This is a genomic window from Microbulbifer maximicatervae (SeqCode), assembly GCF_056231245.1.
Genome location: NZ_CP174334.1, coordinates 5,174,475 through 5,220,000, shown reverse-complemented (window position 1 = coordinate 5,220,000; position 45,526 = coordinate 5,174,475). Strand labels below are relative to the sequence as shown.

Below are 45,526 nucleotides of genomic sequence, written 5' to 3'. Positions count from 1 at the left end.
GAGGATTACGGACCAAAGGTTCCGTCGCTCCACGAAGAAACCTGCTAAGTTCCCACAAACTGATAATAAATATTTGCAGGACCAGGAATAACCAGCTGAAATAAACTTCTCGACGTTTTCGCCTAAGCCTCAGCAGACCTAATTCAACATAGGCCTTAGCCGATTCTTCTAGCGGGGCCCAAAGACCTCGCCGATTAACTGTCGAAAATACTATTGCCGAAACGAGCGTCGCAATAACAAAAGCTACTCGGTACATGGTATCTGGGTAGTTCTTCGCAAGAATTACTCCTAGCAAATAGATTACCCCAGCTATTGCAAAAAGATATTCAAAAGCGACCACCAATCGCATTCGTCGCTCCTGGCGACGCACCCAATTCAGCGCTGTAATTGGGATTTCTGCGCTGGTCTGTTGCCCCTTCCAGATACTTTCCAGCTCTAGCCACTGTTTTTCTGTGTCTGATTCATTCATTTTTCACTTCCCAAAAGGCAGATATTGAGACGCTCTTTTGCCCGGTTGAGCCGCACTGCAATATTGGACTCGGTAATACCCAGAACTTCAGAGATTTCCGCATAGCTCAGGCCTTCCAGGCGAAGAGTCAATGTCTGCTGGAGTCCTAAGGGTAATTTCTGCACTGCACGAACCAGCTGTTCAGACTTGCGTTCGGCTACCAATCGCTCTGCGGGGCCCGGCTGGTGGTCCTCAAGCTCCAGTAATTCATCATCACTCCCATGATAAGTTTTTCTACGGGTCAGCTCGGTCACACAGCGGTTATGTGCGATACGATATACAAAGGTTTTTAAGCTGGCATCACCGCGAAATGTCGGCAGGGCCCGCCAGAGTCCCAGCCAGATTTCCTGTAACAGATCATCATGCTCGGCTTTTGATCGCACATAGCTATGTACCAGCCGGGAAACCCCTTCGGTATATTCCGTAGTCGCTTGTTGAAATAATTGATCCCGTAATTCCACCGGCCACTCCATCGTCTATGCAAATTACTGTACCGGCTTCAAATAAAACCTTACAAAAAGTTTCGCTGCTCTCGATTGGCAGTATGTGTCGGTTCTGAAACAATGAAGGAGCGTGGTAAGTCCATACTTGCGCTACACTGGCGCAAAACTGCCACCGGTAAGTAGGGTGTGCCTATGGCCAAGTCCATAAACGAAGACCAAAAACTCGATAACCAACTTTGCTTCAGCCTGTATTCTGCCTCCCTGGCAATGAGCAAGATGTACAAGCCTCTATTGGAGACACTGGGAATAACCTACCCCCAGTACTTGATGATGCTGGTGCTCTGGGAAGACGACGGAATCACCGCTACGGAGCTGAGTCTGCGGCTTGGCCAGGATAAAGGTGCCCTAACGCCAGTTATCAAACGACTGGAGAATCAAAAGCTGATCAACCGCCACCGAGACCCGGAGGACGAGCGTCGAGTCATTATCGAGCTGACTGATGCCGGTAGGTCGATGCAAAAAGAGGCTGCTTCAATTCCCACTCAAGTGCTGAATGCCTGTGGCTTGAATCCTCAGTCTGCACGGGCGCTAAAGACGCAAATAGAGACGCTTCGCCAATATTTAGCGAACCCCTGATCTTCCCCTCTTTTATCGCCCCGCCATTAGCGGGGCCCCCGCTTTGGCTCCATTTGTTATAGCTATCGTCCTTATAGCGATATTTAATTATCGCAATAATAGTTATCGCAATAACTTTATCTGGCGTCCAAGCTGACGCACTGTTTAGAAGCTGACTTAGAAATCCGGACTACTACCCCCAGCTCAATAAATCCAGCGGGAAAAGGACTGGACTCCATTCCAGGCGGCTTCTGACAGACAAACACACATCAATGAGGACAGGTTAATGCAAACAGTTTACACCGCAGTAGCAACGGCAAATGGCGGCCGTGATGGCGAAGCTCAATCATCAGATGGAAAGTTAAGCGTCAAGCTCAGTATTCCCAAAGAGCTTGGCGGCCCCGGTGGCGATGGCACCAACCCAGAGCAACTGTTTGCTGCGGGTTACTCTGCCTGCTTTATTGGCGCTCTTAAGTTTGTCGCCGGTAAAGAGAAAGTAAAAGTCCCGGAAGAAACCACTGTGCGCGCTGAAGTTGGAATCGGTCCCCAGGGTAAGGGGTTTGGTCTGGATATTGACCTCTATATCGATCTTCCCGGCCTGGATCAAGCGACGGCAGAAAAAATTGCCAACACCGCTCACGATGAAGTTTGCCCTTATTCCAATGCAACCCGAGGCAATGTTGATGTGCGCCTGCACATATCTTCTTAAGCAACCGGTAGAGAATTGAAGGTATCCGTTATGAATGGCTTAAAAGTTTCCAAGCTGGCACTACCCCTTTTCTTTGCTCTTGGTATGACTTCTGCGTCTGCTTCTATTTCCCCTGGTGTTGAGAAAAATACCCAGGGGTTCCTTCAAGCACTGGCGCAAGGTGGCGGCAAACCCATTGAGCAACTATCACCGAAAGATGCCCGCGCCGTCCTGGTCGAAGCCCAAAAGGGTGCGCAATTGCCGCCCGCTGAAGTCAGCAAGAAAACCATTACGGTTAATGGCGAAAAGCTGGAACTGACTATCGTTAAACCGAAAAACACCCGGGGCCAGATTCCCGCCTTTATGTATTTCCACGGCGGAGGCTGGGTCTTGGGTGACTACCCAACCCACGAACGCTTGATCCGCGATCTGGTTCAACGCTCCGGCGCCGCTGCGGTATATGTGGCTTACACCCCATCTCCAGAGGCCAAGTACCCGACTGCAATTAACCAGGCTTATGCGGCTACCCAGTGGGTCGCGGAGAATGGCGAAAAGATCGGTGTCGACGGTTCCCGTCTTGCCGTGGCCGGTAACAGTGTCGGTGGCAATATGGCAGCCGTGGTTGCCTTGATGGCGAAAGAGAAAGGAACACCGGATCTGCAATTCCAACTGCTGCTCTGGCCGGTTACCGATGCCAACTTCAACAACGCTTCTTACAAGCAGTTCGCCCAGGATCACTTCCTGACACGAGATATGATGAAGTGGTTCTGGGATAACTACACTACCGACCCCAAACAGCGCAACGAGATCTATGCTTCACCTCTGCGCGCAAGCAAATCCCAGTTGGTCGGCTTGCCTCCCGCTCTGGTGCAGACTGCTGAGATGGATGTGCTGAGAGATGAAGGCGAAGCTTACGCCCGCAAACTTAACGAAGCTGGTGTGACCGTAACCGCTGTTCGCTATAACGGCATGATTCACGACTACGGCCTACTAAATGCCCTGAGTGACGTGCCCGCAGTGCAGGATGCTCTTGATCAAGCAGGCTCCGAGCTTAGGGAACACCTCAAGTAAAACTTAAAAGCCCTGCAATGCGGGGCTTTTTTATTCAGGTACTTAAAGTAGCGTTTTGGCCACTGCCTCAATTTCGATCAATGTCTCTGGCGACGCCAGGGATATGACTCCCACCCCCGTGATTGCCGGGCGAGTAGTACCCAAATATTTAGATAGCACGGGGACTATTTCCCCCAGATGCTCACTAACTTCTCCACGCACATAGATACGTAACTGCAAAAGGTTCTCTACCGACGATCCGGCCTCATCCAATACTGTCAATAAGTTTTGCATGGCGCTTTCCGCCTGAGCACCAACCCCTATGTTTTTAACTTCACAATTACTATCCCAATCCACCTGACCCGATACAAATACCAAGCCTGTTTTGGTATCGACTCGGGCGTGGGATAGGCAGGAAGAACTGCCATCATAAAGTGAAGAAGGATTAATATTCAGAATACTCATAACAGACCTGTATGCTTTCTAGCTTTTAAAAAAATCATAGTAGAAAGGCAGCTTTGCCAAAGCTATGGAGTAAAGCTTGTTACGGATACAATCAGGAAGCTATTGACTTAGAAAATCGTTGGTGCAGATCATTGAGAATCCAACTTACCAATGGATCATTTTCCACTCGGGGATGAAAGGCGGCTACAACTTCGTAGCCAGGTGGATACTTGTCCAAGGTAATTTCCACCAAGCCCTCACAAGGCATCAACCTAGAGGGAATAAAGGCCAGGGCATCCGTCCTTTTCAAGAACTCCTGGGCTATATAAAAAGAGGGCGCCGAAACAACAATCTCTCTTTTTAGATCTTGCCCCTCTAGCCAACGATCGGCTGAACCGCGCAAGCCTCCAATCCCTGGCGATGTAATCACAAAATCAGATTGCATCAACTGATCAATAGGGACCAACTCATCTAAACTATACATAGGATTAGCCGATACACAGACATAACGCTCATTAAAGAGCACCTGTGTATTAATTCCATCAGGCACATACCCCGCTGATGTGAAAGCTAAGTCAATTTCTCCCTGATGCATTTTCTGGGTGAGCGAGACGCTTTCAATATTAGTGACAATAAATTTCACTTTCGGCGCATATTGCCTGACCCTTTGGATCAACTCGGCAACAACCACTTTTTGCGCGTAATCTGTAGCAGAGATCACCAGGGTCCGGGAAGTCTGGCTTGAATCAAGAGAGCCCGGAGCGGGAATCTCACTGAGTAACGTCAGCACCTGTCGAATCTGTGGTTCTATAAATTTTGCATAACTGGTGGGAGCCATCCCATGCCCAGTACGCACAAATAGATCATCCCCAACTATTTTTCTAATCTTCTTCAGTTGCAAACTGATAGCTTGCTGCGAAACCTGCAGATGCTCTGCGGCAAGGGAGATACTTTCAACCCTGAATAGTATTTCCAGGGTTTTTAAGTGATTAATTTCAAGATCTTTGATCATATCAACTGCAAAAGCGGAGCTTTCTGCCAGTCACTTACGGCTGTGGATAAGGATTAAAATAGTGGTTTCTAATACTGAAGTTAACGCGACCTCCAAAGCCATAGTGGCCGCGCTGTATTATTACAAATACTCAGGGAATTTTTCTGGCCGCACGATTTGCAATTTGAAAACCTAAGCGGGCTGCGGTACGCGCACCATGATCCTCAATATCGAAATAAGGATTAAATTCAGCGATATCCGCCAAACAAACTTTATTGGATTCCAAAACGGTATCCAGCAAGACTTCCAAAAACTCCATGGAAACTCCCCTGCCAGAGGGGGCACTCACCGCTGGCATTACTGCCGCCGGCAATACATCCAGACATACCGTCAGATAGACAAAATCCACCTTCTCGATAAAGTCGCGGATTCGCGCCTGAACTGTATTCAGATTCCAACTACTGATTTCACGGTCCCGAATAACCTGGGCACCCAATTCATCAGCTCTCTGATAGAGAGCAGGTGTGTTAGCGTTATCCGCCGCACCCACACAGAGATAATTAAATTCGCGGCCATTTATCCTGCACTGCTCTGCAATCTGGAAAAATGGCGTACCCGATGACCCCTTTGGCGCAGGTGTGCGTAAATCCAAATGCGCATCAAAATTGATAATACCTAGACTGCTCTCGCGGTGATGCTCGCGCATCCAGCGGGCAATCCCCTGATAACTGCCAAAAGCAATTTCATGGCCTCCTCCCAATACCAGAGGAAAGTGACCGGCACCGAGCAACTCATTGATACGGGCACCCAATAGCGATTGGGCAGACTCCAAGTCTTCCCGTTCGACTCTGACGTTACCCCCATCGTATAAGGGCGCATCAAAAGTTGCCGGCAAATTCGCCATGGCCAAACGCAATATTCTCGGTCCCTTGGCCGCGCCAATTCGCCCTTTATTTCGACGCACACCCTCATCAGAAGCGAAGCCGAGAATAGTCAGGCCGGGAGGGTCATCCAATTGCAAAGGTGAAATCCGCTGGTGCCAGCGCTCACCTGCACGTCCATCCTCAGAGTCGGTGCGACCACTCCATAACTGCATATCAGCAAGCTGTAACATCAATACCTCCGAGGAAGATCTTTATTGGCTTCAAGCCCCCACTTTGTAGGCAAGTTGAACCGGAATATCCATTGGCCGTGCGCAATATGCGCGCGCAAACCTTCGCACAGTGGGCTATGGGAACTGTAAAGCCCCAACGCGAGAGCTGCCGATACTTTTGGAAGTAGACGATCAAGCAATGCCCTCTGCGAGTACCTTAAAATTTGTCACGAAAAAGAAGCATTTAAGTTGCGCTTCTACAACACTAACGTGCCGCATTTTTCAACAACACGTGTTGCATGTCGGTACTATACAGCAGACGCTGCAGGCTGCTCCATAGCTTTCCCTTTATGGGAACGGAAATTAACCCAAGCTCGAGTCCCAAAATGAGAAAGCAGGAGTACGATAAACATTGCTGTTAACGTACTGGCCATACCAAGCTGCTGGGAACCAACTAACATTAATCCCCATCCAATTATCAACCACTGAGCGATATAGAACGGAGTTATGTTTTTACCCCAAAACACCATTACGTCAATGAGCTTTCTGTTCTTTACTTTGTTTAAGAGGAAATTACTAATCCAAAGCCAAAGGAAAGTATAGCCAATAAGCAGAATAATTAGACCTGGGCCACCTCTCATGTTTTCGGCAAAAAAGTATCGCGTATTCAACATGATTAGAAGGCCACCTATGCTCATTAGGGTTAAGCCAATCCATATGCTGCGTGAGAACAATACATCTATATTTTTTGTATTTTTAAACCAGTAGCCAACTGCCATGCCTGCGAGGGGATAGGCAAGCCAGGAAAATAACGGGAACATTACCCCTTCGCGCTTATTGCCAAAAAACAACTGTAAAATTTCGTCAATAACAACGGAGTTACTGCCGATATCCCAGACGAGTGAGGAGCCGAATGCTACGATAGCTGCCGCAGCGAGCCAGTATATAGGATGAGGCAAGAAGTGCCTGACTAGTGCACAAATAGCGAGCGCAAGGCCAGCAAACTGGAAAATATCTACCATAAGAAATTCACTCAGCGGTGTGTATTCTCCCAGTTGCTCTTGTGTGACAAGACCAAACTGTAAAGAAAGCCACATAGGCACTGTGCCACGGGCGAAATTAAGTAAATACCCTATTGCAAAAAGACCAGCAGCACGAAACAAATCCTGTTTCAGACTCGGCTTCGAACTATAGCCAATGAAAATACCCATAATCAGCATAAACACTGAAGCTGCCGGAGTTCCCGCAGATACCTGGATAGCAACACCAATAGCACTGTCTGCCACGTCTGTTCGTCCATAATGATATAAGACGTGAATAGCAATCATAAACAGTACGGCAATGCCTCGGGTCAGATCAAAGGCCAAAATACGAGGATTTTCTTGCGGGAGCACCACTGCTCCTGAAAGACTGGAATTACTCATTTTCAAGAGCTCCTAGCTTTAGAGTAATGAATTTAGTGTGCATTAACTGATATAGAGATATTGCAAAGGCAAGATGCACTTCCTGTGAAAATGTAAGGTATATAAAAATCCTTATTACTTATTTATCGGTTACAGCCCCCTGATCATTAATGTTAGGAGGGGACCGCTTATTTATTCCGATTGTAGATCTAAAGGGCTTGCAAATCCTTAGTATGCCCTATTTATCAGTCAACGCTGAGGCATTGGCTAGCAGTTTTAAAAAGTGCCGCCCAGTATAAATATAAAGCGATATCCATGAATTAAAAATAAAGCCCACGATAGACGCTAAACAGAGATCAACATTCCAAATCTCGGATAATAATGGGCGCAAAAACCTTATAAAAATTGTTGATAATATTGTTACTCATTTAGCACCAACTTATCCTTAATTCCGATGTACATCCACCCTAAGAATCAACATCCCCGATTCTCAGTTGCATATCAGCAAGCTGTGACATCGCGCCCCTCCAGGAAAATTCTTGCAGGCTTTAAGGCGCCCACTTCATAAGCGAGCTGATCCGGGGTATCCATCGGCCAAAGAACAATATCTGCTCGCAGCCCCTCGCGCAGTACACCGCGAGAACAACATAAACCCAATGCCCGAGCGGCTGCACGGGTAACGCCTGCGAGAGCTTCTGCCGGAGTTAAGCCAAACAACTGACAACCCATATTCATCATCAAACGCAGGGAAGCGATTGGACAACTCCCGGGATTAAGGTCTGTAGCCAATGCCATACAAACCCCTGCCTCGCGTAACTTTTCAATAGGCGGAACCTGGGTTTCGTGCAGCGTATAGAAAGCACCCGGCAGGAGGACGGCCACGGTGCCGCTTTCCGCCATGGCCCGGACATCCGCATCGCTGATGTATTCAATATGATCTACCGATAATGCCCCGGACTTTGCCGCCATTTCAGTAGCCCCTGTACGCGCCAACTGCTCGGCGTGCACTTTTACTGGCAGGTCCAGTTTTTTCGCTGCATCGATAACTCTCTGGCACTGATCGACAGTAAATCCAATCGTCTCGCAAAACATATCCACGGCATCGGCCAGTTGCTCGCGGGCTACAGCGGGCAATATCTGCTCGCAGATAAGGTCGATATATTCATCGGCACGACCGTCGTATTCCGGTGGCAGAGCGTGAGCTGCCAGACAGGTCGTTACTATTTCCACTGAGTTGTGTTGCGCCAGGCGTCTCGCGGTGCGCAATTGCTTTAGTTCAGTATCCAGGTCCAGGCCATAACCGGATTTAATTTCCACGGTTGTAACGCCTTCGGCCATCAGGGCGTGCAGACGGGGCTCAGCCAACTTATACAGGTTCTCGGCACTGGCACCCCGTGTCGCCCGCACGGTAGAAATAATACCCCCGCCAGAGCGAGCCACTTCTTCGTAACTCTCTCCCCCCAGGCGACGGGCAAACTCCCCTGCGCGATGGCCTCCATATACGAGATGCGTGTGGCAATCGATCAGGCCCGGAGTTGCCCATTGACCTTCGCCATCAACAATGCGGTCTGGGGTGCACTCGGGCAGATCCCGGCGGGGACCAATCCAAACGATCCGACCTTTGGTTACCGCAATTGCAGCATCCTCGATAACACCGTAACCACCGGCAATGGATGGGTCCATTGTGGCGGCATTCAAATTGGTAATCAGCAAATCACAGCGTTCTGACATAAGCTTTTAGCGGCACGCTTTTCCTTTTAAACCATAGATGCTCGGCCCGATGACCGACAAACCAGTAACGGGCAGGATACAGCTCCCCTCTTCGACTTGACAGCCCGCAGCAGGGAAACCATAGTAGCCGTAACTATTCTTGTATATACAACAATATACAAGCCACGGAAGCACTGTACCTGAGTCTATGAATACTGCAAGTGAACCCCGATACGCGGCCATCAAGCGCCATATCCGCCAACAAATTGAGTCTGGCGAGTGGCCAATTCACTCCCAGGTGCCCTCGGAGAACCAACTGGCACAGCAATTCAGTGTGAGCCGGATGACCGCAAGGCGGGCACTCACCGAGTTAACCGATGAGCGCGTTCTGATGCGCTCCCAGGGGCTGGGTACTTTTGTCGCCGAGCCGGTGCCCGCCAGCTCACTGTTGGAAGTGCGCAATATCGCCGACGAGATCTCGGCCCGGGGGCACAGTTACAGCAACCGCATTCTGTTAGCTCAGCCCTGTGTCGCCAGCGCCGATGTAGCCCTGGCATTGGAAGTGCCCGAACAGGCAAAAGTGTTTCACTCCATTATTGTGCACTGTGACAACGGCTTGCCGGTGCAGTGGGAAGAGCGGTTTACCAATCCAGCCTTGGCTCCAGATTACCTGGACCAGGACTTCGCCCACACCACCCCCAACGCCTATCTTTCCAAAGTCGCACCGCTGACCGAGGCCGATACAACCGTCGAGGCCATAGCTGCGGAAGCCGCTATCGCCCACGCTCTGGAAATTGCCCCCGGAGATGCGTGCCTCCAGGTTTGGCGGCGCACTAAATGCAGTGCCGGCACCGTGAGCTTCGCGCGCCTGGTTCACCCAGGCAATCGATACCGCCTCGGTGCACAACTGAGATTCTAGTTATTGATTTATCCCGCGCGCCCTGGGAAAAGAAACAATCAAATCCGGGACGTGTGAATTTTTTTACGAGAAAAATTGACGAGGAAGCTATGTCTACCGACAAACGCCACGATCCCAGCCGCAAAATCCGCGCGCCTCGCGGCAGTGAGCTCAATGCCAAAAGCTGGCTCACCGAAGCTCCCCTGCGCATGTTGATGAACAACCTGGACGCCGAGGTAGCTGAACGCCCGGAGGACCTGGTGGTGTACGGTGGTATCGGCCGCGCCGCGCGGGATTGGGAGTGCTACGACAAGATTGTCGAAGTGCTGAAGCGCCTGGAAGACGACGAAACCCTGCTGGTGCAGTCCGGCAAGCCTGTCGGAGTCTTTAAAACCCACGCCGATGCACCCCGGGTATTAATTGCCAACTCCAACTTGGTACCCCACTGGGCCAACTGGGAACACTTTAACGAGCTGGATAAAAAAGGCCTGGCCATGTACGGCCAGATGACTGCCGGCTCTTGGATTTATATCGGCTCCCAAGGCATCGTCCAGGGTACCTATGAAACCTTTGCCGCCATCGCACGCAAACACTTTAATGGCGAAGCGAAAGGCAAATGGATTCTTACCGGTGGCCTCGGCGGCATGGGTGGCGCTCAGCCACTGGCGGCGACGATGGCCGGTTTCAGCATGATCGCAGTAGAGTGCGACGAAACCCGTATCGATTTCCGTCTGCGCACTGGCTATGTAGACAAAAAAGCCACCAGCCTCGACGAAGCCCTGCAAATGATTGAAGCAGCGATGGAAAAAGGCGAAGCCATTTCCGTTGGCCTGCTGGGCAACGCAGCAGATATTTTCCCGGAAATTGTAAAACGCAATATTCTGCCGGATTCGGTTACCGACCAGACTTCCGCTCACGATCCTTTAAATGGCTACCTGCCCCAGGGCTGGACCATGGAATACGCAGCGGAGATGCGCAAGAAAGATGAAGCCGCAGTAGTAAAGGCAGCCAAACAGTCTATGGCGGTTCAGGTTGAAGCCATGCTGGAGCTGCAAAAGCGCGGAGCCGCAACCCTCGACTACGGCAACAATATTCGCCAGATGGCCCTTGAGGAAGGTGTGGAAAATGCCTTCGATTTCCCCGGTTTTGTACCCGCTTATATTCGCCCTCTGTTCTGCGAAGGTGTCGGTCCTTTCCGCTGGGCGGCCCTGTCCGGCAACCCGGAAGATATCTACAAGACCGATGCCAAGGTTAAGGAACTGATTCCCGACAATCCGCAGCTGCACAACTGGCTCGACATGGCCCGCGAGCGGATTCATTTCCAGGGACTGCCCGCACGTATCTGCTGGGTGGGCCTGAAAGATCGCGCGCGCCTGGCACTGGCATTTAACGAGATGGTAGCCAATGGTGAATTGGAAGCACCGGTAGTGATCGGCCGCGACCACCTCGACAGCGGCTCTGTAGCGAGCCCCAACCGCGAAACTGAAGCCATGATAGATGGTTCCGACGCTGTCTCCGACTGGCCGCTGATGAATGCTCTGCTGAACACTGCCTCCGGCGCTACCTGGGTATCCCTGCATCACGGTGGTGGCGTAGGCATGGGCTTCTCCCAGCACTCTGGGGTGGTCATTGTCTGTGACGGTACCGAAGCTGCGCGCAAACGTATTGAGCGGGTTCTCTGGAATGATCCCGCCACCGGCGTAATGCGCCACGCCGATGCCGGTTACGAGATCGCAAAAAAATGCGCAAAAGAGCAGGGCTTGGACCTGCCTATGCTGAACGACTGATTTTTTACCGCAATAAAAATACCGCCGGCGGAAATCTTTTACAGCTCGAATAATTTTTATCGGGCTGCGCCGCCGGCGCCTAACAGGGTGTTGAAAAAGCCAACAAGCAACTTTTTCAAGCCATCTTTGCGGCACATGTCCACAAAGATGGGCACTCAAATCAGGCATTTGCAGTGCTTGATTTTACGGCAGGCGCTTTCGCACCGCCCGCGCAGGCTGTTTTTCAACAGCCTGCTAAGCAGTAAATATTTTTTGGTGAATGAATTTATGTATCAATTGGAAATCGATCCCGGTCAATTGAGCCTTGCGCAACTGCGCCGCGTAGCCCGCGAGTCGGTGCAGCTGTCCCTGGCGAAAAGCGCCTACCCCGCTATTGAAGCCTCTGCCCACACTGTTGCCCAGGTTATTACCGAAGGGCGCACGGTATACGGAATTAATACCGGTTTTGGTTTATTGGCCAACACCCGTATTGAAAAGCACGACCTGGAAAACCTGCAGCGCGCTATTGTTCTGAGCCATGCCGCCGGTACCGGCAACTTTATGAGTGAAGCCACCGTGCGCCTGCTGATGGTGTTGAAAATCAACTCGCTCGCGCGCGGATTCTCCGGCGTGCGCCCGCAGGTCATCGAAGCTTTAATGCAACTGGTCAATGCCGGTGTCTACCCCGCTATCCCTGAGAAAGGTTCTGTCGGCGCTTCTGGCGATTTGGCGCCGCTGGCTCATATGAGCGTGGTACTTCTCGGTGAAGGGGAAGTATTTATCAAGGGCGAGCGCAAGAGTGCTCACGAAGGCCTCAAAGCCGCGGGACTAGAGCCCATTACCCTGGCCCCCAAAGAGGGCCTCGCCCTGCTAAACGGCACCCAGGCTTCTACCGCCTTTGCCCTGCTCGGCCTGTTCGCCAGTGAAGACTTGTTCGCCGGCGCCCTGGTAACCGGTGCCATTACCCTGGAAGCCGCCAAAGGCTCACGCCGCCCCTTCGATGATCGTATTCACAACGCCCGCGGCCAACAGGCTCAGCGCGACGTAGCGGCAATTTATCGGGACCTGCTTGGTGAAACCAGCCAGATCGGTGATTCCCACCAGTTCTGTGAAAAAGTGCAGGACCCCTACTCCCTGCGCTGTCAACCCCAGGTAATGGGTGCCTGTCTGCAGCAGATGCGCTTCGCTGCCGAAGTATTGTTGGCCGAGGCAAATGGTGTTTCCGATAACCCGCTGGTATTTACCGACGAGGAAAATCCGGATAACTCCGACATTATTTCCGGCGGTAACTTCCACGCGGAGCCTGTTGCTATGGTCGCCGACAACCTGGCGCTGGCATTGGCAGAAATCGGCTCCCTATCCGAGCGTCGCATGGCGCTGTTGATCGACAGCAACCTATCCGGCCTGCCTCCCTTCCTGGTGGAAAATGGCGGGGTGAACTCCGGCTTTATGATCGCCCAAGTCACCTCAGCGGCGCTTGCCAGTGAGAACAAATCCATGGCGCACCCAGCCTGCGTGGACTCACTGCCCACCTCCGCCAACCAGGAAGACCATGTATCCATGGCCACCTTTGCTGGCCGTCGCCTGCGGGATATGGCCGACAATACCTGTGGCATCCTGGCGGTGGAGCTACTCGCTGCCTGCCAGGGACTGGACTTCCGCGCGCCGTTAAAATCCACGGAAAAACTGGAGGCCGCCAAGGCAAAACTGCGCGCCCGAGTACCTTTCTATGACAAGGACCGCTACTTTGCCCCGGATATTGAAGAGGCGAAGCAATTGCTGAGCAGCGGCGCCTACTTAGAGTCAATAAACCCCAATCTCCTGCCCATCAGTCACTAAGTTAAAGAGCCTTCACGGCTTGATTTGCGCATTGCGAGAGAACCATTTTTCTCACAATGCGTGAATTTTTAGTGGTTTCACCCGCCTGCCGACCTTACCTTTTTTGACTCCGAACAAGTAGGTCTATCAAATCGAAACTGAAGAGTTTCCATCAACCAATACAGACCTGCCTCGGTATTCAGCTTTGCTAGAACATTTACTCTGCCCCGTGATGATTCACGCGCCAAAAATGCTAGGCTGAATGTAGAAGTGTTACCAGCCAATAGGTGTGGAGGTCTTGATGAAACCGCTGCCCACTAGATTGCTGCGAGGCTCAGGTTGTGCGCTCGCCATCGCAGCAGGACTGGCTCTGTCGGCCTGTAATGGAACATCCGGCTATCCTTGCGGAGGCAACGATTGTTCCGCCAGTTATTACGGATACAGCCCTTATTACAACAAGACGTATTACAACCTGCGTGGTCGCTATGCCCACTGCCACCCGGATGGCACCTGTCACAATATGCAGCACTGTAACTTCTACTGGGACGGCAACTTTTATCGCCTAAGACCGCCTGCGGTTGTAAATACCCAGTATCAAATTGTCGATCCACCGCCGCGCGCAAGACCTTACTAAACCTGAGATTCTGTGCTCGCCTAGTTGGCGCGCCTAGGGGCTTGGCCCCTGCCGGGCCTCTCCGGGGGGAAATTCCACTTACCGGAGAAAGCACTATGAATAGAGCTGTTAAAACGGTGATTCTCACCGCCACGGTGTGCACAGCCCTAGCCCTGGGTGCCTGTGCCACCGATGGTTACTACACCACCTACACCAGTTACGGTGGCCCTAGTGGAGGGCAAGTCGCTTACACCTCCTCCTACGCTTATCCCTATGCCACGCCCAACTATTACGCTTCGAGTAATATCTATTTAACTTCCTACAGGACACCGGTTTACCAAACCGTTGGTTTCACTCCGGTGAATACTTACTATTACCGCGGTGGCTACGCCAGTTACCGATCCGCATCATTCCGCGGCCACCCTCGCTACCGGGCTCGCTACTACTATCGCGGAATGCCCTACTACAACCGTTTCTATTATCCTCGGTCACCCCACGCCCGCTACCGGGCCCATCACAGAGGCTATAGAAGTTATCACCGCGGCGGTTATCGCGGCTACCGGGGCCATAGAGGCCACTATCGTGTTCGCGGTGGACACCATCGCGGTAGACGCTAACTCCAAGCTTTATTAGGTAACTAACCCCGCTGTAGCAAACCATCAAAAGACGCAGCGGGGTAAGTTAATCGCCAACCTCAGTGCAACCGCCCACTTAAATAGCCTCACCATCCAAGCTCACTGTCGCCACTTTTAACAAATTGGCGCGCTATACATCTCAATGACAGCTATTACCTCTACCCTGAATAAACAAGTTCTTCGGGAATGCGTCACTCACACCACTCAAAGAGGTAACTGCGGTGCAGAAAATACTACTTATTCTGCTTGCCGTGGCCCTGGCGACAGGAGTTGCCGGTTGTTCGACAACCGCGCCCCAGGGAAGCCCAAAGTCATTAACCCTTGACGGTCAGAAGTTTCGCTGTGTTGAGCAGGAATTGGAGACCAAGGTACTGGTTAGATGTGTTCGTGCGGGGTAAGTTATTTGCACTGTAAGAATTTGTAATTTAATCGTTTGTATCAGGGCACGCGGACAATACGCAGGGTATCGGTGTGACCACCAATATCCTGTTGATAACCCCGGGATATCAAAACGAAGTCCCCTGAAATTAGCAGTTCCTGATCCAGCAAATAAGAAATTGCTTTTTGATCTCGCAGCGGGCCGTCCATATTAGAAACATCCATTAATACAGGGTCAACGCCGCTGTAGAGGGCTACACGATTGCAGCACTTCTGGTGCCGACAAAAAGCGTAAATAGGAATTAATGCACATACTCTCGACATCAATAACGCAGTATTTCCAGTTTCGGTCTGGCAAATAATGGCTTTAATTTCTCGGCAATGATTCGCTATGATCATGGCGGCCATGGCGATACACGCATCACCCGCAGGGTAATCGCCGCGAAGGCTTTCCGGCGTGGAATAAATTTTACGGTGTTTTTCTGCCCCAAGAATCACTTCAGCCATATGCTTAACGGTTTCAATAGGATATTCACCTGCCGCTGTCTCAGCAGATAACATTACCGCATCAGTACCATCCAGTACTGCATTGGCCACATCGCAGACTTCTGCTCGAGTAGGTACCGGGCTCGAAATCATCGACTCCATCATTTGTGTCGCAGTAATAACTACCCGATTGAGATAGCGGGCATAGCTGATTAAATGTTTTTGTACTCCCATTAATTCTGCATCACCAATCTCCACGGCGAGATCACCGCGCGCTACCATAATGGCATCACTGGCCAAGATAAGCTTCTCGAGTCGAGCATCATTGGATACCGCTTCAGCCCTTTCAATTTTGGCAATAATATGTGCTGTGCCACCCGCCTCTCTGAGTAACTTTCTCGCTTTGTGAATATCGCGAGCATCGCGAGGGAAAGAAACGGCTAAATAATCTACCTGTAACTCGGCGGCAACTTTGATATCCCGATGGTCTTTTTCTGTCAGTGCCGGCGCAGTAAGGCCACCTCCCTGCTTATTTATTCCCTTTCTATCAGATAACCAGCCACCATTTTCAACTTCAGTTTTTAACGACAAACCAATAATTTTTTTGATGCGCAAACTCAATCGGCCGTCATCCAGTAACAGGCGGTCTCCCTCATTACAGTCTTCTGCGAGTGCTTCATAATCAACCCAGACACCTTCAGGACTGCCACTATCTTTATCCCAATCCGGGTCCAAAATAAATTCTTCACCTTTGCGCAGATATATACGCCCATCAGTGAATTTTCCGACACGAATTTTGGGCCCCTGCAAATCTCCCAGCAGGGCAATATGTCTGCACTGACGCTCGGCTTCCTCGCGGACAAATTTTGCCCGACGCCTGTGATCATCAATTTTTCCATGAGAGAAGTTCAGGCGAACCATATCCACACCGGCCTTGATTAATTGCCGAAGTGTTTCTTCTTTATCGGTAGCTGGACCCAGGGTGGCAACAATTTTGGTGCGCCTGATCATATCGACGACCGTCCTTTAATCGATGGCCAAATACTATTTTTTTACATCAGTGCAAGCATAGCTTGTCACTGCTGTCGTCTCGTCACGGCAGCCAACAACTAAGCTTTTGTGAAAGCCGAAAAGTGGCTGGCTTGGGTGTGGGCTGGAGAAGGGTTTGTGTTTGGGAGTTATTCGTCGATGAGTAGGTTGGTACAAATATGGCTTCTGGGAGCCCTATTAGTTGTCGGCGGATGTCTAACAAACCGAATAGAAGAAGCCCAAGTTGTTCAATCCTCAGGCAGTATGGGAGCAGTCTGTGGTAAGAAGTGGCAGCTGGTGCGCCTGCGCGTCAATGGTGGGGTGGTCGACATCCAGAGGCCTGCGGACTTTACCTTTGTGTGCAATCTCCAAGGCAATGTCATGGGGAGGAGTGGCATAAACACCTATCGGGGAGAGGTGCAGGTAACCGATAACGGGCAGTTACTTTGGGATACCTCCAGCTTTGTCTCTACCAAGATGGGCGGCCCCGAACCCTTGCTGCGGCAAGAGCATGCCTACCTCGGTGCCCTCGCCGCCACTCGCCAGGCATTTACCAAATCGCGCGGGAATCGTTTGATACTTCGTGACCCCTCCGGTGATATCTATATAGAATACGTAAAGGCCGGACCTTGAACGCCGCCACAGAAGACCTGTAAATTTTTAGGTTAAATGTCGCAAAATCAATGAGAACGACATCATGCCACGTCGTGCTTTTTACTTACTACTGAGTATTATCGTATGCAACCTGGTGCTTGCAGGCTGCAGCACCCCCAATCCCCCTATTCCCCAACTCCAACGATCAGCTTGGTCTGCCTGTGAGCACGAGTGGGTGCTATCGAGCTTGTATTACTCCGGGCGCACTTATGACTCAACCCTGAGCTGGAGCAGGTTTTGGCGGGATAGACCCTTTTTCAAATGCGATCAATTTGGTTATGTTAGGGGCAACAGTGGCACCAATCCGTACCTGGGGCGATTTTCTCTCACTAGCAGCGGTGCTTTCACCTGGGAGCGGATTCCCGCTATTGCGCGCATGGGGGGAGCACACCCCAGCGATGAACTGGAGATCGATTACCTCAATGCCCTGAGAAAGTCTGATTTGATTGTTATCGTGGGTAACAAGATGATGATCAGCAATACCGATGGCAGTGCCTATATTGAGTTTGAACAAGTAGACCGCAGCTATCGCCAGGCCCAACCCTATAAAAAAGGCGACCCATTGGGTCGCCAGAATGACAATCAAGAAGAATCAAAAAGATGAGCTTTAGGAGTCTAAAAAAGCACTCTTGAGGGGAAAGCCTCAGCGGCGCATCTTAATTTGCATAAGTGACAGAAAAGTTACAAAAGAACCTTAACGGCGTTTTTGATGTATCTCCAGATTCTCCTGCCGCTTGCGTTCACTCTTTCTCAGCAGCAGATAAGTCGCTCCCAAGCCCCCGTGTTGGGGTTGCGCACTGTGAAAAGCCAATACTTCATGCAGCTGCGGCAACCAGTGATTGATACAGCTTTTCAATAACGCCGGCTGCTTACGCCCCTCACCCTTACCGTGGGTAATCAGGGCACAGCGCACATCCGCTTCAACACAATCACGGATAAATTCCATCACGGCCCTGCGCGCCATCTCCACAGAGTGGCGATGTAAATCTAGGCGCGCATCTATGCTGTATTTGCCCAGGCGCAAATTGCGATAGACCCCGTTTTGCACACCATCGCGCTTGAATTCCAACGGATCCCATGGCTCTACCAGATCAATATATTCACCGGACAGGGGGTTCATTTCCCGCTCTGTCAGGCGCGTGGCAGCGGCGCGGCGCTCCCGCAACATAGACTCAGATTGCTTCGGCTCCTTGCGCAAATTGACGCGGCGCTCCTGCGCCAGCGGTTTAACGTCTCCCATTTCACCGAGAGCGTCTTTAAATAATTTGCTGTCGCTGCTCACAAATACCCCCTGCCAGCGTCAGTCGAGAAATAAATCCTTGGTTAAATTGTCTGCATTGGCTGGATTGTGGGCATAACCGGTGAAATCCTTCACACCGCGCTCTGCCAACAGCTCTTCATCGATTAGCTGGCGACCGCTCAAGGCGACATCTTTAGTCGTCAGTATCTCGTAGGCCGCATCGGCCATAATCGAGGGCTTGCGGCTCTGCTCAAACATATCGCGACTACCCACCGCAAACTCAATCGCAGCGGTGGCCACCAGCGTGCGCGGCCACAAAGTGTTCACGCTGATCCCCGCCTCACGCAGCTCTTCCGCCAAACCCAGGCTGAGAATGGTCATACCAAACTTTGACAGGGCGTAAGGAGCGAAGGGCCCCAACCACTTGGGCTGGATATTCAGCGGTGGGCACAGGCTGAGGATATGGGCGTTGTCAGCTTTTTTCAGGTAGGGAGTCGCCAAGTGGGCGGTGAGATACACCGCGCGACTGTTGATACTCTGCATCAGGTCGTAGCGCTTGGGTGGTGTCGACTCAACATTGGTCAGGTTGATCGCGCCCGCATTATTAATCACAGCGTCGATGCCGCCAAATTTTTCGGCAGCCTCCGACATAGCCTGCTCTACTCGCTGCTCATCGCGCACATCCACCTGCAGGGCCAGGGCATTGCCGCCGGCTTTCTCCACTTCCTCCGCCACCGAGAAGATGGTTCCCGGAAGCTTGGGATGTGGTTCTGCCGACTTAGCGGCAATCACAATATTGGCACCATCCGCCGCGCATTTGAGGGCAATCGCCCGGCCGATGCCACGACTGGCACCAGTGATAAAGATGGTCTTGTCCTTAAGCGCCCCTGAATTGTTGGTCAGGGATACAAACTCTTCACTCATTTTTTTCAGCCTCCGGGGCAGTCACTGCCGGACTGTAAATTTCCTTGAAGATCGCCGGCATACGTTTTGGCTTGCCAGTGGAAAGCTCAATGCACACCATCCGCCATTCGGCCCGCAATACCAATGCCTTATCGGCGGCGCGAAACACCTGAAAGCGGCGAGTCATATTCAGACGCCCGTCCACCTCAGTGAGCCAGGTGCCAAACAGCAATTCCTCCCCCTCTCTGGCCGCCAGTATATAGTCATACTCGCCATGACGAATTGCCATTCCCCGGTCAAGCTGCTGATAATTCGTGACATCCAGACCCAGGGCTGCGCTGTGCGCCCAGGCGGTGGCCTCACACCAGCGCACATATTCCGCATTGTTGGCATGACTCAGACCATCCACATGTTCGGCGCCAACCGTCACTTTGGTGATAAATGGGTTTGGCAGATCCCACTGCATAAGCGGCTCCAGGTTTGTGCTGCGGTTGCGGAGGGATAGTCAGTAAAATGGACGCTATCCCCGGGGAGATTACAGATATAAAAAAAGGCCCCGCTAAGGGACCTTTTTATCGTGCCAGCTGGGCTAAAACGAATTAAGCGTTCGCTTGAGCGCCCTCTGCTTCTTTCTGTGCCTTATCGAGGGCAGCAGCGAACAGAGCGTCGAAGTTCACCGGCGGCAACATCAGTGCCGGGAAAGAACCTTTAACTACAGCGTTATCGATCACTTCGCGAGCGTAGGGGAACAGAATTTGCGGGCAGGCAGTATTCAGGGCCTGGGCCAGCTGTTGACCTTCAAGGCCTTTGATACCGAACAGGCCAGCTTGTTTTACTTCCACCAGGAAAGCGGTGTCTTCTTCCAGCTTTACGGTGATAGTCAGGGTCAGAGCCACTTCGTACAGATCGTCCTCGATCTTCGCAGTCTTGGTGTTCAGCTCCTGATTAACCTGGGGCTTCCACTGCTTTTTGAAGACCTCGGCACCCATCGGGGTTTCGAAGGAGAGGTCTTTCAGGTAGATGCGTTGCATCGCAAATTGTACTTGTGGAGCCTCTGCGTTTGCCGCTGCGCCATTTAATTCTTCAGCCATGTTACAGCCTGTTCATTATAAAAAGTTTATTGATGCCTTCCGTGAGAAAGACTCCGGTAATAACTCAACAGTTGGGGCCTCGATAAAACGTTTCAAGGCCCAGACCGGATAAATAGCAAAAACTGGGGACCGCATGTTGGCGGCCGCGTCAGTTTTCCGCTTATCCCGCTGCTTTCAGCAATTTGTCGAGTCGGCCACCGCGCTCCAACGCCATCAGGTCGTCGCAACCACCTACATGCTTATCGCCAATCCAAATCTGCGGCACAGAGCGGCGCCCCGCCTTGTCAGCCATTTCTGCGCGCAAGCCGGGATTATTGTCCACAGGGATTTCGCGATAAGCGACACCCTTGCTATCCAGTAGCTGCTTGGCGCGAATACAGTAGGGGCAGAAACGGGTGGTATAAATGACAACATTCTGCATGACAAAACTCCGTCAAACTGATACTTCAGGTTAACCTTTGCCTTTAACGACAGGCAGGTTCTGGTTAGCCCACTCGCTCATTCCGCCCTGCAGGCGACGCACTTGGAAACCTTTCTGTTTCAGCATGCGCCCCACCGGACCTGCGTGCTGCCCCATCTTGTCAGCGACAATAATGGTCTTGTCTTTAAACGGTTCCAGCTCGGCAATGCGCTCAGCCACATCCCCGTGGGGAATATGCAGGGAGTCGACAATATGACCGGCAGTGAACTCGCTGCGATCGCGAATATCCAGCACCTTGGCCCCGTCGCTATTGATCAGCTTGGTCACTTCATGAAGTGATGCCGGCTCGCCAGACTTGAATCGCTCAGTCAAAACAAATGCGTAAAGCAATGCCACAAGCAGGCCGACCAACAGCCACTGCTCAGCTAAAAAGTCGAGAAAATCCACTTCGCCCCCAAAATCCTCAAGTGGTAATCAATAGGGCGCTACGGCGCCCAATGCCGGCGGGAGTATACACGATCATGGCGAAATTCTAATCAACCAAATCCCTCCGCCCCAGCCTCTTTGTAATCCGGCTTAAGCTAAATAACATGGTGAAATACCAGCCCCACAGGTTAAAATCCGCGTCCGCAATTTAACCCTTGGAAGAGGAATACTGTCGCTATGGCCGCTACGCAAGCCCCGCAAAAACGCCCCCTGGTCCTGCTGATTCTGGACGGCTTCGGCCACAGCGACAATCCCGAGCACAATGCGATTCACGCAGCCAAGTCTCCGGTTTGGGACAATATCTGGTCGACCCGCCCAAAAACCCTGATCCAGACGTCCGGGATGGCGGTGGGCCTGCCCGATGGACAAATGGGCAACTCGGAAGTCGGCCATATGACACTGGGTGCCGGTCGAGTGGTCTACCAGAACTTTACCCGGATCAACAAAGCCATCCAGGACGGCGACTTCTTCCGCAATACCGCTTACACCACTGCGGTCGATAAGGCTATCGCCAATAACGGCGCCGTCCATATTATGGGACTCCTATCCGAAGGCGGCGTACACAGCCACGAAGACCATATTGTCGCCATGATAACCCTGGCGGCACAGCGCGGCGCCCGCGCTATTTATGTACACGCATTTCTCGATGGCCGCGACACCCCACCGCGCAGTGCCGAACCATCCCTGGCGCGCCTGATGCAGGTGTGTGACTCCGTCGGCAATGCCCATATGGCTACCCTGGCCGGGCGCTACTTCGCCATGGATCGCGACCAGCGCTGGGAGCGCACCGAGTCCGTTTACGACATGCTGACCCTGGGTACAGCAGAGCACAGTGCCAGTGACGCCCTGGCAGGACTGGCCTCGGCCAATGAGCGCGGTGAAAACGATGAATTTGTCGCGCCAACGGTGATTGGCGAGCCCGCTCCGATCCAGGACGGCGATGCCCTTATCTTTATGAATTTCCGCCCGGATCGCGCGCGCCAGTTAACCCGCGCTTTTACCGAGCAGGACTTCAGCGGCTTCGAGCGCAAAGCCAAGCCGCAGCTGGCGGACTTTGTCATGACGACCGAATACGCTGCCGATATCCACGCCAGCTGTGCCTTCCCGCCAGAAAACCTAGTCAACTCCCTCGGCGAGTACTTGTCTGCAGAGGGCAAAACCCAGCTGCGCATCGCCGAGACAGAGAAGTATGCCCACGTTACCTTCTTCTTTAGCGGCGGCCGCGAAGAGCCCTACAACGGCGAAACCCGTGAATTGATCAAGTCACCGGATGTGGCCACCTACGACCTGCAACCGGAAATGAATGCGCCAATCGTCACTGACAAACTGGTAGCGGCGATTGAGAGCGGCGAGTACGACGCCATTATCTGCAACTACGCCAACGGCGATATGGTCGGCCATACCGGTGTTTTCGAGGCGGCGGTAAAAGCCGTCGAAGCCCTGGACCAGTGTGTAGAGCGCGTCGTAAACGCCGCTCTGACTGCCGGCGGCGAGGTGCTGATTACTGCCGACCACGGCAATGTGGAAGAGATGTTCGACGCCAACTCCGGCCAAGTCAGCACCCAGCACTCCACTCTGCCGGTGCCTTTTGTTTATATCGGCGAGCGCAATGTGCAAATGTGTGACGGAGGTAGTCTGGCGGATGTAGCACCAACCATGTTAGCGTTGATGGATCTGCCACAACCGGCGGAAATGACCGGCCAAAGTTTGGTAAAAATGGACTGATGAAAACTCTCGTACTCTTCCTGATCGCCCTGATTTCCCTGCCCGCCTGGAGCCAGGCAGAGGGAGATGAGCAGGCGCGCCTGGCGCAAATCAAGCAACGCATTGAGTCCCTGCAACAGGAACTCAACCAGGTGCGGGGCCAGCGCGACCAATTGCTCAAGGATTTGGAAGAGAACGAGAAAGATATTTCTGGGCTGCACCAGCGCATAGACAAGATCAAACAGGATATGCGCAGCCGCTCGGACAAGCTGCGCGAACTCCAGCAGGAACAACAGCAACTGCAAGAGTCGCGACGAAGTATGCAGCGGCGGGTCGAGCAGGAGATCGCCGCCGCATACCGACTAGGCCGACAGGAGCAGATCAAGCTCCTGCTCAACCAGCAAGATCCACAGAACGTCGCCCGCCATCTCCGCTACCACGATTACTTCCTCCAAGAACGCAGCCGCATCATAGACACTTACCTTGAAACCCTCACCTCACTGGAAACCGTATCCGCCTCCATTGAGCGCGAGCGCGAGACCCTGAAAGCGGAGCGAGAGCAACTGCAGAAACGCCAGAGCAAACTGCGCGTCGCACAGCAGAATCGCAAGGACACGCTGGATAAACTTGCGGCGCGGCTCTCCGATGGCAGCGGTGAACTCAAGCAGCTCCAAGGGGATCGCACACGCCTGCAAAAATTGATCGACGAAGTAGGCCGCGCCATCGCCTCACTGGTAAACCCCAGCGAGCAAAAACCCTTTGCGCGCCAGCGGGGCAAGATGCAGTGGCCTGTTGATGGCCGCCGCGCCAATGCCTATGGACAGCGCCGCGCCAATGGCATCACTTGGAAAGGTGTCACCTTGCGCGCCAATGAAGGGGAGCCGGTGCGGGCGATCCACCGCGGCCGCGTGGTTTTCTCCGATTACCTGCGCGGCCACGGCATGCTGGTTATCCTGGATCATGGAGAGGAGTACATGAGTCTCTACGCCCACAACCAGTCCCTCACCCGCAATATTGGCGAGTGGGTGGAAAGTGGTGACACCATCGCTCGGGTTGGCAATAGCGGTGGACTCAGCCATAGCGGTGTTTACTTCGAAATTCGCCACCGGGGTAAAGCGCAGGACCCTACAGTTTGGTGCCGCTCCTGATCGGAGCTGGCACAGAGGGCATAATACGAGGCGTAAAATCCCGGGCATTTTCCACGCACCCGTTATAGAGCCCCCTCGCAAATCACAGCGATCGGGATTACACACCCGCCTAATGCTCTCCACTTCATCTCACGACTCCCGCCGCTGTGCTAATTAAATGAGAAAGCACCACGACGAAAAGCTGCGGAGTAGCGGCTTTTTTATCGCCAAAAGAGAATAAGAGCGGGAGCCAACCCAGGTGTAAGACCCCTGGGCTTATGACGACTAAGATCGTGACACTGTAGAATTTGGCGTCCGCTTAGAATCCCTGCCAATCTCTGCGGTCTACACTTTCGCAAAGCAGCGAAGAAATAAGGCAGAGGTCACAACAACATGTTTATCCCCAAGGCGCTGACAACCTTGATCGGCGCAGCCGCTCTGACAGCCCTGCCTTTAATGGGTTTGACCGACGGCGATAGCCATTCCCAGGTGGCTGCAGACACTGAAGCCCGCCTGCCGCTGGAAGATCTGCGCAGCTTTGCCAAAGTTTTCGAGCAAATTCGCCAGGGCTATATCGAGGAAGTGGACGACCGCACCCTGCTGGAATACGCCATCAAGGGCATGCTGCAAGGCCTAGACCCGCACTCCTCCTACCTTGATCGCCGATCCTTTGACGATTTACAAGCCAACACCACCGGTGAGTTTGCCGGCCTCGGGATCGAGGTGGGCATCGAAAACGACCATATCACCGTCGTCACCCCCATGGACGACACCCCCGCCTCCCGCGCTGGCCTCAAGGCCGGCGATGTCATACTGCGCTTGTCGGGCAAATCCATGAAGGGCGTGAGCCTGGATGAAGCGGTGGAGTGGATGCGTGGGCCCAAGGGCAGCAGTGTCACCCTGACCATCGCTCGCAAAGGTTTTAAAGAACCTTTCGATGTAACTCTCAAGCGGGACACCGTGCGCGTGCGCAGTGTGCGCAGCAAAGTCCTCGATGATGGCTACGGTTATCTGCGCATCAGCCAGTTCCAGCTGGACACCGGCGCCGATGTGGCCGACGAGCTGATCAAGTTGCAGAAGAAAGGCGCACTGAAAGGGCTAGTTATCGACCTGCGCAACAACCCCGGTGGCGTGCTGCAATCCTCGGTGGAAGTAGCGGATGCATTTTTGGAAGAGGGCCTGGTGGTCTACACCGAAGGTCGCAATGAAGCCGCCAACCTGAGCTATTCCGCCGAGCCGGGCGATTTAACCGAAGGCGCTCCGCTGGTTGTATTAATCAACGCGGGCTCCGCCTCTGCAGCGGAAATTGTCGCCGGCGCCCTACAGGACCACCGCCGCGCAGTGGTGATGGGCACCGACAGCTTCGGCAAGGGCTCGGTCCAAACGGTGATCCCTATCAATAATGAGCGCGCCATCAAGCTGACAACTGCGCTCTACTTCACTCCCAATGGCCGCTCAATACAGGCCCAGGGCATCACACCAGATATCGTGGTAGAGCGGGTGAAAGTTACCCGCTTGGACGACTCTCCCAGACCCACTGAAGCGGATTTGGCCGGGCATCTGGACAACGGTAACGGTGGTGCCGACCGGACTTCTGAAGACCGCTCGAGAGAACAGGAAGAACGGGAAGACTGGATGGATCGCGACAATCAAATCTTCGAAGCCCTCAATGTACTCAAGGGCCTCAATCTCTACGCTCACAGGGACAGGGGTTTGCGCGAGCGCCTTGCCCGCGCAGACGAACAGCAGTAAGCAGAGTGCGGCGGGCCCTGGGCCCGCCGTGCAAGACCTACACCTACCTACAAGCGCATTTCAATCCCTGCGCTGTGCATAAACGCTTTCGCTTCGGCAATGGTGTATTCGCCGAAGTGAAAAATACTCGCAGCCAATACCGCATCCGCACCGCCGTGCAATACGCCATCCGCCAGGTGCTGTAGATCTCCCACACCACCGGAAGCAATGACTGGCACTTGAACCGCCTCAGTAACTGCCCGGGTCAGGGCCAGGTCAAAACCGTTCTTGGTGCCGTCGCGATCCATACTGGTCAGCAGGATTTCGCCGGCACCGTATTCGGCCATCTGCCGGGCCCAGGCCACAGCATCGATGCCAGTGGGCTGGCGCCCGCCATGGGTGAAGATCTCCCAGCGGCCCTCTCCCACCTGCTTGGCATCAATGGCCACCACAATACACTGGCTGCCAAAGCGCTCGGCGGCCTCGCGTACAAACTCGGGATTTTTCACCGCCGCTGAATTGATTGCAGTCTTGTCCGCACCGGCATTCAGCAGATTGCGGATATCTTGCAAGGTGCGCACACCGCCGCCGACAGTGAGGGGGATAAACACCTCATGGGCCATTTTCTCCACCGTGTGCAGGATGGTATCGCGCTGCTCATGGGTGGCGGTGATATCGAGGAAAGTGACTTCATCCGCGCCCGCTTCGTTGTAGCGGCGGGCAATTTCCACCGGGTCGCCGGCATCGCGGATATCGACAAAGTTAACGCCCTTCACCACGCGGCCGTTGTCCACATCCAGACAGGGAATAATACGTTTCGCCAGAGCCATTATTTGTTCCGTTGGTCGCAAAGCTGCTGCGCTTCGCGCAGGTTCAACTTGTCTTCATAGATCGCCCGGCCGGTAATCGCACCGTAGATTTCACCGGCATCCAACAGCTGTTCAATGTCCTCAATGCTGCTGACACCGCCGGAGGCAATAATAGGCACCTGCACTGCGCGGGCCATTTCCAGAGTCGCCTCAATATTGACGCCTTGCATCATCCCGTCGCGGGCAATATCTGTATAAACAATAGAGCTGACGCCACAATCGGCAAAGCGCTTGGCCAGTTCTGTCGCCTTCAGCTCGGAGACCTCAGCCCAGCCCTCAGTAGCCACCAAGCCATCTTTGGCATCGAGCCCGACAATAATATGGCCCTCAAACTCGCGACACGCCTCTTCCACCAGCTTGGGATTTTTTACCGCCGCAGTGCCGATAATCCCCCACTGCACACCGGCATCCAGATAGCGCTCGATAGTGTGCAAATCGCGAATGCCTCCGCCAATTTGCACCGGTAAATCGGGAAACTGTTTGGCGATAGCAGTTACCGCTTCACCGTTCACCGGGTTGCCGGCGAAGGCGCCGTTCAAGTCCACCAGGTGCAGGCGCTTAGCCCCCTCGTTCACCCAGTGCTGGGCTGTCGCCAGGGGATCATCGGAAAATACAGTGGCGTCATCCATCTCGCCCTGGCGCAGGCGCACGCATTGGCCGTCTTTTAAATCTATCGCGGGAATTACAATCATGTCTTTTCTTACGTCGGCAGTAATTTCAGTGTGATCGGTGAGCTGGGTCTATTGAGCCCGGCCGTTCCAGTGGACAAAGTTCTTTAACAGCTGCAAGCCAGCCTCGGCACTCTTCTCCGGGTGGAACTGGGTGGCGAAGATATTCTCCCTGGCAACTGCGGCAGCCAGAGGGACACCGTATTCAGTTTGCCCGGCAATATCCGGGTTTTCAGCAGCCGGCACATAGTAACTGTGGACAAAGTAGAAACGGCTGCCATCGGCAATATCGGCCCACAGGGGGTGCGGCTGCCGCTGCTGAACACTGTTCCAGCCCATATGGGGCACCTTGAGCCGTTCAGCACTCTGCGCCGGGGGAATGTTGTCGCCGAAGAATTTCACCGGCTCCGGGAAAATCCCCAGGCAATCAACGCCATTATTCTCCTCGCTGTGGTGCATCATGATCTGCATACCCACACAGATACCCAGCACCGGGGTACCCACACTGATGGCCTCGCGAAGCAGCGGCGAAAAACCCGCATCGACAAACCCTGCCATACAATCCCGAATGGCACCCACACCGGGCACCACCAGGCGCTCTGCGCCCTCGGCCTGCTCCGGAGTTTGTGCCAGCACCACCTCGGCCTCCGGCGCCACCTTGTTCAGGGCGCTGGCCACCGAGTGCAGGTTGCCCATACCGTAATCGAGTACCGCAATCTTACCCATCACAAGACTCCTTTGGTGGAGGGCATGGTGCCGGCCATACGGGGGTCCGGGGTCAACGCCATACGCAGGGCGCGGCCAAAGGCTTTAAATACAGTTTCCACCTGATGGTGAGCGTTGTGGCCACGCAGGCAGTCAATATGTACTGTTACCAGCGCGTGATTGACGAAGCCCTGGAAGAACTCAAAAAACAGTTCGGTATCAAAGTTGCCGATCCGCTTCTGGGTGAAAGGCACATCCATAACCAGGCCGGGCCGCCCGGAGAAGTCGATTACGACCCGGGAAAGCGCCTCATCCAATGGGACATAGCTGTGGCCGTAACGGGTCATCCCCTTTTTATCTCCCAGCGCTTCGGTAATGGCTTTGCCCAGGGTAATGCCGATATCTTCCACCGTATGATGGTCATCGATATGAATATCGCCATCGCAGCTAATGTCCATGTCGATCATGCCGTGGCGGGCAATTTGATCGAGCATATGCTCCAGGAAAGGAACCCCAGTCGCGAACTTGCCATGACCTTGGCCGTCCAGGTTAACGCTGACTTGAATCTTGGTTTCCAGGGTGTCACGGGTGACGCTAGCTGTACGCATCGAAAGCGATCCTTATTTGCACGATAAGACAGAGGGCGCAAATTATAGGATGAATGACATCCCCTGTGGCTCTCTAGTGTCAGATGAAACTTGATTCGTAATTGTTTAGCCCTATCATGCTCCGCATGGTTACTCTAAAGCGCCGAAAATCCCATTACTGGGCCAGCCTGTTCCTGTTACTCGCCGTAGTAGCAGCTCAGCCGCTGTGGGCGGAGCACTTTCACCTGGGCAATACCCAGGTAGAGATGTGTGACCTGTGTTGCATGCATTCACCTGCAGCACTCGGCAGCGAGCCATTGCTCGTACAGGCTGAGCCCCAAAGTCACTATGAACGGCCCTCTGCGCCAACCGCGCGCGATCGCCAGCCAGAGCGCCAGAGTGCGCGCGCCCCTCCCTTCTTCCTGTCACTCAGCTAACACCCAAAAACCGATATTTTTTAGTGAATGCCCGCGCTGGAGCGCGTATGGCATTGTCCGCCTGTGACAGGAATTAAAAACAATGACTAAGTTCAATACTTTGGCCCTGGCTATTGCCAGCTTGGCCGTGCCCGCTATTTGCGCCGCAGAAGACAGCAACAAACTGGAAGAAGTTAACGTCACCGTATCTCCCCTGGATAAGCCCGCCGACGCAGTAGCTGCGCCGGTATCGGTGCTCTCCGGCGAGACCCTGCGCAAAGCCGCTTCCGCCACCCTGGGCGAAACCCTGAAGAACCAGCCGGGAGTGGCCAACGCCTCCTTTGGCAGTGGCGTGGGCCTACCGGTTATTCGCGGCCAGAGCGCCAACCGGGTGAAGATCCTGAACGACAATCTGGATGTCTCTGACGCCTCCAACACCAGCGCCGATCACGCCGCCAGTATCGAACCTCTACTGGCGGAGCGCATCGAGATACTGCGCGGACCGGCGGCACTACGCTACGGCAGCGGCGCTATCGGTGGGGTGGTAAATATTATCGACGGTCGCATCCCCACTGACGTACCCGAGAAAGTTGAAGGCGCGGTTGAGATGCGCCACGACACTGCCAACAACCAGGATGCCTCGGTATTCCGCTTTACCGGCGGTGCCGGGCAGCTGGCCTGGTACTTCGACGGTGTCTACCGCGAAAATGACGACACGGAAATTCCCGGCCTCGCTATTGTCGAGCACGAGGAACACGAAGAACACGACGAGGACGAAGGCGAGCACGAGGAAGAATTCAACACCGACGGCTACGTCGGCAACACCAACGCCCGCGCCCACAGCTACAGCGGTGGAGTTTCCTGGATTACTGAAAGTGGCTATATCGGTCTGTCAGTAAACAAGCTTGAGAACAACTACGGCATTCCTCTCGGCACTCACGAGCACCACCACGATGATGAGGAGCACGACGAGGACGATCACGAGGAACACGAAGAGCATGAGGAGGAGAGCGAAGTCGAAGCTGTGCGTATCGATATGGCGCAGACTCGCTACGACCTCAAAGGCGAGCACCGCTTCAACAGCAACTATTGGGACAAGTTACGCCTGCGTATCGGCTATAACGACTACGAGCACGTAGAGTTGGAAGAGGACGCAGCCGGTACCCGCTATGCCAACGAAGCCTGGGAAGGGCGCTTGGAAATCACCCACGACAGCGGTAGCGAGTGGCGTGGCGCCTATGGCCTGCAGTTATCCGATAAAGACTTTACCTCTGACGAAGGGGCATTTATCCAGCCCTCCCGCACCCGCAGCGCCGGCCTCTTCACCATGAAGGAACGCGAATGGGGCAACTGGCACCTGGACCTGGGCGCGCGTATTGAGCGTGTCGATGTCGATCCTGAGTACGAAGAAGACCGTGACTTCAACCTGTTCAGCACCAGCGCTACCCTGCAGTACTTCCTGCAAGAGCACCAGCATATCAGCGTCGGTGCCACCCGCTCCGAACGCGCCCCGGTAGCCGAAGAGCTGTTTGCCGACGGCGAGCACCTAGCCGAGGGCACATACTTAATTGGCAACAGTGAACTGGACAAAGAGCGATCCATTAATCTGGAGTTGGGCTATCACCACCACAACGAAGCGGCCAGTGGCTGGCATGCAGCGCAGATTGAAGCCAGCGTCTTCTACAACCGCATCGGCGATTACATCTACGCGCAAAACACCAATGAGTTGTTTGAAGAAGAGCTGCCCATCTACGCCTATGGCAACCGCGATGCCACCTTCTACGGTGCTGAAGCCTCGGTGAAATTTCCCCTGCGCAGCAACTTCTACCTGACTCTGTTTGGCGATGTTGTGCGCGCGAGCTTCGACGAAGATATCGCCGGTGAGAGTTCCGATGTGCCGCGCATGCCTCCCCTGCGCCTGGGTCTCGCCCTGGGAGCAGAGTACGACCAGTGGGGTTGGGAATGGCGCACAGTCGAAGCTGCGGACCAGGATCGCGCCGGCGCCTACGAAGAAGAAACCGACGGCTATACCCGTATGGACCTGAGTGCCCACTACAACTTCAACATCGGCAGCAGCGACGCGGTGATCTTCGCCAGCGCCCGCAACCTGCTCGACGAAGAAATTCGCAACTCCACCTCACTACTGCGCGACTACGCTCCTGAAGCTGGTCGCAGCGTCGAAGCCGGTGTGCGGTTTATTTTCTAATAAACACCTGCTTCAATGGCCCCGCAGTGCTTTCCCAGCCTCGCGGGGCTGCATCTCCTACAATTCCGGCATAACCTATTTGTAGAAGTGCGCGGGAACATCGAGCCGCGCTGCGGCGTCATATGCGTGACACCACACGACAAATACACAGGGACAATGCTCTCCATGGCCTGGATAAAGCGCACTTTTATCGCACTTTTAATCGTTTTCCTGCTACTCGCTGGCGCCGTCGCCTGGCTGTTAGCAGGACTCGACATCAACCAATACAAACCCCAGTTAGAAAAACTCGCTGCCAAACAGGGCATCTCCCTGCAACTGGAAGGTGATATCGGCTGGCAGCTGTGGCCCAAGCTCGGCCTGCAACTTGAAGATGTACAGCTGGCACCATTAAAGCTGCCAAAACAAACTCTGGTGAAAGCAGAAAAAATTGCCATTGGCGTGGCCCTCAAGCCACTACTGCAACGCAAAGTAGAGGCTGAGGAGATAGTCCTGGTAGCTCCGCAAATTGAGCTCACCGTCGACAAAGAAGGGCGCGGCAACTGGGAGCTGATTAGCGAGGCCCTGGAAGCTCAGAGCAAGCAACCTCCCAAACTCTCTATCCCCAAGGAACAGGAAGAGCCATCACAACAACAGGTCGACCTGAGCCTGCAAAAGCTGCGTATCGAGAAGGGCGTGGTGCTCTACAGCGATGCCCAGACTAACAAAGAGTACAAAGTCCAAGACCTGCAGGTAAGCGTTATTAACCTGGTACCGGGTGGCGAACCGGGCAAACTCACTGCCGCAGCAGACCTTACCGGCAGCGACCTCAAACACCCGCTGAAGCTAAAAATTGATAGTACCCTCGCCCTGGACGAGGGCCTCAATGGGCTGCGCCTGCAACCGCTACAAGTAGACCTCACCTCTGAGAACAGCGCCAAGGCCAGCCTGCATATGCGCGGCTACCTGCGCAGGGACAGCAACACCCAACCCTGGCGTATACAACTAAACGTTAACGCCAATGCCGACCCTCTGCGCCCCTGGTTTGAACTGACGGGCACGGAAATCGATACCCGCGATAAAGCGGCACTGCAAAAGCTGAGTATCGAAGCGAGCGTGGAAGGTACCGAGCAAAAACTCGACCTGACACCACTGCAATTGAAACTGGACGACGTCACCTTTAGCGGCAACGCCCAGTTGCGCAACGCAGAAATGCCCGGGCTGGACCTGAACCTGCGCGGCGGCGCCTTTAACCTGGATAACTACCTGCCCCCTTCGAACGAAGATGAGGCTGGAGCCGCTTCGGCGGAACAAACCGAGGGAGTGGAAGCACAGAGTGCGCAGGCTCCCGCCGCTGAAAGCAAAAAGCAGGGAGAGCAGGCGGCACAGAGCGATCAAACTGAAACCGCAGAAAAACCAAAGAGAACAGTAGCTGCCAAACCGCCCGCAGCAGAACCCCTGCCACTGAGCGACCTGCGCGGCTTCAACGCCAATATCAACCTGGCACTGGACCAACTGCAAGCCGCTGACCTGCAAATGGACAGCCCAGAAATCCAACTCACTGTGGATAACGGCCTCTACCGACTGCAAAAATTGAGCGCCGATATCTATGGTGGCCAGCTGAACACGAATGGCCAGCTCAACGCTCGCGCCCAGTCCGCCGAGGCGCAGATGCGCGGCGGTCTCACCAATGTGGATATCGGCAAGGTCCAAGCTGCCCTCTTCCCCAGTGAAGAAGTCCAGCTGGCTGGGGAAGCCAGCGTTAACTGGAGTGCCAGCACCAAAGGTAAAACATCCACAGCTTTAGAGAAAAACCTGCGCGCCTCCGTTGAGGTTTCCAGCAAGGAAATGTCGATTTCTCCATTCAATCTGGAGAAAAACATGTGCCAGCTGTTCAGCTACGCGGAAAATACCGAAATGCCCACCCGGGACTGGCCCAACAGCACCGGACTGCAGGACCTTCGCGCCACCATCGCGGTGAAAGGCGACCAGGTGGATGTGAGCGAAATTCTCGCCGGTATCGAAAATATCGCCCTGACCGGTGACGGAGAGGTGGACCTGAAGAAACAGGACTTCGACTTCAAGCTCGGCCTGGCCCTGGTGGGCGAGAGCACCTCCGCCGACGGCTGTACCGTGCGCAACAAGCGCTGGCGCAACCGCCCGCTGCCGCTGCGCTGCAAGGGCGACTTCGACGATGTGAACATCAGCACTTGTAAACCCGACAGCCGCCGCCTCGACGACTTGCTGCGGGAAGAACTGAAGCACAAAGCCGAAAAGAAATATGGCGATAAAGTTGAAGAAAAGGTCGACGAACTGAAAGAAAAATTGAAAAATCTCTTCGGCCGCTAAGGCCCCGCTAAAGTGCACCGGGGCCCGCCCGGTGCACAACTCCAGCGTTCAACCACAGATTCCAGCCCGCAGTATCCCCATGACCCCAAAGCAGTTCCAAAATGCCGTCCTGAAATGGTTCGACAAACACGGGCGCAAAGACCTGCCCTGGCAGCAAGACATCAACCCCTATCGGGTTTGGGTGTCCGAAATCATGCTGCAACAGACCCAGGTCACCACGGTTATTCCCTACTTTGAGCGCTTTATGCAGAGCTTCCCCACCCTAGAAAGTCTCGCCCGCGCTCCCCAGGACAAAGTCCTGGCTCACTGGAGCGGCCTCGGCTACTACGCCCGCGCCCGCAACCTGCACAAATGCGCCCAGACGGTGCTGGAGGAATATGGCGGGGAGTTTCCCCAGGACGTAGAGGAACTGACCGAATTGAGTGGCATAGGCCGCTCCACCGCTGGCGCTATTGCCAGTATCAGTATGGGACTCAGGGCGCCGATCCTCGACGGCAACGTCAAACGGGTGCTGGCCCGTTTTCACGCAGTGGAGGGCTGGCCCGGACAGACCGCAGTTGCCAATCAACTGTGGCAACTGGCCGAGACCTATACCCCAAACCAACGCGTTAACAACTACACCCAGGTGATGATGGACCTGGGTGCCACCCTGTGCACCCGCTCGAAACCACGCTGCGAGGAGTGCCCGGTGAAAAAATCCTGTGTGGCTCACTCCCAGGGCAACCCACAGGATTACCCCGGCAAGAAACCGCGCAAGGAAAAGCCGGTGCGCAGTGCCACCCTGCTCTTGCTTGAACACAAAGGTGAAATCTATCTGGAACAGCGTCCGCCCAGCGGTATCTGGGGAGGACTCTGGAGCCCACCTGAAGCCGACAATACCAGCGACTGGCTCAAGGCAAAGCGCTGGCGTGCCAGTGACGTCCAAACCCTGCCGACCCTGCGACACACCTTCACTCACTTTCACCTGGATATTTCCCCGGTGTGGGTACAACTGAGCAAAGTCCCAGCACAGGTGGCGGAGAGCGGCGCTGGCTGGTATAAACTGCGGCGTTTAAACCGCCCTCGTGCGGCCCAGGAACTGGGGCTACCCGCCCCTATCGTCAAGCTGGCAAAACAACTACTGGCGCTGCAGGCTCCCCTGCTCACGCCGACCACTGCCGACTAAAACCAGGAGGAGTCCATGTCCAGAACCGTATTCTGCCGCAAGTACCAAGAGGAATTGGAAGGTCTGGATGCACCGCCCTTTCCCGGCCCCAAAGGCATGGATATCTTCGAGAACGTTTCCAAAAAAGCCTGGCTGGAGTGGATGTCCCACCAGACCATGCTGATTAACGAAAAGCACCTGAACATGATGGAACCCTCAAGCCGCGCCTACTTGAGCGAGCAGATGATGAAGTTCTTGAGCGGCGAGGAATACGACGCAGCCGACGGTTACGTTCCGCCGGAACAGCAGTAACACAAGGCCCCGAAGCTTCCCCGGCAAAGAAAAAAAACTTTTTTATAATCAAGGGGTTGACTCTGACCCGGGGAAGGGCTTTAATACGCGCCTCGCGACGCAGGGGAAGCCCAGCAAGATCGCAAAGCCCGGATAGCTCAGTCGGTAGAGCAGGGGATTGAAAATCCCCGTGTCGGTGGTTCGATTCCGCCTCCGGGCACCATATTAAAAAGCCTCATCCGCAAGGATGGGGCTTTTTTTATGCCTTTAAACTGCCTCCCCATCACCGCCACAGCGGTGCAACTGCCACTAGCAAAGCTCACAGATAAAACTCACGGTAGGGGCCAGCAGAAAAAGTAGGTCAATAATCAGAGCAACTTAAAAACACTAAAAGAAAGCGGTTCCCTGAATACAGTTTTGAATAGTACTTCCCCAGCTAGCGCCCTTGCCTTCAAATCACATTAGCGGCAACTTTCCGGCAATCAATTCCAGACAAATTTATTCTTTGCATTCAAGGATTTTGAGCAACAAAAAACATACCTGGCTTGAGCGGCCCAGGGAGGATCGAGGAGATAACATTGAAAACCCTCCTTTTATCATTTTTAATGAGGACGTTTTTTTTTGAATGATCTGAAAACCTATAATCAAAATGGTTTTCATATCTAAACTTTAGTAGATTAAAGCCGGCCCCCACCAAATAAGAACTTAACTCTTTTTTGGTATATTCGCGAATATGTCCTGGCCTATTATAATTCTCTCGAATCAACTCATATGGATTTCTACCAAATATAACCTGTAGCCTTTTATGTAAAGCTACGGCATTAGGTGTTTGAATTATAATAACCCCTCCCTTATTTAGCCGAGTCTTGAGAAAACTCAAAACCTGACTTGGAGAAGTACATAAATGCTCAATAACCTCAGAAAATATTATTATATCATATTTAGGAATGTCTGTTCTCCATAAAGATCTATCCCTACAATCATTTAAATTAAAATTAAAATGACGGGAAGTAGAGTTGGCATTTTCTCGCTCAAAACCCAATGTATCCACATTTTGAAATTTACTTTTCAGAGCTTCAGTAAAGCCAGACCTACCAATATCTAAGATACGAAATCCATCTTTATGATAATGGCTGACTGTATCAAATAGAATTTCAAACCTGGGAAAATGATACTTAAAATACCCACTATTAGCCCTCTTTTCGAGAAGGCTACTTAATTCTTTAGCCATAAAGATCCATTTTAATTTCAATACAACAATTGACATAGTACCAGATTACTGACATCAAAAAAGCTAACACTTCTTTATTGGTGAGAGTTTTTATTGATTACAAGTGGTGCTATCGTTTCACTTGACGGCATATCCCTACCACTTTCTCTACCCCACGATTGAGGCTTTCTTTAATCTATACTATCGAGCTCAATGCTACTCCATCTTCTATATGATCACAGTCAAACAAAAGCACAGTGGAGAATAACCTACGTCGATTACAGAAGACCTATCCCAGCATTCAAACCAGAAACTGGTAGATATATTTATTCAGATTTAAACGACGAAAATAATATTATACACTCCAAAAAAATAGAACTAATATAAAGTAAATTTTATAGGCTAGTCTTCTTCTGCACCTAATCAATAAAACTAATGGACACATTATTTTCAACTTGGATTTACAATACACCAATCAATCTTGACTCCAAAAATAATAATCACCTACATCTGACAAGTTAAAATTACACATCTATACTTACACACATTAAATATCAAGCCAATTTAAAAAAATGACATATCATAAAGCAATTCTTAACATATTTATTTGAACCAAAATAAAAATTTAAAATAAAGTTACTTACCTAAAAATTTGTTTTTAAGAAAAGTCAGCATCCTCTGGTAAACATTGCCGAATTAGATCCTTAGAATTTCTATTGATCCTCATATCCAAGAGAAGAATGCAGGTGAAAAATTCCAAATTCTAAGATCCGTAAATTTATGCTTACCCAGGACTACCCCCTAAAAGTCAGTATTGCGTTGCAACTCTCAACTGATTGTTGAGGGATGCCGCCCCAACAATTATGTTATTTTTCTGAGAATATTCGGGTTTTTTGAGGTTATAAATTTTGTATTACTAGCTTTACGCAGTTGATAACAGATCCCCCCTTTTGGTCGATAGGAACTCCGGTCCTACCAGCTGTAGTCTTCCCTTACTAATTACGCTTATTAACCAAACTCAAGAAAAACAAATAAATAAATATCTACATCAAGACAGTTGAATTTTTATGTTTCTTACAATTACTGCCAGCCTGTACTTAAAACAGATGCAATACTCAAAGGAACGTCCTTACTCGACATTTTTTTAATTTTTAATACATCCAATGCCTGGCCAACTGGAAGCTGTGAACTCCCCCAAAATTGTCTTGACACATCATTAACATCGAAGGTTTTTAATAATCTATATAAAACCCCATCACGTGCCTCAACATAATAGTGCATCCAAAAATCAAACTTGTTCCCTGTTGGAGCAAATATCCCAATCACATTTACATCCAATTCACATAAATTGCTATTTTCTGGGTCAGCTGAATTTGGCTTGAAATTTCCATAATATATTTTATCCAGTTCCCACAACATACATGCTGTCATAACCGCATTAAATGTATTCACCGTTTCAAATCCAACATAAACTCCACACCAAGGGATTGTGAAGGCACCTTCCGGTTCAATAATGAAGGTAACATCATCATGGAATGTGCTTCTCCATCCATCATGATCTTTAGCGAGCCAAGTCTCGTAGTTCTTCGTCATGACTTGTCGTGCAACTGAGTCGTACTCGGACTTTGTCATCTCATATTTCTCCTTTGAGGTAATTTGCAGAAAATCCATTCATAAACACAAATAGACTTTCCTCAATTACAAATATTTCTTCATTTTACCTTCACTTTCCTTGGAATAAATTAATAGCTGTTTTGTAAAATTATTCCATCAAAAAACTAGGTGCAAAAATATAGACTGAGCACTCTCCAGGTAATGCCACCTTAATAAAGGTACGTTATATTTATAATACTGTTATTACTTATTTTCCTTATAGCACAGAAGTATCCATTGACTTCCGTCGCAATTTTCGTCTGTGTGCTTGCTGATCCTGCCCTTGCTGAGATTATGATGAATATCCATTAATTGGTGGAAGTTCAGCCGTCAGGCAGTTCATCCTCTCGCATTCATCCTTATTACTGCTAACCTTGGGCCTGCAAAGGAATAAGAATAAAGGGAATCAAAGCATGGCCCAACCATTTCACCTTGAGCGTTTTGTGACGGCGCAAGAAAGCTCTTATGAAAGTGCCCTGAGTGAGTTACATAGCGGCCATAAGCGCTCCCACTGGATGTGGTATATATTCCCCCAGATCTCCGGCCTGGGGCACAGCGCGACATCCGAACATTTTGCAATTAAAAACCTGGATGAAGCCCGGGCTTACCTGGAGCACCCTGTGCTCGGCCCCAGGCTCAAAGAGTGCTGCAAGGAGTTATTGCAACTGAATAATTACTCCGCCTACCAGATATTTGGCTCACCGGATGATGTAAAACTTAAATCATCCATGACGCTATTTTCTATCGCCGATCCCAAAAATAAGCTATTTGATGAAGTGCTGGAAAAATACTATGAAGGACAGAAGGACCTTCGTACTTTCGAGATACTGAAAGTTCCTGTCCAACATTAGTTGCCCACAAGGATGGGGCTTTTTTATGATCGAAAGGCTGGATGGTAATCATTATCTGAACCACTATATTGGCGTACAAGCTGTAGTATCCATACCCAGAGAATCTAATACCCTACCCGTATTAAATTGCCCTCACCATTAAAAGCTGAACAGATAAGTACCTCTTTACCCCCAAAGAAACTGTAAATCTTCTGCCCACCTTAGAACTCTCTCCATTCAATTTCTATTTGTTTTTTAACAAGGCTATTCCTACCCCAGCCTTGGACTCTCAATTTTTAGAAATCACGATTTGATACTAATGCTTACAACCCGGACCTGGTCGCTGTCTATAATGGTAACGGCAAATAAAATCCAAAGTTCAGTCAAATTAGTGACTTTCTATGGCACGAAGAGTCCCCAAAAAAATTGTCTTTATTGGCTCCAGTTCTATCTATGGAAAAGGTGATACAGAACTAGGCGGATTTGTTCAACGATTCCGGTTTCGGTTCGAAACTTTAGATCCCCATAATATAGTTTACGCTCTGGGAATATTCGGAGAGAACGCGAACTCTTTAGCCATAAGACTTTCCCGAGAACTGCCTCCAAGAAGTCCACACTTAATCGGGATATATCCTGGTTTCAATGATATTTGCCGTATTGGGGGACCAAAGGCTGAGAACTCTGTAGCGCTGGACTCTTTCCGTCAAACAGTGCGACAGCTGTTACAAACTTCTAAAACCATCGCGCCGTCCTTCCTAATGACAGGTATTCCGTTCGATGAGCAACGAACTACTCCCTTTCGGAATAGTGATAGCTATTTCTATCAGGCTGATGCGGACCTTTATAACCAAGCTATGAGAGAATCTGCCACTGCCGAAATGATCCCCATACTGGAGTTTGACAATTTATGGCGAGACCAGGAATTTATTACCCTTCTCTCAGAGGATGGCCTCCATGCAAACCCCAAGGGACATCAATTACTGTATGAACAGACTTGGAATTTTATCTCTAAAAATTACTTTTAGTATTTCTACATATTTTTCAATCAGAAAAATTATAAAAATATAAAGACTGGAACGATATTAAATAATTTATATTTGTTTTTTCATATCATAAAGATCAACCATACTTTACATATGCCAATTTTTTCTATTTCAAGCTTCCTTTAGATACACTAGAAGTAATTAAGATTTGAAGATGAAATATTCTATGGCCTTATTTGCATTGGCAGAAGAGGGCAGAACTTTGTTTAATACAATCCTGGAGAAATACTACGAAGGTCAAAAAGACCCTCGTACTCTGGAAATTCTAGTTATGCCGCAATAGAAACCGGGAACCCTCATTTAAGCCATCACTTTAACAGTCAGGCCGTTTGGGCGGCTTCCTCCTCCAGGTTGTCGCTGCCCAACAAGCGGTCCATCACCAGACAGGCTGTCAGATCACCAGTGACGTTCACAGCGGTACGGCACATATCGAGAATCCGATCCACCCCCAGAATCAGCGCAATACCTTCCGGCGGTACACCAATACCGGCCAGAATTGTCGCCAGGATTACGATACCGACGCCCGGCGTACTGGGAGAGCCAATTGAAGCGCCAACGGTAGTCACTGTCAGCCCCACTAACTGCGCGGTTGTCAGGTCGATTCCATATACCTGGGTTAAGAACACCGCAGCGATTACCTGATAGAGCGCTGTGCCATCCATATTCACAGTAGCGCCCAGGGGCACAATAAATTTGGCGATGGATGGTTTTACTCCCAGGGGACTTTCTGCAACTTTCATTGACAGCGGCATTACCGCAGCAGAGCTGGATGTGGAGAATGCCAGCAGCTGCACTCCGCTAATTCTCTGCAAAAATGTGATCGGGCCGACGGAGGTCACCAGGGAAACAATTATCAAGTAAAAACTGAGAAGAATAAGTAGTCCCAGAATCACGGTGCCCACATACACAGACATTCCCAGAATTGCAGTGAGACCCACGCGAATAGCAATATCTGCCAGGAGGCCAAATACGGCCAGGGGCGCAAACAGCATGGCCCAACCAACTACCTTAAGTGCCACCTCCTGAATAATGCCAAAAGCGTATACTGCGGTTTCCCGCTGCTTTTGCGGCAACAGCATCACTGCAACACCAATAAAAATCGCGTAGACCACCAGCTGCAACATATTGCGCATGGCGATACTTTCATTGAGGTTGGCGGGAATCAATTCAGCAATACGCTCGGGAAGCGGTTTGGTCTCCATCACCTGGGGGGCGCTCGCAACCTGTAACTCAGTGGCGGCGCTGAGCAGGGACTCATCGATATAGTCGCCGGGTTGGATCAACTGGACCAGGATAATGCCGATAATCACCGCAACAGTGGTAGTGCCGACAAAGTAGGGAGCGATGCGCAGCCCGACCCGTTTAAGCTGACTGACATTCCCGCTGCCACTGAGCCCCAGGATGATTGAAGACATAATCAGCGGTATCACCACCATTTGGATCATATTCAGAAAGATGGAGCCCGGCAGCTTAAACCAGCTGGCCAATGCCGCACTGAGATCCTGGCTCACCAGCGCGGCCCCTTCAGGAGATAGCAGCAGGCCGACAGTTAGCCCCAGGATCATGGCGACCACTATCTGCATCCACAGGCGAGTGCGCACCAGCACACCGAGGGATTCCACCATTCGGATCAGATAGAAATTTGTACCATTGCTCATTGTTGGTATTCCGGATTACCTGAAATAGTTAGAGGCATTATCTCCCAGGGCCATTAAGGAAACCTGACGGTCAGATCAAGTCCTGGGCTTATAAGACAGTTATTCGACGCCATTTATTGATATCAATACCAAAGAGAGCGCTGAGGCTCTCTTCATCTTTCACTATTTAAAGCAACAATTGGGCCTGAGTTAACGCCTGGGTGGTCCGGGAGGTCCCCGGTGGGAGAAATCGCACTGGCTTTGATTGCCGGCCAGGGCACAACCTCTCTCCCCTTTTAGGCAATGCAGGATATCGTTTTCTGCAGCGAGGTTGGCGTGGTAGTGGTAGCCCAGGTCGGCAAACTCGTGGCCACGGCATTCGTCCAGGTCATCGGGCTCGCGGCCATCGGCATTCTCCCGCGTATAGATCAGGTAGCCATCTATGGCGACACCGACAATCGCTGCATGGCTTGCGGCAGACGGGTAGGCTTGGCTGCAACCCAGGGCAGCGTGGTAGTGATAGCCCACATGGGGGTTTACATGACCACCACAGGCATCCACTGGCGCTAAGGTGTGTGCACCTAAAATTGCGCCGATAGGCGCGGCGATATCAAATTTAACCCCATTAAAAGCGACTCCATAACCGGAAAAACCATCGGGATTCTGCTTTGACTTGGCCTTGGCAGGCTGTACAGGAATCAGGTAGCGGGTATGAAAATCCGGGCCCATATAGCTGGCCAGGCACTCCACACAGTAATTGTTGTATTGCGACGCCACATCAGGCCGCGCGGCCATCTCGCAAGCCTGCTTCGAATCGGTAACCTTTATCGCCCCAGTTTTAGGATCATATAGGCTCCATTTTGGATCAGAGAAAAAGGTCGCAACATTTTTAACGAAAGGTCCATCAATCGGCACTATCTGCTGCTTGATAAACATCATGCCGCCAGACGTAATTGGGTCGACAACATTGTGTGGGCACCAGGGCCCCATTTTATGTTTGGGTTCAGCCTTTACCACAATCATCCAGCATTGGGTCTTGCGCCCCTCAGAGAGGGTGCAATCCACTTTTTTAATTTCCTCAACCAGTGCGTCTTTGGCAAATAAGTGGGGGATACCCATTTGCTCGGTAAAATCGGAATGAGCGTAAACAGAAGAGTTCAAAAATATCAGCAGAAAAAATGCTACACGCATGGCGACCACTACCTGAACACTTGGAATGCTCAAGTTTAGCAGCGCTACCTCCCTCGCTAAGGAGCCTCTGAGCAACTCCGTAATGCCTCTGCGGGTCTTGAAGGCTGCAGATGTTAGGCGCAGCTTGCCGCGAATGGCTCTAGCCCTTTGCAAGGGCTGCAACGCAGCAGCTGTGGCCTTCAAGGCCCGCCCTTCGGGGCTTGCAGAGGTATCACGAAGTTATTCAGAGGCTCCTTAATTACTGGGAAATTGTTGTGCTAACAGGGCGCGAATCCACTTGTGCAAAGGGTCCTGACTGCTGCGGGTATGCCAGGCGGCAATTACATCAAATCCCGGGGGCTGTTCGACAATAGGCAGTGTTTTTAGTCGGGGATCAGGCAACAGTCGCGAGGGCAAAAAGGCAACGGTATTGGTAGAGGCAATGCACTCGGCTGCGGCGGCAAAAGAGGGGACAGACAGCACCACATTGCGCTCCAAACCAAACTGCTCAAACCAACTATCCGCCATGCCCCGCAGATCTCCCCTGGAAGGTGATACCACCAGCTGTGGCAATGCCGCCAACTCTTCCATTTCCAAAGGCTGATTGGCGCTGTGCAGCATATCGGTGTGCTGACAACATACACAGACGTAGTGCTCTCGATACAACAACATGCTGGGACTGTTATCCGGCACAAATCCCGGCGTGCTAAACACCAGATCCACTTCACCGGTTTGCAGTTGCTGGGCCATGCGATCAATCTCCAACTTAAGCACCACGACTTTTATATCTGGAGCCTGCTGACGCAGTTGGTTGAGGAGAACAGGCAATACCACCCGCTGCTCAAAGTCCGTTGCACTGATGGTAAAGATGCCCCGATGCTGTGCCGGATCAAATTCATCCGTACGCAGAAGCGCCGCGACATTATTCAGGATCTCATCCAATTTGGGAGCCAGGCGCTCGGCCAGGGGGGTGGGAATAACACCGTTGCTGGTGCGAATAAAAAGCCGGTCATCAAAGATTTCCCGCAGGCGTTTCAATTGTTCACTGACTGTTTGCTGGCTCACACCCAGCTGGTCAGCCACCCGGGATAAGTTCAGTTCCCGCAAGATAGCGTTCATTAAGCGAAGTTGACGTAACTCCAGCCTCTCCAGTGGGTTCGCCCGATGATTTCTGCTCAAACCTGTATCACTCACAACTGTTACTTGATTTTCATTGTATCCACGTAACCCTAGCATTGTGGGTAGATTGGCCCGTATGGCATCCACTTCGGTGGGGGGAGAGTTCACTATGCAAACCGCAGCCCGATCCTCCTTTCAGGATCAATTAGTTACAGCAATTATTCACTACGCTGATCCCAGTAGCGATCTGGTGTACGACAAGCGTTCAGAGGGCCCTGGGCCTGCCAATCTGGTCGAGAATGTTATTTCCCAGCAGGTTCACATCTACGATGGTCGCGCCTTGAAAACCGCCGGGGAGCGTTTTCGTCTCGATACCCAGGGATTTGAGCTGGTACGCCCTATGCTCGGCATAAACCTGCGCCAGCTGGATGATGCGCTACACGCGCTGGACCAACCCTCAGGGAGTAGCCCCAGCCCTGAGGAGCGCGACCAGTTGATTCGCACCCAATGGTATCCAGCTATTGAATCCTGGATAGGCGCTCACCTGGGTGCAGCAAAGGTACTGACCTTTGACCACACGTTACGAGCCCAACCATCGACTGATGCGACACCGGAGATGAGCCGCAGTCGCCGATCCCCGGTGAAATTGGTGCACAACGACTACACACCCTGGTCCGCAGAGCGCCAGCTAAAGGAAACCCTGGAGGCCCGGGGGTACAAGCCATCAGATTATCCGCGCTACCAGTTTATTAATCTCTGGCTACCCCTATTGCGCCCGGTGCAGGAGTCACCGTTGGCAATGGTGGACCTGCGCACTGTCGCCGCCAGTGATTTCCACAATATGCGATTAATTTACCCAGAGCGAAAAGGGCAGATTTCGGTGTTGAGTTTCAACCCGGTTCACCGCTGGATTTGGTTTAGCGACATGCAGCCCGGCGAAGGCATTTTACTGCGGGTCTTCGATAGCCAGCACCGAGGTGATGTAACCGGTGTTCCCCACTGCGCTTTCGACCTGCCGGGAAGTGCAGGGGCACCACGCAGAACCAGCCTGGAAATTCGCACTATTGTCCTGTTTGACCAATAACACCAACGCTTTTAAGAAAACACCCGGCCACTCAATAAAGTGGCCGGATTAAGTGAGACCCCATTATGGAAAATATACTTCGATCGATTGATCCACTAACCGGAGAGGCCATCGGATCGTTACCTGTCAGCAAGCCCCAAGATATTCAGGACATGGTGGAGAAAGCCCACAAAGCGCAGCGAGTGTGGTCGAGTAAATCTCTTCAGGAGCGGGTACTACTACTTCAGCAGGCTTACACAAAACTGAATGCGGAAGAGGGAGAGCTGGCACAACTTATCAGCCGTGAAATGGGCAAAGATGCCCGGCGTGCACAGTATGAAGCCGGCGGCGTAGTCCAAGGCGGTGCCTGGTTAGCGGGGGATGCCGGAGAGGCCCTGCGGGCAAAACGCAGTGGCGGTAGCGAAATTCAATATCGGCCACTGGGCGTTGTTGCGGTTATCTCCCCCTGGAACTATCCACTGGCCATGGCCAATAACCTGATTGTTCCCGCGCTGATCGCCGGCAACGCTGTGATTTTAAAACCTTCAGAAGAGTCGCCATTGGTCGCTGACTTATTGGTGAAAACACTCAATCAAACCCTGCCTCAGGACATTTTACAAATTGCTCACGGCGATGGCGCCACCGGTGAAGCCCTGGTGAAATCC

At 52.1% G+C, this 45,526-nt stretch carries 47 protein-coding genes and 1 tRNA gene (2 of these 48 only partly in view); 25 read left to right on the top strand and 23 right to left on the bottom strand.

The features are described 5' to 3' along the window. Together ACJJIS_RS22885 and ACJJIS_RS22880 are read right to left on the bottom strand one after the other, a co-directional pair. Positions 1 to 469, bottom strand: partial view of a hypothetical protein gene (locus ACJJIS_RS22885; RefSeq protein ID WP_475709163.1) — the 5' portion only. Its footprint begins 119 nt before the window's first position; the window shows 469 of its 588 coding nt (coding positions 1-469); its start codon is at positions 467 to 469; its stop codon lies off the left edge, out of view. Further along, a complete protein-coding gene (locus tag ACJJIS_RS22880; protein ID WP_475709162.1) occupies positions 466 to 969 on the bottom strand; it encodes an RNA polymerase sigma factor in 504 nt (167 codons plus the stop codon). Before ACJJIS_RS22880 ends, ACJJIS_RS22885 begins: the two co-directional genes overlap by 4 nt. A 174-nt stretch (positions 970 to 1,143) precedes the next feature. Here ACJJIS_RS22880 and ACJJIS_RS22875 point away from each other — a divergent pair, with 174 nt between their 5' ends. The 3 genes from ACJJIS_RS22875 (at position 1,144) to ACJJIS_RS22865 (ending at position 3,325) form a co-directional block, all read left to right on the top strand. Then, the gene (locus ACJJIS_RS22875; protein ID WP_413663737.1) at positions 1,144 to 1,587 is read left to right on the top strand and encodes a MarR family winged helix-turn-helix transcriptional regulator; all 444 of its coding nucleotides are present in this window, start codon (positions 1,144 to 1,146) and stop codon (positions 1,585 to 1,587) included. A gap of 265 nt (positions 1,588 to 1,852) precedes the next feature. Further along, positions 1,853 to 2,275 carry an organic hydroperoxide resistance protein gene (locus ACJJIS_RS22870; RefSeq protein ID WP_413663738.1) on the top strand — a complete coding sequence of 141 codons (423 nt, stop codon included), beginning with the start codon at positions 1,853 to 1,855 and terminating at the stop codon, positions 2,273 to 2,275. Positions 2,276 to 2,305: 30 nt separating this feature from the next. After that, a complete protein-coding gene (locus ACJJIS_RS22865) occupies positions 2,306 to 3,325 on the top strand; it encodes an alpha/beta hydrolase (RefSeq protein WP_475709161.1) in 1,020 nt (339 codons plus the stop codon). A gap of 42 nt (positions 3,326 to 3,367) precedes the next feature. Here ACJJIS_RS22865 and ACJJIS_RS22860 read toward each other — a convergent pair whose 3' ends face one another. The 5 genes from ACJJIS_RS22860 to hutI form a co-directional block, all read right to left on the bottom strand. Further along, positions 3,368 to 3,769, bottom strand: coding sequence for a RidA family protein (locus ACJJIS_RS22860; protein ID WP_475709160.1), 402 nt, complete (start codon positions 3,767 to 3,769; stop codon positions 3,368 to 3,370). A 91-nt stretch (positions 3,770 to 3,860) separates the two neighbouring features. Further along, positions 3,861 to 4,760, bottom strand: coding sequence for a LysR family transcriptional regulator (locus ACJJIS_RS22855; RefSeq protein WP_475709159.1), 900 nt, complete (start codon positions 4,758 to 4,760; stop codon positions 3,861 to 3,863). A gap of 130 nt (positions 4,761 to 4,890) precedes the next feature. After that, complete coding sequence (gene hutG / locus ACJJIS_RS22850; protein ID WP_475709158.1) at positions 4,891 to 5,853, bottom strand: formimidoylglutamase; 963 nt, start codon at positions 5,851 to 5,853, stop codon at positions 4,891 to 4,893. Between the two features lie 287 nt (positions 5,854 to 6,140). Further along, positions 6,141 to 7,256: a heparan-alpha-glucosaminide N-acetyltransferase domain-containing protein gene (locus ACJJIS_RS22845; RefSeq protein ID WP_475709157.1), complete on the bottom strand. Its 1,116-nt coding sequence runs from the start codon at positions 7,254 to 7,256 to the stop codon at positions 6,141 to 6,143. Positions 7,257 to 7,736: 480 nt separating this feature from the next. Continuing rightward, on the bottom strand, positions 7,737 to 8,966 hold the full coding sequence (gene hutI / locus ACJJIS_RS22840; protein WP_413663744.1) for an imidazolonepropionase: 1,230 nt from the start codon (positions 8,964 to 8,966) through the stop codon (positions 7,737 to 7,739). Positions 8,967 to 9,153: 187 nt separating this feature from the next. Between hutI and hutC the strand changes: the two genes are divergently transcribed. The 6 genes from hutC to ACJJIS_RS22810 all read left to right on the top strand — a co-directional run bounded on the left by hutC (position 9,154) and on the right by ACJJIS_RS22810 (position 15,073). Next, the gene (gene hutC, locus ACJJIS_RS22835) at positions 9,154 to 9,864 is read left to right on the top strand and encodes a histidine utilization transcriptional repressor HutC (protein WP_282930784.1); all 711 of its coding nucleotides are present in this window, start codon (positions 9,154 to 9,156) and stop codon (positions 9,862 to 9,864) included. Positions 9,865 to 9,953: 89 nt separating this feature from the next. Beyond that, positions 9,954 to 11,630, top strand: a complete 1,677-nt coding sequence (gene hutU, locus ACJJIS_RS22830) for a urocanate hydratase (RefSeq protein ID WP_475709156.1) — start codon at positions 9,954 to 9,956, stop codon at positions 11,628 to 11,630. A gap of 267 nt (positions 11,631 to 11,897) precedes the next feature. Then, positions 11,898 to 13,448, top strand: coding sequence for a histidine ammonia-lyase (gene hutH / locus ACJJIS_RS22825; protein ID WP_475709155.1), 1,551 nt, complete (start codon positions 11,898 to 11,900; stop codon positions 13,446 to 13,448). Between the two features lie 280 nt (positions 13,449 to 13,728). Further along, positions 13,729 to 14,061 (top strand): hypothetical protein, encoded by a 333-nt coding sequence (locus ACJJIS_RS22820; protein WP_282930781.1) that lies wholly within the window; start codon positions 13,729 to 13,731, stop codon positions 14,059 to 14,061. A gap of 95 nt (positions 14,062 to 14,156) precedes the next feature. Beyond that, positions 14,157 to 14,657: a hypothetical protein gene (locus ACJJIS_RS22815; RefSeq protein WP_444906914.1), complete on the top strand. Its 501-nt coding sequence runs from the start codon at positions 14,157 to 14,159 to the stop codon at positions 14,655 to 14,657. Positions 14,658 to 14,896: 239 nt separating this feature from the next. Then, positions 14,897 to 15,073 carry a hypothetical protein gene (locus tag ACJJIS_RS22810; RefSeq protein WP_413663747.1) on the top strand — a complete coding sequence of 59 codons (177 nt, stop codon included), beginning with the start codon at positions 14,897 to 14,899 and terminating at the stop codon, positions 15,071 to 15,073. Positions 15,074 to 15,113: 40 nt separating this feature from the next. Here the strand turns inward: ACJJIS_RS22810 and pyk are convergent, their stop codons facing one another. Then, the gene (gene pyk, locus ACJJIS_RS22805; RefSeq protein WP_282930778.1) at positions 15,114 to 16,550 is read right to left on the bottom strand and encodes a pyruvate kinase; all 1,437 of its coding nucleotides are present in this window, start codon (positions 16,548 to 16,550) and stop codon (positions 15,114 to 15,116) included. Positions 16,551 to 16,727: 177 nt separating this feature from the next. On the opposite strand from pyk, the gene ACJJIS_RS22800 reads away from it, so the two are divergent. After that, positions 16,728 to 17,201, top strand: coding sequence for an META domain-containing protein (locus ACJJIS_RS22800; protein WP_413663749.1), 474 nt, complete (start codon positions 16,728 to 16,730; stop codon positions 17,199 to 17,201). A gap of 64 nt (positions 17,202 to 17,265) precedes the next feature. Beyond that, complete coding sequence (locus tag ACJJIS_RS22795; protein WP_282930776.1) at positions 17,266 to 17,826, top strand: META domain-containing protein; 561 nt, start codon at positions 17,266 to 17,268, stop codon at positions 17,824 to 17,826. 90 nt (positions 17,827 to 17,916) lie between these two features. On the opposite strand, the gene smrA is transcribed toward ACJJIS_RS22795, so the two are convergent. The 6 genes from smrA to ACJJIS_RS22765 form a co-directional block, all read right to left on the bottom strand. Then, complete coding sequence (gene smrA / locus ACJJIS_RS22790) at positions 17,917 to 18,504, bottom strand: DNA endonuclease SmrA (RefSeq protein WP_444892318.1); 588 nt, start codon at positions 18,502 to 18,504, stop codon at positions 17,917 to 17,919. 18 nt (positions 18,505 to 18,522) lie between these two features. Then, on the bottom strand, positions 18,523 to 19,386 hold the full coding sequence (locus ACJJIS_RS22785) for an SDR family oxidoreductase (RefSeq protein WP_282930774.1): 864 nt from the start codon (positions 19,384 to 19,386) through the stop codon (positions 18,523 to 18,525). Continuing rightward, positions 19,379 to 19,831: an acyl-CoA thioesterase gene (locus tag ACJJIS_RS22780; protein WP_282930773.1), complete on the bottom strand. Its 453-nt coding sequence runs from the start codon at positions 19,829 to 19,831 to the stop codon at positions 19,379 to 19,381. Before ACJJIS_RS22780 ends, ACJJIS_RS22785 begins: the two co-directional genes overlap by 8 nt. Before the next feature lie 133 nt (positions 19,832 to 19,964). After that, complete coding sequence (gene secB, locus ACJJIS_RS22775; RefSeq protein ID WP_282930772.1) at positions 19,965 to 20,456, bottom strand: protein-export chaperone SecB; 492 nt, start codon at positions 20,454 to 20,456, stop codon at positions 19,965 to 19,967. Positions 20,457 to 20,616: 160 nt separating this feature from the next. Beyond that, the gene (gene grxC, locus ACJJIS_RS22770; RefSeq protein ID WP_282930771.1) at positions 20,617 to 20,877 is read right to left on the bottom strand and encodes a glutaredoxin 3; all 261 of its coding nucleotides are present in this window, start codon (positions 20,875 to 20,877) and stop codon (positions 20,617 to 20,619) included. 30 nt (positions 20,878 to 20,907) lie between these two features. After that, positions 20,908 to 21,324 carry a rhodanese-like domain-containing protein gene (locus tag ACJJIS_RS22765; RefSeq protein WP_282930770.1) on the bottom strand — a complete coding sequence of 139 codons (417 nt, stop codon included), beginning with the start codon at positions 21,322 to 21,324 and terminating at the stop codon, positions 20,908 to 20,910. Between the two features lie 216 nt (positions 21,325 to 21,540). Here ACJJIS_RS22765 and gpmI point away from each other — a divergent pair, with 216 nt between their 5' ends. The 3 genes from gpmI (at position 21,541) to ACJJIS_RS22750 (ending at position 25,946) form a co-directional block, all read left to right on the top strand. After that, on the top strand, positions 21,541 to 23,088 hold the full coding sequence (gene gpmI, locus ACJJIS_RS22760; protein ID WP_475709154.1) for a 2,3-bisphosphoglycerate-independent phosphoglycerate mutase: 1,548 nt from the start codon (positions 21,541 to 21,543) through the stop codon (positions 23,086 to 23,088). Next, entirely contained in the window at positions 23,088 to 24,215 is a 1,128-nt protein-coding gene (locus ACJJIS_RS22755; RefSeq protein ID WP_475709153.1) for a murein hydrolase activator EnvC family protein, read from the top strand. The genes gpmI and ACJJIS_RS22755 overlap by 1 nt, the downstream gene beginning before the upstream one ends. Before the next feature lie 372 nt (positions 24,216 to 24,587). Beyond that, positions 24,588 to 25,946, top strand: a complete 1,359-nt coding sequence (locus tag ACJJIS_RS22750; protein ID WP_413663753.1) for a S41 family peptidase — start codon at positions 24,588 to 24,590, stop codon at positions 25,944 to 25,946. A gap of 47 nt (positions 25,947 to 25,993) precedes the next feature. Here ACJJIS_RS22750 and hisF read toward each other — a convergent pair whose 3' ends face one another. The 4 genes from hisF to hisB are packed head-to-tail and all read right to left on the bottom strand — an operon-like array spanning position 25,994 to position 28,775. Next, positions 25,994 to 26,755, bottom strand: coding sequence for an imidazole glycerol phosphate synthase subunit HisF (hisF, locus tag ACJJIS_RS22745; RefSeq protein WP_282930766.1), 762 nt, complete (start codon positions 26,753 to 26,755; stop codon positions 25,994 to 25,996). After that, positions 26,755 to 27,486: a 1-(5-phosphoribosyl)-5-[(5-phosphoribosylamino)methylideneamino]imidazole-4-carboxamide isomerase gene (hisA, locus tag ACJJIS_RS22740; protein WP_413663754.1), complete on the bottom strand. Its 732-nt coding sequence runs from the start codon at positions 27,484 to 27,486 to the stop codon at positions 26,755 to 26,757. The genes hisF and hisA overlap by 1 nt, the downstream gene beginning before the upstream one ends. Before the next feature lie 48 nt (positions 27,487 to 27,534). Then, complete coding sequence (hisH, locus tag ACJJIS_RS22735; RefSeq protein WP_475709152.1) at positions 27,535 to 28,188, bottom strand: imidazole glycerol phosphate synthase subunit HisH; 654 nt, start codon at positions 28,186 to 28,188, stop codon at positions 27,535 to 27,537. Further along, positions 28,188 to 28,775, bottom strand: coding sequence for an imidazoleglycerol-phosphate dehydratase HisB (gene hisB, locus ACJJIS_RS22730; protein ID WP_282930763.1), 588 nt, complete (start codon positions 28,773 to 28,775; stop codon positions 28,188 to 28,190). The genes hisH and hisB overlap by 1 nt, the downstream gene beginning before the upstream one ends. Before the next feature lie 116 nt (positions 28,776 to 28,891). On the opposite strand from hisB, the gene ACJJIS_RS22725 reads away from it, so the two are divergent. The 6 genes from ACJJIS_RS22725 to ACJJIS_RS22700 all read left to right on the top strand — a co-directional run bounded on the left by ACJJIS_RS22725 (position 28,892) and on the right by ACJJIS_RS22700 (position 35,359). Beyond that, a complete protein-coding gene (locus tag ACJJIS_RS22725; RefSeq protein WP_475709151.1) occupies positions 28,892 to 29,191 on the top strand; it encodes a hypothetical protein in 300 nt (99 codons plus the stop codon). An 82-nt stretch (positions 29,192 to 29,273) separates the two neighbouring features. Further along, positions 29,274 to 31,376, top strand: a complete 2,103-nt coding sequence (locus ACJJIS_RS22720) for a TonB-dependent receptor (RefSeq protein WP_444940438.1) — start codon at positions 29,274 to 29,276, stop codon at positions 31,374 to 31,376. Between the two features lie 165 nt (positions 31,377 to 31,541). Continuing rightward, the gene (locus tag ACJJIS_RS22715) at positions 31,542 to 33,701 is read left to right on the top strand and encodes an AsmA family protein (RefSeq protein WP_444940437.1); all 2,160 of its coding nucleotides are present in this window, start codon (positions 31,542 to 31,544) and stop codon (positions 33,699 to 33,701) included. A gap of 79 nt (positions 33,702 to 33,780) precedes the next feature. Then, on the top strand, positions 33,781 to 34,866 hold the full coding sequence (gene mutY / locus ACJJIS_RS22710; RefSeq protein WP_444898274.1) for an A/G-specific adenine glycosylase: 1,086 nt from the start codon (positions 33,781 to 33,783) through the stop codon (positions 34,864 to 34,866). A gap of 15 nt (positions 34,867 to 34,881) precedes the next feature. Then, positions 34,882 to 35,157 (top strand): oxidative damage protection protein, encoded by a 276-nt coding sequence (locus ACJJIS_RS22705; RefSeq protein ID WP_282930759.1) that lies wholly within the window; start codon positions 34,882 to 34,884, stop codon positions 35,155 to 35,157. 126 nt (positions 35,158 to 35,283) lie between these two features. After that, a tRNA-Phe gene (locus tag ACJJIS_RS22700) sits at positions 35,284 to 35,359 on the top strand. A 288-nt stretch (positions 35,360 to 35,647) separates the two neighbouring features. Here the strand turns inward: ACJJIS_RS22700 and ACJJIS_RS22695 are convergent. Beyond that, positions 35,648 to 36,367 carry a methyltransferase domain-containing protein gene (locus tag ACJJIS_RS22695; protein ID WP_475709150.1) on the bottom strand — a complete coding sequence of 240 codons (720 nt, stop codon included), beginning with the start codon at positions 36,365 to 36,367 and terminating at the stop codon, positions 35,648 to 35,650. A 1,059-nt stretch (positions 36,368 to 37,426) separates the two neighbouring features. Further along, positions 37,427 to 37,978 (bottom strand): nuclear transport factor 2 family protein, encoded by a 552-nt coding sequence (locus ACJJIS_RS22690; protein ID WP_475709149.1) that lies wholly within the window; start codon positions 37,976 to 37,978, stop codon positions 37,427 to 37,429. Between the two features lie 434 nt (positions 37,979 to 38,412). On the opposite strand from ACJJIS_RS22690, the gene ACJJIS_RS22685 reads away from it, so the two are divergent. From ACJJIS_RS22685 to ACJJIS_RS22675, 3 genes are all read left to right on the top strand, one after another. Then, positions 38,413 to 38,850: a DUF1810 domain-containing protein gene (locus tag ACJJIS_RS22685; RefSeq protein ID WP_445362793.1), complete on the top strand. Its 438-nt coding sequence runs from the start codon at positions 38,413 to 38,415 to the stop codon at positions 38,848 to 38,850. 380 nt (positions 38,851 to 39,230) lie between these two features. Next, the gene (locus ACJJIS_RS22680; RefSeq protein ID WP_475709148.1) at positions 39,231 to 39,854 is read left to right on the top strand and encodes a GDSL-type esterase/lipase family protein; all 624 of its coding nucleotides are present in this window, start codon (positions 39,231 to 39,233) and stop codon (positions 39,852 to 39,854) included. A 172-nt stretch (positions 39,855 to 40,026) separates the two neighbouring features. Beyond that, a complete protein-coding gene (locus tag ACJJIS_RS22675; protein ID WP_475709147.1) occupies positions 40,027 to 40,155 on the top strand; it encodes a DUF1810 family protein in 129 nt (42 codons plus the stop codon). Between the two features lie 37 nt (positions 40,156 to 40,192). Here the strand turns inward: ACJJIS_RS22675 and ACJJIS_RS22670 are convergent, their stop codons facing one another. The 3 genes from ACJJIS_RS22670 to ACJJIS_RS22660 form a co-directional block, all read right to left on the bottom strand. Further along, the gene (locus ACJJIS_RS22670; protein WP_475709146.1) at positions 40,193 to 41,530 is read right to left on the bottom strand and encodes a dicarboxylate/amino acid:cation symporter; all 1,338 of its coding nucleotides are present in this window, start codon (positions 41,528 to 41,530) and stop codon (positions 40,193 to 40,195) included. 189 nt (positions 41,531 to 41,719) lie between these two features. Then, entirely contained in the window at positions 41,720 to 42,883 is a 1,164-nt protein-coding gene (locus ACJJIS_RS22665) for a YHYH protein (protein ID WP_475709145.1), read from the bottom strand. Between the two features lie 51 nt (positions 42,884 to 42,934). Further along, a complete protein-coding gene (locus ACJJIS_RS22660) occupies positions 42,935 to 43,873 on the bottom strand; it encodes a LysR family transcriptional regulator (protein ID WP_475709144.1) in 939 nt (312 codons plus the stop codon). 94 nt (positions 43,874 to 43,967) lie between these two features. On the opposite strand from ACJJIS_RS22660, the gene ACJJIS_RS22655 reads away from it, so the two are divergent. Together ACJJIS_RS22655 and ACJJIS_RS22650 are read left to right on the top strand one after the other, a co-directional pair. Next, positions 43,968 to 44,882 carry a CmcJ/NvfI family oxidoreductase gene (locus ACJJIS_RS22655; RefSeq protein ID WP_445360855.1) on the top strand — a complete coding sequence of 305 codons (915 nt, stop codon included), beginning with the start codon at positions 43,968 to 43,970 and terminating at the stop codon, positions 44,880 to 44,882. 65 nt (positions 44,883 to 44,947) lie between these two features. Further along, a protein-coding gene (locus tag ACJJIS_RS22650; protein ID WP_444895712.1) for an aldehyde dehydrogenase family protein crosses the window boundary here: on the top strand, positions 44,948 to 45,526 show its 5' end (the start). The gene runs 753 nt beyond the window's last position; the window shows 579 of its 1,332 coding nt (coding positions 1-579); it begins with the start codon at positions 44,948 to 44,950; the stop codon falls past the right edge of the window.

Bases quoted from the DNA above. Each gene is read 5' to 3' on its own strand.
- ACJJIS_RS22875 (WP_413663737.1), top strand. From the start codon at position 1,144: ATGGCCAAGTCCATAAACGAAGACCAAAAACTCGATAACCAACTTTGC.
- ACJJIS_RS22870 (WP_413663738.1), top strand. From the start codon at position 1,853: ATGCAAACAGTTTACACCGCAGTAGCAACGGCAAATGGCGGCCGTGAT.
- ACJJIS_RS22865 (WP_475709161.1), top strand. From the start codon at position 2,306: ATGAATGGCTTAAAAGTTTCCAAGCTGGCACTACCCCTTTTCTTTGCT.
- ACJJIS_RS22860 (WP_475709160.1), bottom strand. From the start codon at position 3,769: ATGAGTATTCTGAATATTAATCCTTCTTCACTTTATGATGGCAGTTCT.
- ACJJIS_RS22855 (WP_475709159.1), bottom strand. From the start codon at position 4,760: ATGATCAAAGATCTTGAAATTAATCACTTAAAAACCCTGGAAATACTA.
- hutG (WP_475709158.1), bottom strand. From the start codon at position 5,853: ATGTTACAGCTTGCTGATATGCAGTTATGGAGTGGTCGCACCGACTCT.
- ACJJIS_RS22845 (WP_475709157.1), bottom strand. From the start codon at position 7,256: ATGAGTAATTCCAGTCTTTCAGGAGCAGTGGTGCTCCCGCAAGAAAAT.
- hutI (WP_413663744.1), bottom strand. From the start codon at position 8,966: ATGTCAGAACGCTGTGATTTGCTGATTACCAATTTGAATGCCGCCACA.
- hutC (WP_282930784.1), top strand. From the start codon at position 9,154: ATGAATACTGCAAGTGAACCCCGATACGCGGCCATCAAGCGCCATATC.
- hutU (WP_475709156.1), top strand. From the start codon at position 9,954: ATGTCTACCGACAAACGCCACGATCCCAGCCGCAAAATCCGCGCGCCT.
- hutH (WP_475709155.1), top strand. From the start codon at position 11,898: ATGTATCAATTGGAAATCGATCCCGGTCAATTGAGCCTTGCGCAACTG.
- ACJJIS_RS22820 (WP_282930781.1), top strand. From the start codon at position 13,729: ATGAAACCGCTGCCCACTAGATTGCTGCGAGGCTCAGGTTGTGCGCTC.
- ACJJIS_RS22815 (WP_444906914.1), top strand. From the start codon at position 14,157: ATGAATAGAGCTGTTAAAACGGTGATTCTCACCGCCACGGTGTGCACA.
- pyk (WP_282930778.1), bottom strand. From the start codon at position 16,550: ATGATCAGGCGCACCAAAATTGTTGCCACCCTGGGTCCAGCTACCGAT.
- ACJJIS_RS22800 (WP_413663749.1), top strand. From the start codon at position 16,728: ATGAGTAGGTTGGTACAAATATGGCTTCTGGGAGCCCTATTAGTTGTC.
- ACJJIS_RS22795 (WP_282930776.1), top strand. From the start codon at position 17,266: ATGCCACGTCGTGCTTTTTACTTACTACTGAGTATTATCGTATGCAAC.
- ACJJIS_RS22785 (WP_282930774.1), bottom strand. From the start codon at position 19,386: ATGAGTGAAGAGTTTGTATCCCTGACCAACAATTCAGGGGCGCTTAAG.
- ACJJIS_RS22780 (WP_282930773.1), bottom strand. From the start codon at position 19,831: ATGCAGTGGGATCTGCCAAACCCATTTATCACCAAAGTGACGGTTGGC.
- secB (WP_282930772.1), bottom strand. From the start codon at position 20,456: ATGGCTGAAGAATTAAATGGCGCAGCGGCAAACGCAGAGGCTCCACAA.
- grxC (WP_282930771.1), bottom strand. From the start codon at position 20,877: ATGCAGAATGTTGTCATTTATACCACCCGTTTCTGCCCCTACTGTATT.
- gpmI (WP_475709154.1), top strand. From the start codon at position 21,541: ATGGCCGCTACGCAAGCCCCGCAAAAACGCCCCCTGGTCCTGCTGATT.
- ACJJIS_RS22755 (WP_475709153.1), top strand. From the start codon at position 23,088: ATGAAAACTCTCGTACTCTTCCTGATCGCCCTGATTTCCCTGCCCGCC.
- ACJJIS_RS22750 (WP_413663753.1), top strand. From the start codon at position 24,588: ATGTTTATCCCCAAGGCGCTGACAACCTTGATCGGCGCAGCCGCTCTG.
- hisF (WP_282930766.1), bottom strand. From the start codon at position 26,755: ATGGCTCTGGCGAAACGTATTATTCCCTGTCTGGATGTGGACAACGGC.
- hisA (WP_413663754.1), bottom strand. From the start codon at position 27,486: ATGATTGTAATTCCCGCGATAGATTTAAAAGACGGCCAATGCGTGCGC.
- hisH (WP_475709152.1), bottom strand. From the start codon at position 28,188: ATGGGTAAGATTGCGGTACTCGATTACGGTATGGGCAACCTGCACTCG.
- hisB (WP_282930763.1), bottom strand. From the start codon at position 28,775: ATGCGTACAGCTAGCGTCACCCGTGACACCCTGGAAACCAAGATTCAA.
- ACJJIS_RS22725 (WP_475709151.1), top strand. From the start codon at position 28,892: ATGCTCCGCATGGTTACTCTAAAGCGCCGAAAATCCCATTACTGGGCC.
- ACJJIS_RS22720 (WP_444940438.1), top strand. From the start codon at position 29,274: ATGACTAAGTTCAATACTTTGGCCCTGGCTATTGCCAGCTTGGCCGTG.
- ACJJIS_RS22715 (WP_444940437.1), top strand. From the start codon at position 31,542: ATGGCCTGGATAAAGCGCACTTTTATCGCACTTTTAATCGTTTTCCTG.
- mutY (WP_444898274.1), top strand. From the start codon at position 33,781: ATGACCCCAAAGCAGTTCCAAAATGCCGTCCTGAAATGGTTCGACAAA.
- ACJJIS_RS22705 (WP_282930759.1), top strand. From the start codon at position 34,882: ATGTCCAGAACCGTATTCTGCCGCAAGTACCAAGAGGAATTGGAAGGT.
- ACJJIS_RS22695 (WP_475709150.1), bottom strand. From the start codon at position 36,367: ATGGCTAAAGAATTAAGTAGCCTTCTCGAAAAGAGGGCTAATAGTGGG.
- ACJJIS_RS22690 (WP_475709149.1), bottom strand. From the start codon at position 37,978: ATGACAAAGTCCGAGTACGACTCAGTTGCACGACAAGTCATGACGAAG.
- ACJJIS_RS22685 (WP_445362793.1), top strand. From the start codon at position 38,413: ATGGCCCAACCATTTCACCTTGAGCGTTTTGTGACGGCGCAAGAAAGC.
- ACJJIS_RS22680 (WP_475709148.1), top strand. From the start codon at position 39,231: ATGGCACGAAGAGTCCCCAAAAAAATTGTCTTTATTGGCTCCAGTTCT.
- ACJJIS_RS22675 (WP_475709147.1), top strand. From the start codon at position 40,027: ATGAAATATTCTATGGCCTTATTTGCATTGGCAGAAGAGGGCAGAACT.
- ACJJIS_RS22670 (WP_475709146.1), bottom strand. From the start codon at position 41,530: ATGAGCAATGGTACAAATTTCTATCTGATCCGAATGGTGGAATCCCTC.
- ACJJIS_RS22655 (WP_445360855.1), top strand. From the start codon at position 43,968: ATGCAAACCGCAGCCCGATCCTCCTTTCAGGATCAATTAGTTACAGCA.